Origin of the sequence: Rhodanobacter sp. DHG33, from assembly GCF_014843005.1 — a bacterium.
Taxonomy (GTDB): domain Bacteria; phylum Pseudomonadota; class Gammaproteobacteria; order Xanthomonadales; family Rhodanobacteraceae; genus Rhodanobacter_A.
This window is the reverse complement of sequence record NZ_JACYXM010000002.1, coordinates 690,865-743,023: the sequence shown is the minus strand read 5'-3', so window position 1 is coordinate 743,023 and position 52,159 is coordinate 690,865. Positions and strand designations below refer to the sequence as shown.

The window sequence follows — 52,159 nt, the reverse complement described above, 5'->3', positions numbered from 1 at the left end:
TCCGTGCTGCCGTTGGAGATGTCATCGAGCACCGGACGCAGGTCTGCGTCGAAGTACGTGGTGTCGGTCGAACTCCCTTGGGTGGTGGTGCGTCGCCAATGGCCGGCGGCAACGCCGCGCTCCGCGCTGGTCACGTAGGCGTAGGTGAAGACCTTGGGCGTCCACTGCGCACTGTCGATGCTGCTGTCGTAGGGATAGGTGATCTGCGCGATCCGACCGACCGAGTCGTAGCTGTAGCCGGTGGTGTGGCCGGACTGGTCGGTGATCGAGGTGATCTGGCCGAGGTCGTCGACGGCGAGGGTCTCGCTGGTGCTGTCCGGGTAGCCGATCGACTCAGGGATGCCGCGGTAGTAACTCCCCAGCGTGGTGGTGTGGCTGTCGCCGTCTTCAAAACTGGCCAGCTGACCCGCGCTATTCCACGTGTAGTTCATCAGCGTCTCGCCGAAGCGGGCGCGTGCAGTCAGTTCGTCCAGGCTGTTGTAGGTGTTGCTCACCTCCACTTCGCCCGTACCCACGTTGGTTATGGTTTGCGGCAGGCCTAGCACCCATGTGTTCGTATCGTTGAGGTAGACGGTGGTTTCCTCGATCGAGGACTGCCCCACGATGTTGTTAGAGCGCGTCACCGTGGTCGGCTGCGCGTAGGCGTCGAACGCCGTCGTCTGCCACGTAAAGGTCTGGCCGTCCTGCGTGATCGTGCGTTGGCTTAATGGCGATAATTGCTCTGATTGAAAATAATTGCCGCGGTAGACCAGATCGATGCCATAGACGCTTGGCCAGGGTCCGCCCGACGCATTGGCGTAGGTGTTAACGACCGAGCGCAGCGGTGTGCCACCCGCTGCGCCACTGTAGTAATCCGTGCGCAACAATTGGCCTTCCGTGGCGTCGAAGCGGTTGCTGTAAGTGTAGATGGTGGCGTTGCCGTCGGGATCAGTGACATCAGTAGTGACTGTGGTCGTGCAGGTACCACTCGTCGCGCAGGCGTCGTTGCTCCAACTCACATTCGCCGGCGAGTAACTATAAGTCCAGGTCTGCGTGGGCATCCCCGCACCCGATAGCACCTCGCTCGTAATGGCGTCCTGGACGTACCACTCCGGATAAAGGGAGATTGGCATCGTCCCGTTTTCGCTCCCGTAACACGATTTGGGTGTGTACGAACGGCCACTCAGTTTCAACGCGACGCCGAACGTCCCTGTAAGTCCGGAGGGGGTAGTTACGGTGCCAGTGGTCGTCCCTGACAGGGTGCCGGGGGTCGTCGGGGTCGAGAAGTCACCAACCACCGGCATCAAGTTGGCCGAACAGTTGCTGTTCCTGAAATAAAGGTTCTCCGGTCCAATGGGCAGTTGATAGGACCACGCACTCCCATCGGGTAACTGCACGCCGGTCAAGTTAGGTATAGCGGCTGTCGTCGAGTCGTAGTTATACGTCCACGTACGTGACGCGACATTCGTCGCCTTGGCCGTAATTGTTTGGATGTACGGCGTCCCTGAGACGTAGGTGACATCCACCTCTCGCCCGTCGCTCGCCGTAACGCTGGTGAGATACCCCGTACTGGGATCGTAGTGGTAGGTCAGCGTGTTGCCGAAGCGGTCCTGAATCTGTGTGACATACATCAACGCATCTCGACGAGCCAAGATGCCAATGCCCCCAGGGGAGCCCACCATGGGCGTAGCGTGTTGTGCTGTGACGGCACCCTGTGCTTGAGTGCTCGATGTCGCGACTTGCGTACCATCAGGGGGGAGCGGACCACCCGCACCAATGATCGGAAAGTACGGACGATAGAGAAGATGAGCGAAGGTATAACGGGTACCGTCGGGTGCAATGGCCAGGAAGCCTTCGCCACCGTCATCGGCCGTCACTCCGCAGCCGATCATCCAGTTGTTCTTGGTGACAATGGAAAAACTCATCCCGCTGATGGTCGGCGAAAGCGAATTCGCGGAGTAGCGAGGCATCAGCTGTTGCTTGCCTTCACTGGGCACCAACAGGTTGTACCCGTACCACCATTCATCCGGTACCCAGCCTCCTTCACTGAGTGAGGAAGCAATGCCCGGAGGCTCAGTAAAAGTTGTACAGCGCTGTGTTGTACCTTCCGTAGGCGTGGTTCCTCCGAGTCCTGTTTGCCAGATGGCGCTACTTGCTATGGCTCCGCCCGATCCGGCGAGCGTTTCGATACGGGGAATATCCAACTCCCAATTGCCGAACGGGAGTTGAGGACCAACGGAGCCCTGCGGAATCCATTCAAAAGATTCGGCGGTTCGACCTAACGTGATGGTCGGCCCATTTCCACGCAAGGTGACGTCAGTGACGTTGAACGAGAGACTTCCGTCGTACAGGTTGATGCTTTCGCCGAAGGGATGCTCGCCCAAAGGTTCAATGTTTTGATCGACGTGGATGAGTTTCTGATATTCCTGATCGGGAGTCGCCGACGTGGACTGGGCATGACACCCGACCGACAGCACCAGCATCGCGGCTGCCCACAGGCAGTTCCCTTGCCAACATGCACGCATCGCATTGTCCCCTTCAGGCCTCGCGTTGCGCGTGGCATCCTTCTACGACTACTCCCGCTCGGACCTTTGTGTCAACAAGCAGATTCTTGCGACGAGGTGCGCGGCTTCTGCAGCAAGTACTCTCAAAACTGCTTCCGGACCATCCCGATCTTCATATCGAAATCATCGGGTCGGAAGCGGACGTTCCAATGCATCAGTGCTTCGGTAATGCATCGTCGCCCTGGATGGTCTTTACCACCTTGCCGTCGGCATCAAGGAAATCAATCTCGGCAGCACCTTTGGAAGCCACTTTCATCTGAATCCGTTCGTTGCCGGCAGCATCCATCATCGACAGCAAGGCTGACCCATCTGCGGAACGTCCTACCCAGATGCGGCGGTAGCCGTGGCCATTTTCCTTGCTGTCCGATACAGCCATTCCCGCCATGCTGTTTTCCTTGTCGTCGACGCCCAGAAGTTGCACCACTTGGTTCGCGTTGTAGCGATCGAACGACAAGCTTCCTCCCGAGTCCACGACGTCTCCGTTGGCATCACGCTTTCCTCCAAAGATCAGGCCGCCGTTTTCAGAGCCTTCGTCGTTGAAAAAAATCATTCCCGCTTGCGGCCGGTCAACCTTGGGCTGTTCTTTGCCCTTGACGATGACGCCAGGCAATTTCGCGCTGTCTGCGATGACCATCCTGAGCGTGCCGTCCGGCTCACGCACGTTGATGCGATGGACATTAATTTCGTCGAACGTAGCGACTTGACTCTTTGAGAATCCAGTCAATATCGACACTGCAAATGTTACCGTGAGTACTCCGGAATAAATAACGAGAAAGCGCTGGCCGAACATGGTTCTTCTCCACAAAAAGATCAATAAAAAGGGTCCAGATGCATGGCTGACCCAGCAAGCACTGTGCCACCTCTTCATCGAGAGGGGCGGCCATCAGAACAAGGGGGATACGACGCCAGCCTTAGCAAACGCTGCCTGCTTCTACAGGATCACCACAGTCATTGATACTCAGACTTTGGGGTGGAAAACGCGGTGAAATTCGACAAACGCCCTTCTCAATCCTCAGTTGCTGACACCCGAGGGGTCGATGCATCACCGGAAATGTTTCGTCGCAATGAGGTGTTTGTCACCTGTGTTGGCGTCCGCTTTTGGACTCAAAGCGGACGAAACCGGACGTAGTAACGCTGATCAAGGTGTCGTCGGCTTGGTAAGGATCTATTGGTCTAAGTGGTCAACTTCAGCGGCGCTGCTGCTTTCGTCGCGAGTGCCGCCAAGTGGGAGACACACTCTTGCTTCGCTTTGGCTGCGGATTCGGCCGCTCCTTACAGTGTCCCTTGACGAAGACCTAGCCTTCTGTGCCCGCGATAACGCGCCCTAATCGCGATCTCGACCCGCCTCAAGATCGCGCCTAGGGCACCTTGGCCCGCGTTTTAATATGGCGAAAGTGGAAAAATATTAATTTAATATCACCATCCGAAAGACTCCTGCCACTGCACCAAGTCGCTCAAGTTCCGTAGAACTGGATGCCGTGATGACACAGCTCGGGCAGTGGCTCATCAGGTAGAACACAGGACATCGTCACGGGGAGCGGCGGCGGCGTCGCGGATCTCAGCGCCATCGAAGTGAGCTGCACCATACGCTCGACGTTCCCCTTCGTTACCACCAAGGTAAGTAGCAAGAGAACGTCCGAATAGTCTGCTCCACGATGCACTTCGACCAGGTAGCCGGCACGTACCGAGGGTTCACGTTCAAACAGACTTCGGAGTGCCAACACCAAGGCATCCGTCGGCACGGATGGCGGACACAGCCCGACCTTCTCTCCCGCTTTTACCGTTTCATGCGAAAAGACGCCCAGTGGGCGCCCTTCCAGGAGAGCACCAATCTCGGGCGGATAGAGCGTCAGATGGTCACGATTGGGGTTGAGCATCAACGTAGCCCCTCGAGTCAGCTCAAAGAGGCGGCGCCCGGACATGGCTACGATCGCGGCCTGCCCTGCCGCCGCCACCGAGGCTTGCTCCTGATCACTGAAAAACGGCAGCACCGTCTGGCCATTGTCGGGCCTTACGAACTGCATGAATCGGATGCGATCAGGTGGTGCAGGCTCCGTGGGGACGTGCGCATACACGGTGGCGTCCAAGAGCGCGTTGAAGAACGCCTGTTCGGCAGCTGCGGATTCTGCAGGCGTTGACACCGCCCTTGCCGCGTCAATCAAGGCGTCAAGCGGTGATCCGGCTACTTTGCGCATCGGACGGTCGATGACAACTAACCCAAGTCCGCAAGCAACTTACTCATGCTGACGCCGAACCCGTCGGCGATCCTGTGCAACGTCACCAGGGTGATGTTCTTTTCGCCGCGTTCGATGGCTGAGTAGTAAGCCCGATGCATCTTTATACGGTCCGCGAAGTCGTCTTGGCTGAGCTTGGTCGCTTGCCGGTGCGCTCGCAGCGCCCGTCCAAGCTGAACCGCCAGTGGGGTTGGTTTCGTCATGCCGACACGCTAGGTCGGCTCTACTTTTCACTCTACCACCTTAAAGGTAGACTATCTATAAGTATCATTGCGGATACACCTCATGCTTCGCATCCACGACCCGGAAACGGATGCTTCCCTGGATCTGCAGATCCCGTGGACGTTGGAGGAAGCGTTTCGTGTTCAGTTGGGGCGCCACTTCGATGCCGGCAGCCATTCTCGGCTGACGTGGGAGATGGGTGGCTGGATGGCGGTCGCTCTATATCAGCTCGTGGATCGTGACTTACTGCCACCCACCGGGCGCCAGTGGGCGCTTGCGGACCGAATCTGCAAAGCGCTGGACATCGATGTTCCCATGGAGGCCTATGCGTTCCGAGGGACGATGGCGGATTTCATCCGAAACAACATCCCAGCGTTTGACGCTTACCGCGAAAGCATCGAACGCAGCGACAGACAACCTTGACCCCGAAAGCGCTGGCCCTGCATGTACTGGCGTTGTTGGTGGCCTTGTGAGTGCGCTGACAGCACGGCTCCTCTGCCTTAGTACTGCCAGCACCGAAGGAAGCCATCGCTGATGGCTCTACTGGCCGTACCTCTGCAAAGCGTCGGTGCAGGCCCCCAGTTTGCTTGATGAACGTTACCCGGCAGCCTTCGGCGCGACGTGCCGGTCGCGCACAGTCGACTGGTTGCAAGTGACCCAAGGCAAGCTATCAGCTCGGTCAAACCTGGTATAGACCCGCGGCTTCGCTCATCAAGGGTGCGACGATGCGCGCCTCATCTCGGCCATCTCGGACATGCGACGCCGGTTTGCCCAGAGGTCTCTCATCATTTCGCCATGGTCACAAAACGGCTCTGGCAACAGGGGCCGCGCGACGAAGGCTACGTTGCAGGGTCTCAGGCGGTAAGTGTTGGCCCCACTGTCATGCAACATAGTCCAGGCGTCGAAGTTACGCTCCAAACAACCGCTGGACCAAGCTGCGTCAAATAGAGGCGCATCGTCCTGCGCGTCCATCTCGCACAGCAGTTCAATGCCGTTGAACGCGAAGTGATATGAACTGAGTAGTTGCCTCCGCAGCATTCTCATGTCGATGCTCAATTTCTGCTTCAGTGAACCATCGGCGATCTCTTTGACCCACTTCAACCAGCTGTAGGCCCGACCGCACCACAGTGAAAACGCATAACCATGCCTGCAAAACTCGGGATGAAAGGATAAATACTCTCGATCCCCCCATAGACGGCGTGCCCCATGTTCATAGCAATAGAAATGCTCCCCCACTACTTTTGCCCGCAGCCACCGATCTACACGCGATACATTGCGAGCCGCTTGCTCGTAGACGAACCACGTATCGTCGGTCGACGGTGTCAGTGGCGAGGGAACCGTCCGAATCGCAAGTTGCGGAACGGGATCCACGAGGTAATTCGAATTGAGAGGACACGGCTCAATCTGAGTCAGAAGAGGAAGCATGGCTGCCCTTAGACTGACGGCCTGCATAGTCCCATCCTTCCAGCGGCCGAACATGACCTGCCTTCCCCAAGGATGTTGCAGTTGTGGCAGCGCACGCTCGATCCAAGCTACCAAGGGATCCAATGCCGTGCGTTGAACCGTCGCAGCACGCTTGCTCGGCAGTCGCAAGTCATCTTTTCGAAGGAATGGCGCACCGCAATGTCCACACCGAAAACCCTTGTGGCCGCCCACGACGTAAGGCCCCAAGGGACGATGGCAGTGCGTGCAATTGTCCTGCATGGGCGCATCGTGAATCGGACACCGAGCGAGTCCAGCGAGCTGATGCACGACGGAGTGGTAGCCTGACCGGATGCATGGCATGCATAGTCGCAATTGATCTGCAAAGAGAGGCGCAGCGATCGAAACGAGCCGCTGGACTGCCTCGCTCCCGAAGACCGCACATCCTGCTGTGAAGAGGTCGCTTCCCTCTTCCGCCGATGCCTTCGATCCCAACAACGCGTTCCACCAACGTAGATCATTGAAATTGCGAATGGCTGAGGGGGGGCTTGCCCTCACCTTACGGCCGGCAATGCTAGTAAGTGCGTCCGGGAGATCGCTGGCATTGAGCCATGCAAGTTTCTGTGCGACGCACCAAGGCGACTCATACGGCGAAGTAAATCGCGGATGCCAACTAATCACGCCTCGGCGACCTTTTTCAGCTCTCTCAGCCTCGCTTCCTGGACGCGCACCAATGGCGCGCGCTCGGCGTAACCCGCTAGTTCGATAGCCTTGGCCCAGTCGCTTGAAGTTGGCCTAAAGTGCTCTCCATCCCGTTCGCGTGTCATGTTAGCCAGCTGCGAAAGCGCCCCAGCGACATAATCCATGGATATGCCTTGCTCGCCTCTCGCCAGTGGCGATACGGCCGAAAAAGCAAACCAAAAGCGACCGACTTCGTTGCCAAGGCGGAAACCTGAAGCAAAGGCCGTTGGCCACAACGTCTGCGTGTAGCTCCATCCACTTCCTTCCGGATATTCCGAATCTTCGTCGCACCCTGCCAGGAAGGGCTCTAGGTCTGGTGATTTCTTGATGAGCTCAAATTCGAAGGTGTGCAGAAAGAAGCGCTTGACCAAGTCAGAACGCCCGTTAGAAAGCACCTGGTCTCGAAGGTCGAGCAATTCCTGCTGACCAATCAGCACGGTGGTAACTTTGTAGCCCTTCTCGGTCAGCCAATTGGCCTGCTCCTTGAGCCAAATGAGTTCTTGCACGTCCAGTTCTTGGGCTTCATCAATGATGCAGATCACATGGCGACGCTCGGCCCCAAGCGCAAATAGAGCGCGGCGGATCTGATTTCTTTTTCCCGGAAGATCACGCGGAACCTTGCCCTGGTAGTCCACCGAAAGCAGCATGTCGGCAATAAACGAACCTTCCGCAATCACGTCGTTGGACTTGGCCTCGTGGACAACGATGCCACATCCCGGAAAGCGCTTGCGCAGCACAGGTTTCAGTGCACGAACGAAGGACGATTTACCAGTGAATGGGCGCGCCCAAAAGGCTACACTTCCGCGCTGCAAGCGCGCCTGCTCAATGACCAGAGGAATAGCCGCCCCTATGGGTCCGGTTGGAAGCACCGCACCCGCACAAACAACCGGATGGCTATCCCAAAAGTCCTGATTTTCGCGTTGACTAAGAATATTCAATAGCCCTGGATCGTTCAATTTCATCACATGCTCCTCAATTGATGGCCTTGAATGTGTGCATCGGGGTCAGCGCACGGCGTTTTGCTTCCTCAGAGGCCTCTCGTGGCAAGGGCGCACGGGCGGCTGTGGTGTCCGCTGTGTCCAACTCAGACACCGTCGTGTTACCTCGTCGCTCCTCCTCTGCGAGGACTTGGGCGTCGCGACTGATCTTGGGCTTTCCCTTGAGTGCTTTTGCGGCCACTTTTCGCCCGAGTAGGGTCAGCAGTGTGGTCACCGGCGACTCACCGCGGATCTCCGTGATTGCACCAGAATCGAGCATTTTGTTGATTTCCCTGCGCACTGCCCGAGAGTGCGGTTCCAATCCCCAGTTGCCCAATGCGTGGACTTCCCCAAGGCACTCACCTTTGTCGGTGTAGGCGATGAAGGACTGGATGTTGTCCTCTCGAATATGCTTCACGACCGTTTTGCCGAGGAGATCCCAGCGCGACGACAGGACATGGTTCGTGTATCGAACACGGTCGAGATAAATATGCGGTCTGACTCCCTTTGTGCGATTGCCTCCAACCCTTCCTGTTTCAATCGTCGTGTCCAGGGCAGGTTCGTGAGCAAGACGAGGTGGTACCCACGGTGGCATGAAGCCAAGGTCCGAATCCCCAAGATCCGAGCGCAGCTGATCCAACGGGCTGGAAGAGAAGTTTCCAGCACCAGGTCGAGCGTTGTAATCGGCGATGAGCGCCTCGATGAGATCGAGCATCGCATCTAACGTGATGCAATGCTTGGTGGCTGCATCTTCTGCGTCGCGACGACGTTCATCTTGCGAGTCAGTACCCGTGGTCGATGGAAGGCGTACGAACCCAAGCTCTTCTAGCCTGTGGAATATTCCTTCAATGTGAGGGCGACGTTCGAAGTGGCCCGTCTGCCCGTAATTGACCGCGCACCCTGCCATGTCAATCAGCCGAGTCAAGACAGCCTCGGCAAGATGAGACAGATGGTTGTCCACCAACAACAAGTTAAAGCCGCAATGGGCAAGTTCGGAGATGAGCGCAGAGGGCATGCCTGTCGCGGTCTTTAGTTCAAACCCTGGCACTGCCATCTCCCGTGCTTGCCACGGGCTTAGTGCTCGCGCGACTACTGACAAAATGTCCTGATCGGTCGGCTCCTGGCGAATAATGACTCCATACGACAAGATCGCGCGGGAATGACGATCGGCCAAGACAATGATCGACAAGCGTCTAAGAGGCACCCACTTGATCCCCTTGCACGTGGGGACACCGATGCAGCCGATGAAATGGACCGAGTGCTCATCAAGTTCGACCACATCGAATGGAAGGTTCGCCTGTAGCCGCGATGGGCGTCCGGTGCCTGTGTTCGATTTGGCCTTTGCCTTTTGCCCGTACTGGGCCACCGCAATCTCGTCGTAATGTTCGTCCCAGAATCGGCTCGTGTATCGCCAGAGCGAGGTTTTGCCTCTGCTGTCGACCGAAAAGGGCCACGACGGGCTGCATATTCCGTGATCGCCGCAAAGTGCCAAAAAGTAAGAGTGAGCCGCTGCCGGAGTGACTCGTGATTCAGGCGCAGCTCCATCCCGTTTTCCGGTCAACAGATATTTATCGAGCTTCGCCTGGATGTCTGGGTTAAGGGCGAACAACTTTCCCAGTGCACCTGTGTATCCGCCTTTCGAACAGATCTCCCTCTGGCGCAGCGGTGCCATCCGCTCGTAGGTCTTGACACGCTGATACGGTAACAAAGCGTGCCACCCAATCAGATGGCCCGATTTGTCATGCGCCACACATCGATTGAGTTGGCGGAGGAGGTCGGCGTAAGCGATTCCGTAGGCAGACAGCCTCTCCGCCACCTTCGCGCCGCCCAGATAGGCCTCGATCATCTCCTTGTACTTCGCAAAGCGAAGCTGCTCGTCCTTGAGCAGCTGGCTAATATCGGGTGTAGGCCATTGGTTGCAAGCAGCAAGCTCGCGCGGTAGCGTCTTACGAGTGAACTTCCGGCTCATGACAGCGCCATCCAGAGCCGGGTGTGCAGGGATAAGGTCGCCTCGTCAAGGTCACTGGCAATCAAACGCCTCCGAAGCAGCCGCGCTATCGCAGCAACTTTTAGCGCATTGGGTTCCTCTGGGATCCACGTAAGCACCTCTTGGAACGTTGTTTCACCTGCACTCGTGAGGTGCGCTGCCAAGAGCTTTTCAAGTACTTCAAGCGGGCGATGGGAGCATCTTCGATATGCCGCTATCAGACGCGCCCAATTGCGTATTCGCTGCTTCGCCGTGTCTAGCTCTGACACGGTGACTTCGACGTACGCGGCCCCAAGGTGCGTTGCCGCAGTTTGGTAGGACTTCAAGCGCTCCGCATGTCGTGGCGATGAAAGGTTTAATGGTTTAGCTCGAACATGCCGGCACTCCCTATTGCCATCGCGGTAGGTCACAAGTGCGTCGAAATTGACGCCATCACACTCAAGCGCCTCGGGCGCTTGCTCAGTCGGATACTGCACGGTGGCGACCGTCGGGTCCCCTTCGGCGAAGAAAAAGTGTTCCAGCGCGAGGTCACTCGCCAGGACGATCCTGGTGCCGTCGAACGCGCGGACCGCCCACAGGTTTTCTTTCCGTGGGTCACTTTTCGCTGCGGGTTGCTTAAGTAGATTTCGCCGTCGTTTGGTGACGAGCGACGGTACTTTTGCAGTGGTCACGTTGCACCTCCACCAGAAGGCGCAAGGCATTCCCATCACGGCCGCATTCCCCTCCAAGGAATACAAGCCACTTGACAGCATAAATATGCTGTCTTAGGGTCGCACGTGGAACTCCGCCAGAGTTTTCCAGCATGCAGCCCGGGCGCCTTTGGCCCCGGGCTATTTATTTGCCATTGCGCCTACTCGATAATTTGTCGCCTGAGTTCACGATCAAAAACACGCATGCATGAGAACGCGTGAGCTCCGCGATGGCTAGGGACGCGGAGCTGCCAGCTCGGAGACGGCTGGATCACAAGTGCACGAAAACCCCAGTCTATCGACTAGCGCAACGTTGGCGGTGAAATTCACGTGATCGGTTGCAAGCATGCGCAACCTGTTCGATAACTAGGAACATGGCGACCCGGCAAAAGCATTCGACCACATCGCGTGGAGCGCCGTTGCCTTTTAAGGCTGAGCGCTCCTATCTTGTCGACAAGCTGCACAGCTGCATCGAACCCAATGTCGCCTTGGTGGCTGACCTGGCACATAGCGTTGAACACCCGCCACTACTTTGGCTGGATCTTCCTGAAGGACGTCGCCTGCGCTTTGCTCTTAATAAAAGGCAGATGCGGGTGTCCGATAAGGTGGTCGAGTCCATGCGAGCAGCTATTGCCGCGCGTCCGATCAACAGTCGACGCGGCTTAGCATCCGATTGGCTCAACTGGATTGCTTTTTGCCTGTTAAAGGATGCCCAGGTGCTCCCCTGCGAACCGCAGGATGCGGCAGCATTTCTGGACATGTTGATCGATGCGGGGCGCTCAAAGGCAACAGTTGAGCATCACATGTGGATGCTTTCGGAAGTTTCGCACCGTCATCGGTTTGCCTCGCCATTCGCGACCGAAGAGGGGGAAATCTATCGCGACAAGGTGCATCACCTCCCACCTCCCTCGCCCTTCACGTCCTCCACGTCTTCGGGACTCAGTTTCAATGCCACCAAAGTGCTGGCCACTGCTCTGTCAATGAAGTCTCCCAGCCGCAGGTGCCCGGCGCCATCAGATGGCAGCGAGCAACGGCGCAAACTTCGCGATGTCGCAATGGTTCACCTTGCCTACGATCTATTCGCCAGACCGCATTCACTAGTGGCCCTTCGTTGGGAGCATATCTCGAGACCCAAAGGGTCGAAGCTGCCAAAGGTGAAACATTGGCTGAAAGACGGACGTGGCCGCCATCATTCCATGCCGATACGACAAGAGACGTTTGATGCCCTAGGTCGTTGGCGAGCTGAAGCCGGCCCCTCACCTTTCATCTTCCACCGCGTGCTACCACACCGCGCAGACTGCGAGCCAGAACACATCTCGACAGACCAGGAAGTCGGCGAGCGCGAGGCATGGCCGCATTTAACAGATCGGTACGTTACCGACGTTCTTCGAAAAGCGGCCAAGCTGGCAGGCCTCGGCAATCTCCGCCTAACTGGCAGATCACCGCTTATCGGCGCCTTTCACGACATGGTCCAGGCCGGCTACTCCGACGCAATTGCCATCAACCTCTGCGGTTGGCGCGTGCGTCAGGCTTATTCACGTTCCTTACGAAGGGCGGTAGCCAAACGGCGTGATCTGAGCGGTGAGGAGTAGGCCCAAGAAATATAGTGACTTTTAGTTACCACCCACTAAAAATAGCGAATTTTGTTATTACGTGTGTCGACTAAATTCACAACATGAGACTGCACGGCACCAATAAAAAGAGCGAGTTACATCACCGTGGAACTTAGGAATTTAGTTTCTAGACCTCTTCTCTCCCCATAACGACAAGGCCTCCGGAATCACCGGAGGCCTTGTCGATCAATCGAGCTGCTTTACTTTGGTGCTATGACACAGCACCGAAAGCACGGCCATCGATTGGAAACTGTGCGCTTACAATGTGAGTGCACCTTCCACGTCCAGCACCTTACGGCGGGCAAGCGCCAGATTGGAGCGGGCGCGGTCGAGCACCACGTAAAAGAACAGGCCGGGCTTGCTCCCGACCGGGCGAATGATGTGGTAATGCTTTCCGAGCGTGATGAGGATGTCCTCGATCTCGTCCTTGAGGTTGAGCGCTTTCATGGTCTTCATCTTTGCGCGCACCACTTCCGTGTTGCCCGCCGCAGCAACCTCGAGATCGAGACCGCCGCCCGCCTGCGCCAGCATCATGCCGCTGTTGCCGTCGACGAGAGAGGTGGCGAGGGCGCCATCGACCGTCATCAGTTCGTTCATCGAATCATTCAAATTGGCCATTTCGTATCCCCACTGTTTTCCTGGATTGGCATCGACAAGACAGCACGGAAAAGCGGATGCATCGCCATTCCCGCGGTTTCACAACACATTGAGGCGACGTGACAAGGCCTCGCGGCAATCGCGCACGGCCCAAAGCACCTGGCCCAGCGTGACCTTGTCCGTGCACAACACGGCAAGCACCAGGTCCTGCTTCCGGCAGGACAGCTCCATCAACAGTACGCGCCCCGTGTCGGCATCGATAACCAGGTCGCGGCATGCACCGCTACCAGTTTCCGTGCACATTGCTCCGGACAACGCCAGCAACGAACTGGTCATCGCCGCAAGTTTCGCTGCCGACAGATCGGACAGCAGCTTCGAGGCAATCTCGAAGCCATCGATCGTAGAGATCAGCACGCCAGTGATTTCCGGCTGCATGGAAGTCAGCGCGTCGATGTGCATGTGACAGATCGCCGCTTCGGTGCGGCTCGTGACCGGGACTTGAGCGTTCATGACAATTCCATGTTGACGGCCTGCGTCGTCTCAGCTGCTTCGATCTGATGGAACAGAATGTCGAGCAGCATCAGCACGTCATTGCGCCTGCGCACGTCGACGGACAGGATCGGTGCCGCGTAGCCAAGCTCGTCCATCGCCGCGTGGTAATCGTCGATGCCGGGCGTGGAATGGCTTTCGGTGCGCCCAATGCCTACGACGGCGCGCGAGGCAGCGAGCAGGTCGCCAAACGCACGCGCGTAGTCGCGTAGGTCCGCGAGCGGGTCGGGCCGGCTGTTGTCCACGAGGATGATCACGCCAAGGGCTCCCTGCCCCAGGATCTTCCACATGAAGTCGAAACGTGTCTGGCCCGGCGTGCCATATAGACGCAGCCGGTCGCCGTTTTCGAGAAATACTTCGCCGTAGTCGAGCGCCGCCGTGGTCGTTGCCTTGGCATGCCCTTCGCGGTCGTTGTTCGCCACGTCGGTGCTGCAGGGGGCGATCTCGCTGACCGCGGCTATGGCCGTGGTCTTGCCTACGCCCATGCTGCCGGTAAAGAGGAGCTTGTATTCGCGTGGCTGCATGGCGGTCAGGCTCGCAACCCCAAGGCGGAACGGATCGTCTTGAGGATCGACGAATAATGGCGGCGGTCGCGTGGCGCTTCGGCCAGCGGTGCCGGTACGCCGGCCGCGACCGGCATGTCGACACGCAACAGGTCACACATCGCGCATGCATTGACGAAGGCGCGCGCCTCGACGACCGGGCGGCTCGACGCCGCGGCAAGTTGTTCTACCGTATGCCCGCCACGGGCAAGCAGAGCCGCCATGCGGAAATGAAATGTCTCGTGCGCGAGCTTGCCAAAATCTGGCCAGCGCTTGAGCTTGAGTTTCGTTCCTTCGGGTACGCCAGGAAGCAACTGGCCTTCGGTCCGCGTTAATCCAACCATCCACAGCAGTTTGTCGAGGCTATGGCTTTCAGCGTGCGGCACAGACTGCCTATCTATGCGGCGTATGCGCACCCGGCCCACTCCTAGCCACGGCAGGATATCCGCCTCGGCAAGCGGAGCCGCAGCGCTCAGGCTACGCGAAGCGGGTGTGACGAACAGCGTTCCGGCATCGGATTCGATGGCGTGGAGGTCTGGCGATTTCGCCCGCATCAATTCAAGCAACGAATCGACGATATCCTTTCCATCGTGTGTCTCCACGGAATCCAAGGGACTTCCGCGGTCTCGCCCGACCAGATAGGGCGCTGCGTTGAGCAGAGCGATGAGTTCGACACTCTTGATCGGCGCACGAAGGGCTTTCGTACCAGGCAACGGTTCCTGGCCGTCGTGTACCACGGAAACGCAGACCGACCGTCCGGCGCGCCGCAGGGCAACACCTGACAGGCTCGAGTCCGGGTTACACAGGATGACGTCCGCCTCGAACCCGTTGTGGAATGCCCACTCGTCCTCGGTCTTGGTCCGGATGACCTGGACAAGCGAATGGAGCAACAGGTCGTCCCGCAGCAGCAATCCGACAGTAGCCAGCTTCCGATCCCTCGATGGCATGGGCGAGGCCGCCTATCGAGAATGGAAGACACAGATTGGCCGAGAATCACGAGTCGCTATGTCACGCACATGTCGTCGCGTGGTAAGCGTGACCGAACGCCCCGCCTTCAAGCAGCGAGTGCCCATATTTCCCCCTGTCAGTCCAACCCATGACCGACGGGCCGAGTCCACTCGGCTCGTCTCATGTGCGGCGTAACGTATCACCGCATCTAGAGGCCGGTATGCGCGTTTTCGGCATGCGGGAGAGCAGAAGAATGACGGTGAACGGATGAGAGCGGCCGAGTGTGCTGGCTATCACGTTTTGATACTGAGTCGTCGCGTCGGCGTATTTTGGATGTACCGCGCGAAACGCGTGTCGAGCTATTTCCAAACTGACACTTCTTGCAGCCGTAGATCATCCATTTCCAGCTTACGGATCCATTTTTGGCGCATCCGCCCTACTCTCGATAACTTGACCTAATCACACCAAGCTTCAAGGTAAAGTTCACGCTTGGTGAAAGGCGGCGACAGCGTTGACCAAATCATTCCCCACCAACCATGACACCGCGCTTGTATTGTTCCGCCGCGACCTGCGCCTGACCGATCATCCAGCACTCGCCGCGGCATGCGCCGAGCACGAATGCGTTCTTCCCTTATATCTGCACTCGTCGCACGAGGAAGCACCATGGTCGCCAGGTGGCGCCAGCCGCTGGTGGCTGCACCACTCGCTCGAAGCCCTGCAACGACGCCTCGCGGCGCAACAGGCCGTACTGCATATCGCTCAGGGCGACTGCCTGCCCATGCTGCGTGCGCTGATCGCGACAAGCGGAGCGCGCACGGTGTACTGGAGCCGTCGGTACGAGCCCACTGCCATCGCGCACGACACCGCGCTCAAGCTGGCGCTACGCGGAGAAGGCATCACGGTCCATAGCGTGCCCGGCAATCTGTGGTGCGAGCCCTGGCAGCTGGCCACCATGGAGGGGCAGCCTTACCGCGTGTTCACGCCGTTCTGGCGCAAGCTGCGTACGCAACTACCGACCGAGGCGCCGTTGCCAGAGGCACATGCCCGCGATTGGATGCAATTGCCCGGTAGCCTTCCCCTAGATACGCTGGAGCTACTACCGCGCATTCCATGGTCCGCCGGACTGGCCGAGCACTGGCAACCCGGCGAAGCCGGCGCGCTGGAATTGCTGGACGTATTCGCTGACGATGCCCTAGCCGACTATGCGGGCGGCCGCGACCTTCCGGCACGTCACGGCACGTCGCGCCTTTCACCCCACCTGCATTTCGGTGAAATCACCCCGCGCCAGATTCTGTATGCCTTGCAGGCCTGCGCCGGACGCATGGATGCACGCCGTCGCCCCGATCTTGAGCCGTACCTGCGCGAGTTGGGCTGGCGCGAGTTCGCCCATCATCTGCTCTACCACTTCCCGAAGACGCCGACGGAAAATTTCAATTCGCGCTTCGACGCTTTCCATTGGGCGGACGATAACCCTGCATTCCTGCGCCGTTGGCAACAAGGACGCACCGGCATTCCCCTTGTGGATGCCGGCATGCGCGAGCTTTGGCATACCGGCTGGATGCACAACCGCGTGCGCATGATCGCGGCGAGCTTCCTCACCAAGAACCTGCGCATGCATTGGCACCACGGCGCGCGCTGGTTCTGGGACACGCTGGTGGATGCGGACCTCGCCAACAACACGCTGGGCTGGCAATGGGTCGCCGGCTGCGGCGCCGATGCCGCGCCCTATTTCCGCGTATTCAATCCCTATACCCAGGCGGCGAAGTTCGATCCCGAGGCCAGCTACCTGAAACGCTGGCTGCCCGAGCTTGCCCAACTGCCCGCCAAGCTGCTGCATGAGCCGTGGCGTGATCCGGGAGCCCTTTCCGCCTGCGGTTATCCCTTGCCGATGGTGGATATTGGCGCCACGCGGGAGGCGGCGTTGCGTCAATGGCAGGCGCTGTCACCCCGCTGACCGTACATCTGTGGCTCAGCATCCAATCACGCGCCTTTTTCGTATGTCCGAAAAGCGGCTGATCCTGCCGTGCCATTGCCGGGTGCCCGTCGTGAAATGCATGCGAATCATGATCACCCTGGCCGTGCTGGGCATGTTGTCGCTGGTCGCCTGCGCAAAGACGGCCGATCCCATCCCGCCGGTGCAGGGCGTGGATCTGTCTCGCTACATGGGTCGCTGGTACGTGATTGCTTCCATTCCTACCCGCTTCGAGCGAGGCGGCCATAACCCGGTCGAGACTTACAGTCGCAATGCGGACGGCACGATCTGCACCTGGTTCCGCCAGCGGCCCGACAACTTCGACGCACCGGTGAAGCTGCTCCACTCGACCGCTAGCGTGGTCAAAGGCAGTGGCAACGGCGAATGGCGCGTTCGCTTCTTCGCGTTCCTGAGCACTCAGTACCTGATTGGCTGGTTGAAACCGGACTACGACCAGGTGCTGGTGGTGCGCGACGCACGTGACTATCTCTGGTACATGGCACGCACACCACGAGTGTCCGATGCCGATTACCATGCCATGCTGGGTCGAGCGAAGAGCATGGGTTACGACATCGCAAAGATCCGGCAGGCAGCACAGCGCTGGCCCGAGCAAACCATAGAAAACCGAGTGTTCGCCGGAACCTGCCCGTGAGATATCTCGTCGCCCTACATCCGACAGGCTGCCCTGGACGCTAGCACTGTCCGCGCTCTACGCCTTGCTGATGCTGACCGCCATCGCACGCATGTCCGGCAATCCATGGTACTGAGGGCTGTGGGCACGGCCATCGGTGTTTCGCGTGCTAGGCGAGGTCACAAACCCACCAGCGGTTGCAGCTTGCGCGCCAGCCAGCCGGGAAAACGCAACGGTGCGTCGAGCGCAGCCACGCATACGCAAGGTACACCGGGCGCGGTGATCGGCTGGTGTTCGATTTCATTGCCAAGGTCGGCTACGTCACCCGGCGCGTAGTGGCCCAATGCATCGTTGTAGGCACCTTGGAGGATCTGGGTAAGTTCGGTGCCCTGGTGGCTGTGCATCGGCATACTCTTGCCCGGGGCGATCTTGAGCAGGATCAAGGTATCGCCGCTGCCGCGCGCTGCCCGGATCATGTGCACGCCAGGCGCCATCCAGCGCCAGCGCAACGCGCGCCAGGAACGGCCGAAATACGGATGCAGCGGCCGCGGCAGGCAGTCCGCAGTAAGCGCATCGGTCGATGGCCCGTATGCTTCGACGGGGCATGCTTCGATCTCCTCGTCGAGCAGATCCAGCATCGCTTCCCGCAGGCGCGCGCCGCGCGCGGTGTCCGCCGCAACGGGCTGCTGCTGGCCCAGTAAAGCGCCCCCGACGCGTTCGGCATCGGATAGGTGGTCACGACAAAGTTCACAGATTTCCATGTGAGTGGCTGCCACGGCAGCCATTTCCGGCGACAGCGCGCCGGCAGCGAAACTGAGCACCGTGGCCTCGTCGAGATGATGGCGCGGGCTCATGCCTGCCCCCTCACGCCGAGCTGCAGGCGCTGGAACGCGCGGCGCAGGCTGGATTTCACCGTGCCTAGCGGCATGCCGAGCTCGTCGGCGATTTCCTGATGCGATTTGGCTTCGAAGTAGGACATGCGGATCAAGCGGGCTTGGACAGCTGGGAGACGTTCGATGCGGTGTTGGAGGTCGACCTGGTCGGCGTGGCTTTCGGCCGAGGAAAAACCACTGCCATCGTCCTTGTCCAACCATCCCGGCTCGTCGTCCATGGGTACCCAACGCGGTTCGCGGCGCACGCGGTCGATATGCAAGTTGCGCGCGATGCGGAACAGCCACGTGGAAAGATTGCTGCAGGTCGCGTCGTAGAGTCCCGCGCGTTGCCATAGCCGCAGCAGGGCTTCCTGCGCCAGTTCCTCGGCTACCGCCTCGGGGGAGCCCAGCCCCTTCAGGTATAACCGAACGCGCGGAGCGAAGTGGTCATAGATGCGCATGAAGCAGTCGCGGTCGCGCCGCAGCGCTACCGCTGCCATCTGCGCTGACCAATAGTCCGCGCCCCGCACTTGGGGATCACTGCTCGACATGGCTCTCGCCACCTCGAATGGCGACAGGCTTGCTGAATGGGAGTTGGGTTTCATCTTAGGGCAAGGCGGCGACGGATGCTCTCGTCGACATATACGCAACCCGGCGCAAATCGGATGCAACGAGAAATCGACGAAAGCCTGCATCTATTTGCTGGCCCGGCTCGTATCAACCGATGACAAGCCACCGGATCGCCGTCATGCCCCACCGCTCGATCACTGCCGCAAGCATGGTTGCAACCCCAGCCCGACATCGTCGCAGCCTGCGCCAGTGGTTCGACACGGCGGAAACCTCGGTGGCATGGGACGAATCGCGTGCCGACCGCATCGACTGGCTCCGCGCGGCACCGTTCGCGGCCCTCCACCTCGCATGCCTCGGTGTGATCTGGGTCGGCGTGTCGCCGACGGCGCTAGTCGTGGCGGCCGCACTGTACGCGCTGCGCATGTTCGCCCTGACGGGCTTCTATCACCGCTATTTCTCGCACAAGACTTTCCGCACCTCGCGCGCGGTGCAGTTCGTGTTCGCTGTGATCGGCGCCGCCTGCGTGCAGCGCGGCCCACTGTGGTGGGCCGCGCACCACCGCAACCACCATCGCAACGCCGACACCGCACTCGATCCGCACTCGCCTGGCGTGCATGGCTTCCTGTGGAGCCATATAGGTTGGTTCCTCACGCCGCGTGCGTTCCGCACCGAACTGGAGCGCGTACCGGATCTCGCTGCCTATCCGGAATTGCGTTGGCTTGACCGCTACGACATCGCCATACCGATACTGCTGGCAGTGGCGCTGTATGCGCTGGGTGCTCTGCTGCACCACGCGGCACCCCAACTGCACACCAGCGGCGGACAACTGTTGGTATGGGGCTTCTTCGTCTCCACCGTGGCGCTGTTCCACGGTACGGTGACGATCAACTCGCTGGCGCACCGCTTCGGCTCGCGCCGCTTCGCCACGCACGACGACAGCCGCAACAACCCGTGGCTGGCTTTGCTCACCTTCGGCGAGGGCTGGCACAACAACCACCATTATTTCCCCGGCAGCGCGCGGCAGGGCTTCCGCTGGTGGGAGATCGACATCACCTGGTACGGACTTAAGCTGATGGCCCTGCTCGGGCTGGTGCACGATCTCAAACCGGTACCCGCCTGGGTGCTCGACAAGGCTGGGCACTGAGATGCGCGTCGCCGTGATCGGTTCGGGCATCGCGGGCCTGGCCTCGGCGTGGCTGCTCTCGCGCCGATACGAGGTGACGCTATTCGAGGCGAACGACTACCTGGGCGGCCATACCCACACGCACGCCATCGAGCTCGATGGCCGCCACTACTCCGTGGACACCGGCTTCATTGTGCACAATCCGGTGCACTACCCGTTGCTGACCCGGTTGTTCGAGGAGCTTGGGGTGGCCTCGCAACCCACCACGATGAGCTTCGCGGTGCACAACGAAGCCAGCGGCCTGGAATACAACGCCACCTCGCTGGATGCGCTGTTCTGCCAACGGCGCAACCTGCTGTCGCCACGCTTCATCGGCATGGTGCGCGACCTGTTCCGGTTCTATCGCGAAGCCCCTGCTCTGCTCTATGGCTCTCCCCATGGACCCACATTGAGCGACTGGCTTGCCGAAAATCACTACGGCGCGGCGTTCCGTGACGAGCATCTGGTGCCAATGGCCTCGGCGCTGTGGTCGTCTCCACCCAAGCAAATCCTCTCGTTCCCGGCGCGCTATCTGGTGCAGTTCATGGCGAACCACCAGATGTTGCAGGTTGTCGGCCGCCCGGAATGGCGTGCGGTGCGCGGCGGGTCGGCCAGTTACGTACGGGCCATGCGCAGCCGCTGGAATGTGCACGAACGCCTGGGCAATCCGGTGCGCGCAATACGCCGTGACATGCTCGGTGTGGAAGTAGCCACGCACGCCGGCTCCGAACGGTTCGATCAAGCGGTGCTGGCATGCCATAGCGACCAGGCGCTGGCACTGTTGGCCGATGCAAGCGATCGCGAACGCGCGATCCTCGGTGCGATCCCCTACCAGGCCAACGACGTGGTGCTGCACACCGATGCCTCGCTCTTGCCGCGACGACGCAAGGCCTGGGCCGCCTGGAATGCCTTCATCTCGCGCGAACCGGAAGCGCCATGCACGGTGAGCTATTGCATGAACCTTCTGCAATCACTCGATGCACCGGCTCCCTTCGTCGTCACGCTCAACCGCAGCGAAGCGATCGACCCGGCCAAGGTATTGCGGCGCATGTGCTACCACCATCCGGTGTACACGCATGCATCGGTGGCGGCGCAGCGGCGCAAGGCGGAAATTCAGGGCGTCAACCGCACCTGGTTCGCCGGCGCCTATTGGGGCTGGGGCTTCCACGAGGACGGCATGCGCAGTGCGGTGGAAGTGGCGGCGGCGTTCGATGTCCGCTGGCACGTCGCCAAGGCCGCGGCGTTGCCGCGCCGGGCCGGATCGATCGCATGAACGATACCCTGCGCAGCGCGGTATACGAAGGCACGGTGTGGCATCGCCGGATGGCACCGCACCCGCACGTCTTTTCCTATCGCATGGCGCAGCTTTACCTGGATCTGGACGAGATGGATCGCGTGTTCGCGAAACGCTGGCTCTGGTCGAACGGACGCCGCAACCTCGCCGAATTCCGCCGCAGCGACTACCTCGGGCCGGCCGGCATGCCACTGGCCGATGCGGTTCGGCAACGCATAGAACAAGCTGTCGGCCATTGCCCGGGCGGCCCCATCCGCCTGCTCACACACCTGCGCTACGGCGGTGTCGTCTTCAACCCGGTGAGCTTCTACTACTGCTACGGCAAGGACGGCGAAACACTGGAGTACATCGTCGCCGAAATCACCAATACGCCATGGCGAGAACGCCATGCCTACGTGCTGCCGTGCGACACCGCGCAAAGCCAAGGGCGCCTGCTTCGCTGGGGTTTCCCCAAGACCTTCCATGTCTCGCCCTTCCTGCCGATGGACCGCGAATACGACTGGCGCTTCAGTGTGCCCGGCGACGAACTGCAGGTGCACATGAACGTGCTGCGCGCCGGCGAGCGCCAGTTCGACGCCCACCTGCGTATGCAGCGTCTGCCGCTCACCGGCGCTTCGTTGGCCCGTGTGCTATGGCGCTATCCGCTGATGACGACGCAGGTGGTAGGCGCGATCTATTGGAATGCGCTGCGCCTGTGGTTGAAACGCAACCCCATCCACAACCACCCGCAACTCTCCTGAGGCGTGCCATGAATGCCATCGTCCAGCGCCACACCGATATCGCCATCAGCGGTCTCGACCGTTTTCTGCGTGAGCGCCTGCTGAAGCAACTAGCCGGTTTCGGCCATGGCCGGCTGACCCTGCGCGATGCGCTGGGCACCGTAGTCATCGGCATGCCGGCCAGCGAACCCACAGACCTGGCAGTACACATCGACGTGCTCGACCCCGCCTTCTATCGTGCCGTCGCGGCCAGTGGCAGCGTGGGCGCGGGTGAGGCCTACATGGAAGGCCATTGGCGCTGCAGCGATCTGGTCGGCCTGATCCGCCTGCTGCTGCGCAACCGTGACCTACTCGACGGCATGGAAACTGGACTGGCGCGTCTCGGCGGCATGGCCATGCGCACGGTGCATGCCCTCCGGCGCAATACGCGTCGAGGAAGCCGACGCAACATCTCCGCGCATTACGACCTGGGCAACGACTTCTTCAAATTGTTCCTGTCGAGCGACCTGATGTATTCCTCCGCGTACTGGACAGGTGCGGACGACACACTGGAGGCCGCCTCCGCCCGCAAGCTGGACCTGATTTGCCGCAAGCTTGACCTCAAGCCAGGCGACCGCGTGGTAGAGATAGGCACCGGTTGGGGCGGTTTCGCGCTGCACGCAGCCAGGCACTACGGCTGCCACGTCACCACTACCACGATCTCACAGGAACAGCACGCGCTGGCGCGCGAGCGTGTGGCGGCGGCGGGCGTGGCCGATCGCGTCCACGTGCTATTGCAGGATTATCGCGACCTTGACGGCCAATTCGACAAGCTCGTATCGATCGAGATGATCGAGGCCATCGGCGCCGAGTACCTCGACACTTATTTCCACCAGCTCAGCCGCCTGCTCAAACCTGATGGCCTGGCCCTGTTGCAGGCGATCACCATCGAGGATCATCGCTACGCGAAGGCACTGAAGTCGGTGGACTTCATCAAACGCCACGTGTTTCCCGGCAGCTTCATCCCCTCGGTCAGTGCGATGCTGGCGGCCAAGGCACGCAGCAGCGACCTCGGCCTGATCGCGCAGGAGGATTTCGGCGACTCGTATGCGCGTACGCTGCATGCATGGCGGGAGCGCTTCATGGCGAGACTGCCCGAGGTGCATGCGCAAGGCTTCGACGAGCGCTTCATCCGGATGTGGGAGTTCTATCTCGCGTATTGCGAAGGCGGCTTCCGTGAACGTTCGATCGGCGTGTCGCACTTGCTGATGGCTCGCCCGCGTTGGCGACGCGACGGCACTGCCGTGGAGTGCAGCGTGGCATGAGCTTCTGGCTCACCCTGATTGCCTACGAAGCAGTGTGGTTCGCTGCCGTGATCGGCGCGGGTCACGGACAATGGTGGCCTGGCGTGCTCGGTGCGCTCGCCTTCGCTGCGTGGCGGTTGATGGCCTCGAAGCATCCGCGCGTCGAAGCGAGGCTGGCCGTAGTCGCGCTGTTGCTCGGGTTCATCCTGGAAAACCTGTGGGTACGCAGCGGGCTGGTGAACTACGCCACACCGTGGCCGTGGGCCACGGCGCCGGCGTGGTTGATGTCGCTGTGGCTGGCCTTCGCTTTGACCATCGTGCCGCTGTTCGGCTATCTGCATGCGCGCCCCGCATTGGCCGCCGTGTTCGGAGCGTTCGGCGGCCCGCTGGCTTACCTGGGCGCCGCGCGCGGCTGGCACGCGGTGCTGCTGCCCGCGCCAATGTGGCCGAGCCTGTTGGCACTCGCCGCAGGCTGGGCTATCGCATTGCCCTTGCTTACCGGCTTGGCTCGGCGTTGGCTGCAAACCGACGCCGTACGGAGCACGCCATGAACGCGTGGGCGATCCTGTTGCTGGTGTGGTTGCTGGCTGTACTGATGATGGCGCTGGGCTGGCGCTGGCAGCGCCGTCATGCCAATACGGGCATCGTCGACGTGCTGTGGGCCTCGGGCTTGTGCGGAGCTGCGATATTCTTGGCCTTGCTCGGCCCTGGTGCGCCGGCACCGCGTCTGTCGCTCGGATTACTGGGCGGGCTGTGGGGCTTGCGGCTGGCATTGCACCTGTGGCGGCGCGTGGGCAGCGAGCCCGAAGACGGCCGCTATCGTGCGCTGCGCGAACGTTGGAATGGTGACCAACGCAGGCTGTTTGCATTCTTCCAATTCCAGGCAATGCTGATCCCATTGTTCGCCCTGCCCTTCGTGGCTGTGGCGACAAACATAGCCGTCTCTCTTACGTGGCTTATTGTTGGCACGGCAATCTGGATGGCTGGCGTATTCGGCGAGGCTATCGCCGATGCGCAACTCGCACGCTTTCGTGCCCGGCCTCAACATCGCGGCCGGACTTGCCGCAACGGATTGTGGCGTTATTCGCGCCATCCGAATTACTTCTTCGAATGGCTGCACTGGTTCGCCTATGTCGCCTTTGCCGTCGGCTCGCCGCTGGCTTGGCTGGCATGGAGCGGACCGGTGCTGATGTTTCTCTTCCTGCGCTTCATCAGCGGCATTCCGTTCACCGAGGCACAGGCATTGCGCACGCGTGGTGAGGATTACCGCGCCTACCAGCGCAGCACGCCGATGCTCTTTCCGTGGTTCCCGAAACGTTCCCTCGACCTAAGGATCGACCGATGAATAACGCTTCAGAGCGGGGAATGGAACTCTCTCCCGATAGCGCCGCCCCTGGGTTTCTTGGCCTTGCCGAACGCGGACTTATTCCCGACGCGCTTGTTCGCTTCGGCATTCGCCGAATGTGCGCAGCCCGTCTGCGTGAAGAGCGCGCAGGCGGAAAGCACGCGCAAACCAGACGCCAGGCACTACGAATTGACATGCTTAAAAGCAGCCCTTTGGCCATTGAGACAGCAGCGGCCAATGCGCAGCACTACGAGTTGCCAACGGCATTTTTCGAACACTGTCTCGGCCCACGTCTTAAATATTCGTGTTGCTACTACCCACGCGGCGACGAAACGCTGGCTGAGGCCGAAAATGCAATGTTGGCGCTCTATGGGGAGCGTGCGGAGCTGGCCGACGGCCAACGCATCCTGGAGTTGGGCTGTGGCTGGGGTTCGCTCACACTTTGGATGGCGCAGCACTACCCGAACGCGCACATCACCGCCGTATCCAATTCGCACAGCCAGCGGCGGCATATCGAGGACAGATGCCATGAACTTGGCCTCTCAAACGTGCAGGTACTCACCAGAGACGTGAACACGTTGATGCTGGACGCGGCACAGTTCGACCGCTGCGTGTCGATCGAGATGTTCGAACACATGCGCAATTACCAGCTGCTGATGCAGCGCATTGCAGACTGGCTACGACCGGGCGGAAAACTGTTCGTGCACATATTCGCGCACTGCACGCTGTTGTATCCGTTCGAGACGGAGGGCGCGGACAACTGGATGGGGCGGCATTTCTTCACGGGGGGCCTGATGCCGGCGGTGGAAACTCTGCTGCATTTCCAGGAATCGCTGTCCATCGAACAATGCTGGCTAGAAGACGGCACGCATTATCAGAAGACGGCCAATCAGTGGCTGAAGCGACAAGACACACAGCGCGATGCGGTGATGGCCATGCTGCATCATGTCCATGGAGGGCATGCCGCGTTATGGTTTCAGCGCTGGCGCATGTTCTGGATGGCCTGCGCCGAGCTGTTCGGCTACGCCGATGGCCAGGAGTGGCTGGTCGCGCATTACCGCTTTGTGCGGCCATGAGGCCTGGCGGTACCATGCAGACCGTCCGCAGGTTTGCACTCAGCATGGCCTTGTTTTCCGGTGTCGCCGCCGCGGGCACGTTGCCGCCGATCCGGCCGGTGCCGCACGTAGACCTGCCGCGCTTCATGGGTACGTGGTACATGATCGCCGCCATCCCCACAGTGTTCGAGCGCGATGCCTGGAACGCGGTGGAAACCTATACGCTGCAGCCCGACGGCAACATCCTCACCACGCTCCGTTTCAACAAGGGCGCCGCCGACGGGCCGCTGAAGCAGATCCATTCCACCGCCTACGTGCACCCCGGCAGCGGCGGCGCCGTGTGGGGTGTGCAGGTTTTCTGGCCAATCAAGGCGCAGTACATCGTCGCGTGGCTCAAGCCGGATTACAGCGAGATGATCGTTGCCCGCGATGCGCGTGATTACACCTGGGTGTTCGCACGCACGCCCACCCTGACGGCAGCGGAGTGGGTATCGCTGCGAACGCAGGTCGCAGCGATGGGCTACGACACATCTAGACTCCGCAAGATCTCTCAATCGCGAATGCCTATGCCAGATGGCACGCCGTACTCTCGATAACTTGCCCTAATCGCCCATAGTGCCTGCTTCGAGAGCGGCGAAGGCGCCACAGATCGCGGTGCCGGGCGACAAATGCATGATGGTCTTCGTTGGACACGGCTGGGTGCGATCCAGGTGCAAAGATTTTGCAACCGAGTCGGCGAACGGCGTATCTATGTTGGCAAATATCCGACGCGGATGATTGTCGATTCTGAAGAATAGCTGCGGCGCTCGGCTCCCCTGCATTAGGGCGCGGTATTGCTAGTGTTGGCAGTCAGGCTGGGAGTCAACGCGACCATGGGCTGGAGTGAACTCACAATGGGCGTCGCCACGATGCTGATCGGCGCGACCGTAGCGAGCAACCTGGCGTACCTGTTCATCTCGCGGCGCTGATCCAGCGCCGTACGCGACACCTATTTCCTTCATCTCTCGGCCGCGTCCCGTGCGCGACCGGCAACGCGCGGCTGCGTCACGAAAAGGAGAAAATCATGCACAAGCGTTTTCTCATGCTTCTAGCAACCATGGCATTGTGCGGTTCCGCTTCGGCATCTCAAACGTGCTATGTGAACATCATCAATGATGGGCAGGATTCCGTCGCAGCGATCGATTCCTCCGCTTTGAACCAGACAGCATGGACTCCCCTCGACCTCGGCGGAGTCCTACAGGGCGGGTACGCGGGACAAGCCACCGTAAGTTTCAAGACCGATCAACGGCGCCAATACAACCTGCTTGTCCGGTTTGTCGATGGCAGAATTCTTGAAATAGTGAAAGTCGATGTTTGCCGGCAACGGGTTTTGTACATCGGCCGTACTTGGGCACACGCGATACAACATCAAAAGCATTAATCCTACAGATCGACCGCCAACTGCTCGGAAGACAGCACTGTTGTTCGCCAACTGACCGGATTGAAGCATCTTTTGCAGAGGCTGCTCGGAGTACGGCAGAGTTTTGAGCGCCCTCGGGCTCGGACAACGGAATCGATTTGCCATCATTGATTCGCCAAATCGTGCACTTGTGAAAGTGCACCCTTCTGCGGCAAACACCGTGTCACGCTGCACTGCTTGCTGACGGCGGTGGTGTCAGGCGATGCCATCAGACAAGCTATTTCCTCGTGCAGACCTCGGCCGGATTCGCGCGCGTGAATTCGGAAGTCCAGTTTGTCTCCCAAGTACGACCGTCAAAAGAGAACGCCTGCTCCCAGCGCGCATGGTCGTTGTCGACCTTGGTCCAGGCGTAGCGCACCTTTACCGGGCGTCCGTCATCCACGTCCTCCCCGTAGAACGCGCCACGATCTCCGGCAAAACCGCCAACCAGCGGCGATCCCAGATTGCCGCTTTTAGGATCAATCCAGTACAGGGACCACTGGCGCTTCTGCAGGTCAAAAAGGTAAAGAAAAAGCCCAGTGACCGATTTCGTCGGCGAGTAGCTTTCTTCCACCGTCGTCAGACCATCCAGGTACTGGGTTGCGCAATGGACATTGGATGGCGCGTCGCCCCATTCGGTACTGCCTTCGCCACGCGTCTTAAGTCGATGCTGATGCGTGGTCCAGGCGCCAGCGAGGAAATCGAAGTCATGCCTGCCGCCGGTGCCTGCAAGCGAATAGCCCGGCGGCAACTGGTTCGCTGTCGCATCCTTCGCAGGCGTTGAGCTCACCGCGCCGCACAGTATGGCCAAGGCGAACGCACGAACACCGGCACCGGCTTTGGCATTGCGATGCATGTGGCAATCCTTACGCGTCGTTGCGTGGATGGGATGAGGTGCGTGGAATCTAAGTTACCCAGTGGCCGATATGGATAGCCACGCTGATGCAAAGTCACATGACCACTTCGAGACTGTACGAGCGTGCCGTTTGTCTGAATGCAACCGCTCGGGGCCCGCGACCTGAGGACCGAACGATGAATACCGTTGCCCTGGACACAGCCGAACTGTCCTCCGGCCGTGCCGCACCGAGCGCGGCCTGTTGCCCGGCGCGCTGTTTCGCCCCGATGTGTGCCCTACGCCTGCTCGAGGAGCGTGCCGGCGGCTTGGCTGCGCAAGCCGAGCAGCAGACACAGTTGATCGACATGTTGGAGCAGAGCCCAAGCCCGACAACACCTCGCATCCCGATAACTTGCCCTAATCGTCTTCGGAATGAGTTGCGTTGACCGCCTGAAATCGCAATCGAGAGCGCCCAGACCAAATTGCAGGACCTGGAACTACTGCGTCACAAACTAAAGTCGATGCCGTTGCGCAGATGTCGTTCGTGAAGAACGACGCTTGGTCGCACTGTGGAACGCGTGAAATGACGCCGCCCCGTTACGTCTTCACATGCGCCTCGTGAAGCTGTGCCCGTAATGTCTTCCACATCGCCAAGAATTCAGTATCCGGCAATAGTTTGATCAATCCACGCCGCATAAAAGCCCACTCGTGCTGCTGCAAAGCGTTGCCCGCACACGCCCATGCGGAACGAACCGTCCTGCATTTGCCGCACGACATGCTCCACTTCGCTGGTTATCCCATCCAGGCCATGAGTGATGCCGGCCAGGTAGGTGTGCCCGGCCACATCGATGGTGACTGGGCCGCCGCTATCACCACCCGCTATAGCGCCGCTGAGGGCCGGGGCGCTGGCGCTGCAGTCGAACACGTAGCGCAGCCAAGGGCCATCGGTCTGGGTCAGCAGATTCTGCGCGTGCCGCAATTGAGTGCGATGGCTTTCGCTATCCGGCGCACCGGTGAGATCGGTGCCGGTGGCGCCTGCGCCGTAGACGGTGCTCAGCATGCCGGGTTTGGCGTTGCCGCGATCGATTGGCATCGGCGCAACATCGGTTACGGGTTCGGCGAGCTCCACCAGGGCAATGTCGTGCATGGCAGCCATCGCGGCCTCGTACTGGCGAGCGAAGGTGTCGGGCTTGGTTGTCTTGACTTGCTTGAACATCTGCTGCCAAGCGACTCGCGCAGAGGGGTAATCCGGGTAGACCACGATGCGGCTCACTGCACGCCGCTTTCCGTTGATGGTCACGAAATGCTCTTCAGGCATCATCTGCATCATGTTTACTGCATGGGCCGCAGTGAGTACCCAGCGTGGGGCAATCAGCGTGCCGTGACCTTCGTCGGGCAGATTGGCCAGCGCGGGGATGGCTTGCGGGCTGACACGGTAGCGCGCATCGGGCTGGTCGTGGCGCGTCACGATGGCGTGAGCACTGGTGCTGAGCAGTAAGAGTGGAAGAGTGAGGCGCAGGATGATCTTCACGTGGTTCCTTTGGTTGGAGTGGATGGTGCGTTTAGCGCAACGATCAGCAGTCAATGGATAGCCTCTGGAGGCACCGTGGGTGACCGCGGTCGTATGCATGCTTTGCTTAGTGTCTTGATCCGTAACAGGCGTGCGGCCACGCTGGATCTACTCGCGGCAAGCAGCGATCAGTGCCGCGGCACGCTCGATGTCCTCGTAGGCCGTGGGCGCGCCAACGGATAGACGTAACGCACCCACGGTGGCAGCACCTCCTGTACAGTGCCGAAGCGCCTCGATACTGAAGTCGCCTTCGAGTTTGTCGAAGCAATGTTCCACGCCTGCGGCGTCGAATCCGAAAGCTTTTTCGGCCGCCCCGGGATTGCAGAAGCAGCCACCCCGAATGGCAACGCCATGCTCGCGCGCCATCCGCTCGACATGCTCGTAAGGAAGCACGCCGCCGTCTTCCCGCAATACGTTGAAGGCGACGATGCCGCCGCGATGTTTCACATCACGAGGGCCATACAGCCGCACCAGTGGCGCGCCATTACGGTGCCGAAGCGTCGCTGCCAGCGCTAGGAAATGTTGCACGAGCGACTGAATGTGAGCGCGCAGACAAAGGCGCGGTATGCGGGCGAGAAAGGCGAATCCGGATTCGACGGCGGCGAGGTCGAGGAAGTTGGGTGTTCCATCCTCGAACCCTTCGTGGCCCGGCTTGAGTGAATGCCGCCCGTGCGCGACGGACACGAACTCCACCGTGCCGCCCGAAAACCATGGCCTACGAAGGCGGTCCAGGGCCGACCTTTTCGCTATCAATGCACCGACGCCTGTCGGCAGGCCGAAAAGCTTGTAGAACGAACACGCGACGAAGTCTGCGGAATGTTCCCTGAGGTTGAGCGTGCCGGATGGACCGGCCGCCGCCGCATCGACCAGGACATCGCACCCGAGCGCTTGGGCTTCTTCGACGAGTGACAGGTCATGCTGCACACCGGAGAAATTGGATTGTTGCGGGAATGCGAGAAGGCCTCCGCCCTGTCGATTTACGCAGGCGCGCAGGTGCGCGGGCGCGTGATCGAGTCGGAGCTGCGCATCCAGCGGCAATGTGCTGATGGGCGCCTGTGCGCGCCCGGCAAACTCCCGCATGCCGTTGACGGAATTATGGTTGTCAGCCGAGAGAATGAGCCCGCGGCGTGACGAGAATGGATAGCTCTCGGCGACGAGCTTGATGGCTGCCGTCGCGTTGGCGGTAAAGCAGACCTCATAGATGTCCGGATCGGCATCGAAGAAGGCCAGCGTCGCGGCGCGGGCGGCCGCCTGTGCGGCAGCGCTGTTGCGGGATGCCAGATGCTCGGAATGGGGGTTGCCGAAAATCCCGTGCGCTAGCCGCTCGCCATGCGCGCGTGCTTGCGAGACACCGTACAGCGCGCTCGCGGCGTAATCGAGATAGGCGATACCGGCAGTATCCAGGCGTGCGAATTCGCTGGCGCGAAGCGCGGCGAAGTCGAAGGCAGTGGCCGCATCGATGGATTCCATGGCAGACGTCAGCATCCGCGCCTCCGCGGGCGTTGCCCGCTCATCGCTGCACTCGCGACGTCGCTGCCCTGCTCTGCCCCGATCCGGGGCGCGCCGCCGAAGTAATGGCTCAATGCGTCGATCTGTGCACGTTCTGCGGGTGAGACGTTTGCCGGCAGCAGCGGATACAGAACCTCTTCGTGCCAGTCGGCAAGGCCTCCCGGCACGAACACCGCCTGGGTCACGCCGAGCGAGCGCAGCATGACCCAGGCCTGCCCGGCATGCGCCCCTTCCTGCGAGTAAAGGACGATGGTCTGACCGGGTGCAAAATGCGACTTCGTCAACTGATCGATCGGCACGTTTTCCGCGGTAGGGATCGCGTCGTCGCGGAATTCGGCGGGCGAACGCACATCGATGACGCGGAGCCCGGGCCGGCGATCGCGTATCCACTCCGCAAGCTGGCGTGCACTGACGTGGTCGGTGCCTTCGTCGATCGCCCTAGCGATCGAATCCAGATCCAGTCCTCGCGGCTGCGTGCGGAAGAGACTGCCTGCGAAAGGTGCCCCCAAGCCCAGTACGAGCGCACTGATACCCAGCTGTCGCACAAATTTCATCGTCCAGCCTCGCACTTTGCGATCCATGCCAACACGGAAACGGCGACCACCGTGACCAGCGCCACCATGGCTCCGTAAGGCAGTCCAGTGAGGCGTTCGAGTGTCAATGAGCCGTACGGCGTCGAGCGGTAGAAAGCCTCGATCGCGGGAAAGGCCAAGCCGACGAGCAGCACGCCCGCAAACAGCCCCAGCATCGTCGCCGCGCCTTCGATGCGGCCACTAGCCAGCGCCACGCAAGATGTACCCGGACACAGGCCGCTAAGCACGAAGCCGAGCCCAAAGACCATGCCGCCGAGGAGCTGCGGAAGAAGATAGGTGTCGGGCACGTAGAACGCAGCGGAATCAAACATGCCCAGCCGGCCACCCCAGAAGGCACCGAGCATCGCGGTCAGCATCGCGCTGAGCATGACCTTGAGCACGGTGAAATCCCGCAGATAGAACTGGCGGGCGAGCTTCGGCGGATCACCCAAGCCGGCGCATTCGAGTGCACAGCCAAATGCCACACCGATGCCTCCCGCGATCAGCAGATTGTTCATGGCCAGAGCCTGCGCACGAGCGGCGCGGCGATGAAGCCGCCGAGGAACAATGCCGCCATGAAGATCCAGGCACCTACACTCAGCACCGCGCCACCACTCAATGCGAGGCCGCTGGTGCAGCCTCGCGCCAGGGCCGCACCGATGCCCATCAACGTGCCTCCTGCGATGCAGGCGAGCAGCTTGCCAGCGGAAGGACGGATGGCGCGGACGAACGTCAGTCGCGTTCGTCCTGCCAGCGCCGCCGATGCGGCGGCGCCGACCAGCACGCCGATGATTTCGACGACTATCCAGGCGGTCCACGGCGATCCGTCCTGAAGATAGCTGCTGAAGTAGGCGCTATGCGCAGCCGTTTCCGGCGAGACGGCGCCGACCGTACCGCTGGCCACGCTCGCGAATGCACCGGACGCTCCCAGCCCTTGCCCGGTCAGCGCAAAGCAGGCAAGCAGCACCAGGCCCAGGCACACGCCCGCCACATGAGGTTCGGCATAAGGTCGGCATGGGCGCATGGTCATCGCTCGACCGGCAGGTTGCGCATCGTCCAGTCTTCGAATGAACCGTCGTACAGCACGGCATCGATGCCCACGGCACGTGCGGCGAACAGCACCGCCGTTCCCTGCTGGCCGATGTGGCAATAGGCAATCACCTGGTCGCCCGGCTTCACGCCAGCCTTGCGGAACAAGGCCAGCAGTTCGACGGGCTTCTTCAGGGTGAGATCGTCGTTGGTGATGTCGGTGTACGGCAGGTTGTGCGCACCGGGAATGTGGCCGTTGCGGAGGTGGCCATCCGCACCGCTCTTTTCGAGGCCGTCGTAGTACATCGCGGCACGCGCGTCGATCAACACGTAGCCTGGCTGCCGGGCGTGTGCTTGCACGAACGCGACATCGACCACGGTTGGCTGAAGCTTGAAGGGAGCCAATGTTCCCGGCGTGACTGCGGTGGCCTGGTCAGTCAGGGGCCTGCCCTCGCGGTGCCACTTTGGCATGCCGCCGTCGAGCAGGTCGGCGTGCGCACCCAGCCCCGCCGATTGCAGCGTGAACCATACCCGCGTCGCCGCGGAGACCTGATCGTTTCCGAAGTACACCACGACGCGGGAGCCATCGGAGATGCCCAGTCCCTGCAGCCGCTGGCGCAATTCCTGCGCCGTCGGCAATTCCAGCGAAAGCTTGCTCGACGTGGCGGCGACGTCTTCGAGATGGACGAAGCGTGCGCCTGGGATGTGCGCGGCGTTGCCCTGCGACGCTTCGCCTACCTGTAGCAGCACGAGGTTGGGGTCGTGCAGGTGACTGGCCAGCCATGCCGTGGATACCCATGGCTCGGTTTGGGTGGCGTCCTGTACAGCGGTTTGTGCGTGCAGGCAGTACGGCACAGCCGCCGATCCGCCGAGGATCGCGAACGCTATGGCAGCCTTCGCCAGAATCTTGATCTGCATGGTTTCTCCCGGTGTCGTATGTGCCGCAGATATAGGGCACGCCCGGGCGCAGCGGGATGGGCATGCGATGGAACCGGTCGGCTGTGCGATGAAACGGCTCTGGCGCGGATGGTTCGTGTGCGCGCCGGTGCTTGCTTTGCTAACGTGTCAGGCATGGATTTTCCCGACGACGACCTGCATGCCCGACTGCCGCAAAGCGCGTTGCCGGCCCAGGGGGGCTGGACGCTCTACCAGAGCTTCCGCACCTTCACCTGGCCCTGGCTGCTGCGCCGGGGAATCGTGCTGTGGCCGCTGGCGATCCTCGGCGGTTGCACGTATGCCATCTGGCATGCGTCGGGCACGGGTGCATGGGGTGACTGGCCCGGCCTGGCACTGCGGGCTTGCGTCGCATCGCTGATCACGGTGTCGACCGGCCCCCTCCTTGCCACGTTGATTCGGCATCGACGTTTTCCGACCATGGCGGAGCGCGTGCTGGTGGTCCTGGCGATCCTGCTTGGGCTATGGCTCGGGGCCGTCGCCCTTAACTGGGTAGGCGCCTATCACGCCCATCTCATGCAGGCCTATGCCGGGAACCACATGCGAACCAGCTGGTTCGGCACGGCTGTTTCAAATTTTCTCGGCTCTACCGTCAATGCATCCGTGTTTGCGCTGATACTCGCCGGCGGTGGTTACGCGACGGTCTACTATCTCGGCGAGCGGCGACGCATCGCCCAGTTCGCAGCCGCTCGGCAGATCGAAAACCTGCGTGCGGAGCGGAACGCCGCCGACATGCGGCTGGCCCTGCTGCAGGCGCAGGTCGAACCCCATTTCCTCTTCAACACGCTGGCGTCGGTACGGTCGCTGATTGCCAGCGAACCCGGACGCGCGGCGACAACGGTCGATGCGCTTGCGGCGTACCTGCGTATCGCCTTGCCGCGTATCCGCACGACGGGCATCGAAGAGGCCACGCTCGGTCGCCAGATCGATCTCTGCCTGGGCTATCTCGAGATCATGAAGGTTCGCACGGCCGGCCGCGTCGAGGTTCGCGTCGACGCGAGCGACGAGATCCGGGCCATGCCCTTCCCTCCCTTGATCCTGCTGACACTGGTGGAGAACGCGATGACCCACGGCATCGAGCCGAAACCCGGCCCCGGCACGATCGAGATCATCGCAGCTGCCGCGGATGGCTTTCTGAGCGTGCGCGTCGAGGACGACGGCCGAGGCTTGCAACCCGGCACCACGCCCGGCCTGGGCCTCGCGAATGTTCGCGCCCAACTCCACGATCGTTTCGGAACACGTGCGCGCTTCGAGATCGCCTCACGTGTCGGAGGCGGGGTGAGCGCGAGCGTTCGCGTTCCGCTCGCATTCCCATGACCGCACCCATCACGGCCCTTATCGCCGAAGACGAAGAACCGCAGCGGACGGAACTGCGCGGCATGCTGGCACGATTGTGGCCGGAGCTGGCCGTCGTCGCGGAATGCGACAATGGCATCAGCGCGCTCGAAGCTTGGACGTCGGAGAAACCGGATGTCGTCTTTCTCGACATCCGCATGCCGGGACTCGGTGGCCTCGAGGTGGCGCGGCAAGCCGGGAGTCCCGCCCAGGTCGTCTTCATCACTGCGCACGACGAATTCGCGATAAAGGCGTTCGATGCCGGCGCCGTCGACTATCTGCTGAAACCGATCCGCACCGATCGCCTCACCGAAACGGTGGCGCGTCTGCGCAGTCGTCAGCCCGCCACGCAAGTTGATCTGACGGCATTGATCGACAGCCTGACCGGTCGTTTGAAGCCCGTGGAGACGATCAGCTGGATTACCGCCAGCATCGGCGACACCCTCCGGATGATCCACATCGGCGAGGTCATTCTTTTCCAGTCCGAGGAAAAGTACACCCGCGTCGCCACAGCCACCGATTGCGCATATATCCGCACGCCGCTGAAGGATCTGATGCCCAAGCTCGATCCTGAAGTCTTCTGGAGGGTTCACCGCAACGCCATCGTCCGCGTGTCGTCGATTCGACAGGTCAAGCCGGATGGGGACGGCCGCTTACTGGTCTGGCTGCATGGCATTGCCGATCCGCTTCGCGTGAGCGATGCATTCCGCCACCGCTTTCGTGCCATGTGACGAGGGCGTACGGGGTAGAGATCGGCCATTGAGAAGCTTGGCACCTCAATGGATTGGCCTGCAAACATTGCGGCTAAACAAGAAGCGGGCCCACGGATCTTGAGTCGTTCCGGACAACACACTTACGGTCGAAAGCGCTTCCGCCACCACATAGACCACGCTTATAACCAGTAGCCATATTGATGGCTCGAATCACCATGCCGCTAGGTCTTTAAACCGATTCAAGGATGCGATTACATCAGCATCGAGCCCGGTACCCCGCGACGTAATGCGGGACACACCGGCAAGCCGCCAGGAGTAGTTCCCCTCCCCTGCTCCTGGCATGGGGTTACGCATCACCGCCGAATCCCGGCTTGCACCCTGCGCATGGACGCGCCGGGCGGCACACCCACACCATGTCCCCATCGAGAGAATCGCCTTGAATCGCTCCAGTCACTTCCGCCTGCAGGGCGGCGCACTTGCCGTCGCCACCTTTCTCGCGCTGCATGTCGCGCCTGCTTTTTCCCAGTCCACGACCGGCAGCATCTTCGGCCAGGTGCCCGACGCACGCGACGACAGCGTGCTGATCAAGAGTAGTACCGGCATCAGCCGCACCGTGGCCGTGGACAACCATGGCCATTACAACGCGGCGGAGCTCCCCCTGGGCACATATACGGTGTCGCTGCTGCGCGATGGCAATGTGGTAGACACACGTAGCGATATTTCGTTGCGCGTGGGCGCGGGCACGGAAGTGTCTTTCGAGGCCGCGAAGAATCTTGGCGCGGTCAACGTCACCGCCAACGCCACGCCGGCCATCGATGTGACCACCGTCGACTCGCGCACCGTCATCACGTCGCAGGAGCTGGCGCGCTTGCCCTTGGCTCGCTCGGCCGAGGCCATCGCCCTGCTTGCCCCCGGCGTGGTCAACAACAGCGGCGGCTATACCGGCCCCACCGGCCAGTCGCTGGCGACCTTTGGCGGTTCGTCGGCCAGCGAGAACGCCTATTACATCAACGGCTTCAACACTACCGAACCGCAGCGCGGGCTCGGCGGCCTCGCGCTGCCTTACGGCGCCATCGAACAGCAGGAGATCTACACCGGCGGCTACAGCGCGCAGTACGGGCGGTCGGATGGCGGCGTGATCAACATGGTGGGCAAGCGCGGCACCAACGAGTGGCATTTCGGTGCGCAGGTGCTGTGGGAGCCGGAGTTCGCCCAGGCCAACGGCACCAATACCTATTACACCAACGGCCTGCCTGCCTCGCCGGTTGCCGGCAGTCTCTACGACCCGAACAGCAAGAACCGCCAGTGGACGACCACCTACGATGCCTACCTCGGCGGCCCGCTGATCAAGGACAAACTGTTCCTGTTCCTCGCCGTCGAGGCATCGAAGCAGCAAGGCAACACGCTGAACAACGTGACCAGCGCCTCGCCTTACGTGAGCTATCGCTACAACCAGCCCAAGTGGTACGGCAAGCTGGACTGGAACATCACCGACAGCAACATCCTGGAGGTGACCGCAGCATCGAACAAGGACGAGACCTCGGGTGCCATCTACAACTACGACTACAACACCCTGGCGCGCGGCAGCTTCATCAACGACGCGGACAACACCAAGACTGGCGGCAATCTGTATACCGCCAAGTTCACCAGCTACGTGACCGACAACCTGACCTTCTCGGCCCTCTACGGTCAGATGAGCCTGGCCAACTATGACGTGCCGGGCAACTACAACAGCAACCTCACCTACGTCACCGACACGCAAAACCAGAACCCGGCCTACCTCAACGGCGCATCGCCCATCGGCAACAGCCAGGTCACCTCTTCGCTGTACAACCCGAACCGCCACGACACCACCAACAATCTGCGCATCGACCTGAGCTACCAGCTCGGCACGCACACGTTGTCGGTCGGCATCGACAACCAGAACTCGCGTGCCATCGACCAGGGCAGCCAGACCTCCGGCCCCGGCTACTACTGGGATTACGCCTACACCACCACACCCACCACCGCGTTGATCCCGAATCTTGGCGTGGGTGCACCGGCCAATTATCCCAATGGCGCTTCGGGCTACTACGCCATCAAGTACGTCGACAGCTCCATCGCCAGCGTTCGTTCGGCGCAGCGCGCGCAGTACATCGAGGACAAGTGGCAGCTCAACGACCGCTGGCTGCTCTCGCTGGGACTGCGCAACGACCAGTTCACCGACTACAACGCCGATGGTCAGGCCTATATCCGTCAGCGCAGCGCGCAATGGGCGCCACGCCTTGGCTTCAGTTGGGACGTGAACGGCGATGCCAGCTTCAAGGTGTTCGGCAACGCCGGTCGCTACTACCTGGGCCTGCCGCTCAACCCGGCGCTGAACGCTGCAGGCGCCTATGTGGCGACCCAGCAGTACTTCACCTACGGCGGCATCGCCGCCGACGGCACGCCCACCGGTCTCACGGCGTTCTCCAACCCGGTGTCGCCCAACAACACCTACGGCGTGCTGCCGGATCCCAAGACGGTGACGGCACAGAACATCAAGGCCGAATACCAGGATGAGTTCATCCTCGGCTTCAACAAGACCCTTGGCGCTTCCTGGACCTACGGCGCCAAGCTCACCCGACGCGTGCTGCGCAACGGCATCGACGACTATTGCGACGTCTCCGCCATCGAGGCCAAGGCCGCCACGCTGGGCTATGACGTCACGGCCACCAACAGCTGCTATCTGATCAACCCGGGTCGCGCGAACACCTTCACGGTGGCGGACACCAGCGGGGTCTATCGCAGCGTCACGCTGTCCAATGCCGAGTTCGGCTTCCCGCCGCTCAAGCGCCAGTACTACGCGCTGGAGACCTTCCTGGAGCATCCGTTCGACGGCCACTGGTACGGCAAGATCGACTACGTGTTCTCGCGCAGCTACGGCGATACCGAAGGACAGCTGCGTTCGGACATCCAGCAGACTGCGGCGTCCACCAGTATCGACTGGGATTTCCCTGCGCTGATGTCCTCCAGCAACGGTGCACAGAGCAACGACCACACGCACCAGATCAAGCTGTTCGGCTATTACCAGTTCACGCCGGAATGGCTGGTGTCGGGGAATGTCTCGGTGGTGTCGGGCAATCCGCGCAACTGCCTGGGCTTCTACGGTCCGAACCAGACCGATCCGGATGGCTACGGCAGCTACTACCACTGGTGCGGCGGCCAGCCCTCGCCGCCGGGCACGCACCGCCTGCCGTGGAACAAGCAGGTCGACGTGAGCACCACGTATCGACCTGCCTTTGCCGACCACAAGCTCGGCCTGTCGCTGAGCGTGTTCAACCTGTTCAACTCGCAAGCCATACTCAACGCTTATCCGTACTACCAGATTTCGCCGAACACGCCGGATCCGCTATATGGCTCGGCCGTGGTACGCCAGCAACCGCGCTTCGTGCGCCTGAGCGCAACCTATGACTTCTGATGCCCGCCACCTATCGAACTGAATCGTTCTGCGACAAACGCTTGAGGGCTTCCTCAAACGTTTGTCGTGGCTCTAATCGTGCGCATAAGAAGGCAGCCTTTGACGCTGCTCACATTGAGCTCGACTTGAACATACCCTGCGGACCCGGACTACGTCTCGCCAAGTACTGAGAGATTCGAAGGACGGTATTGTGTCCGTGGGTCATTCATTCGTGCGAAGGCGGACGGATGAACGGACTCGCAACTGTTGATACCGCGGCACACGGGACGGCTCACCGGTCTCAGCACCCGATAGAGCGGTGTCATCGAGTCCGCCAAAAAGGAGTCGTAATGCGGCTCGAAGTACTTCAGGTAGTCATCGTCGAACTGTACGCCTAGGCTTTTTGCCTTGTTCACCATCCAGTGCAGAGCACCGTTGGCCAAGCCGTCCGGGGTGTAGCCGCCGCCGACGTTGCAATGCATGCCGGGGAACCATACCTGGTCGAGTTCGCCCGCCCATCCCGCCGGCTTTTCCCAAATGCTGGGAAGAAAAGGCCTGCGCCGCTCGTCGATTGCCAGCGCCTGGTACGCGTGTCGAATGTGCGGCGTCAAGCCGATGTCGTGGTACTTGTATTTGTCGGCGTTGAACAGCTGCCCGAGCAAACCGGGCGCGCCCAGCGCGCCGACGGTATCCCAGACACCGATCATGTGGATGGGTGGGCAAGGCCGCGGGTGCAGAACATGGCCATTGGCTTGGGTCCACATGTCCGTACCAGGACCCTGTTGCGCCACGTAGCAGGCGTAGAGGTCCGGAACAAAGTAGTCGTCGCCCTTCTCCAGCAGCCCGGCAAAGCACATGAACCCGCTGAGCGTTCGAACCGTGAAAGCACCACGGCTGAACCCGAACAGGTAAATCTCGTCACCGGGTGCATAGTTGTACACGATGGCCCGATAGAGCTCGCGCACGTTTTGCTCGATCCCGCTGCCGAAGGCGCCGCCCGACCATTTGTCCAAGCCATGACCGGTGCCCACACCGTCGTGGTAGAACACGATCTGATCCGTGCCATTGGCCGATCGCGGCAGTACGGAACGAGCCAGCTTCGTGACATTGGTGGGGCGCCGCTTGCGCGTCGTACCGTCAAGCTGATCGCGGATGTTCCAGGTTCCGTCGGCACAGATGATCAGACGCTTCATTGTCCCCTGCCTCGATCAGCCGATTACTGAGTATCCCGGCTCTCTCAATACCATGCCGTGTGGCCGCATAGTGGGGAGTCAGATCACAATCATCTTCACTCATGGATCATCACGTGTCCGCGAGTGACATGTCCGGCTGTTCAAATATCGAAGGACACGCGTAACTCTTCCCTACCCTGATAGCTTCGTGAGCGCTTCGCAGTCCCTAACCTACGGCCTTCGACGCGACTCCTAGGTAGCGTTCGACGATTTCCGGCAGCATCGGATCGACAGGGACCGTGTAGTGGGTGGTGTTCGGCAGGATGGCGAGTTCGTTTGCGGGCCGCAGCGAACCGTCGATCCCGGCATCGCGCCGGCCGCCGCCCAGCGCCTTCCAGAACTCGACCATGTGTTCGGGCCGGATGGCGTCGGCGTCGGCAAAGACCAGCAGCGTGCGTGTCTGGAGCCTGGCGACATCGGCGCTCCAGTCGAAGGGGCGTTTGGTCAGGTCGCCGACTTTCCTGAAGAGGTTGGTCCAATCGACACCGGGATAGGTCGCCCCTAACGGCGATGCCTTGACGCTAGGGCCGAGCGTGGCGGCGTTGGCCTCCAGCTGTTTGAAGGCCGTCACCACCTCAGGATAAAAGCCGTCCTGCCTCATCGCCGCGGACACGAGCACGAGCCGGTCGACCACGTCGGGATGGCGGATGGCGGCCTGCAGTGCGACGCTGGCGCCCAGCGAGTAGCCCATGACGTCGGCCTTGCCGAGGTTCAGATCGCCGATCAGGGCGGCAATGTCGTCGCCCATCGTTTCGCTGCGCAGTGGCCTGTCGGTGTCCGGCGTGCGCCCATGTGCCTGGAGATGGACGGCGATCACCTGCCGGCCCTTGGCCAGTCTGGCCAGATTGCTCCCGAAGCTGTCCGGGTCGATGCCGCCGTGGAGAAGAATGAGCGGCTTGCCGGTGCCATGCACGCTGTAAAAAAGATGCTGGCCGTTGACGTCGGCAAAATGCCCGTTCGAAACGGCGAGAGTCTGCTTGGCTCGAACGGGAAGGACCGCAGTCAGCACGGCGGTCGCCATGGCCGTCTTCAGGAAATCGCGTCTGATCATATCGTCCTCACGTGGCGCCGAACTGGCCAGCGCAGCAGGCCAGTTCGGCGCCTCTTCCATACATCGGCGGCCGCGGTGCGGTCAGGATCTGTCTGCGAGCAACTCGTCCAGCTGTGCGAACTGTTCGGGCAGGCCTTCCGCCGAACCGGCGAGGGCTTCGTCGAGAGCTTCTGTTGTGGGATAGCGTTCGTGGAAGGTGACCAGCGTCTTGCCGTCGTTTTCTTCGAACGTCACCGTGGTCACGGCGCCTTGATCGCTTTCTTCGTTCGTCCATACGAGACGCTTGTGCGGGGTTACCTCGCTGTACGTGCCGAAAAATGCCATCGGTTGATCGAAGGCCGGATGGCTGAACACGAGGCGGTAGGTTCCCCCGGTACGGATGTCCATGTCGCACGAGACCAGCGACATGCCCGCCGACTTCGGAACCCACCAAAGCTTGAACAATTCGGGGTTGCTCCATGCTTCGAAGACGATGTGTGCCGGAGCGTTGAACGCTCGCGTCACGACGAGTTCGAAGTCCGACTTGCGTTTCACGGCGGTGTGGTTCACGGCGGTGGAACTACCTGCTTTTTCTTTGGGCATCTGCCTTCTCCTTGCGTTTCAGTTGTTCGACAAGCTTGTCCAGCGCGTCGAAGCGCGCGTTCCACAGTTGGCGGTGCTGCTCGATCCAGGCGGCCTCTTCTTCCAGCCGGCGCAGTCCGAGCTTGCAGGTTCGTACGCGCCCGACCTTCTCCGTGGTCACGAGCCCTGCCTGCTCCAAGATGCTGACGTGCTTCTTCATGCCCGTAAGGGTCATGCGAAACCTTTGGGCAAGGTCGGTGATCGAGGCGTCCGAACCCCCGAGCTGCTCCAGCACCCCGCGTCGGGTGACATCGGAGAGTGCGGCGAACGTTGCGTCGAGACGGGCTTGATAGTGAACCATTTGGTTCACTGTAAAACTCGCATAGGCGATTTGCAAGTGGATGTGCCATGGGCGCAAATCACACGCAGCTCTCCTGCCACGAACCCAAACTGCACATGCCAAGCATGGGCAAAATTTCGATCGGTGGCCATGTAACAGCCAGATCAAGCGGCCGGATGGCTCCTCCGGGTCGAAAGCAGATGCTGGTTCTATTCCAGATGACAGTCGCCGATCGCCCTGCTCGCGCATTGCGCGTCAATGGGTTTAACAGCTTGCTGCCGCTATGGCAGCAGCGCTCCTGGGTCAATTGTCTGAAGTCATGACTTCGACGCCGCCGATCAGGTGCGCGGAATAAACCAAGGCAGCACCAGCACAGCATTGAGTGCCACCGTGATGCTGGGATACCGATGAATGATTTTTTGCGGATGCAACATCCGTCGGATGCCAAAATAATATTGTCTCGATCCAAAAATGACGCAAGGCAACATTGAAAATAAGTGACTTCCTTACCCGCCAGCCCGATTGCTTTGCGTACGTCCTAATCTCAGGCGGCACAGAATCCTGTTGACAAGGCTTTTCCAATGCCGTATCGATGGATGCCGACGCGGCGATGTCTATGCATTGCCTCGTAAATTTAGATCGATCCATATTTATGCTCGAGAAGCTGGGCCAGAACAAGTAAGAAGGCCCTTCTTTTCACTAAAATTTGTATCGATCTAAATAATGCTGGGGAATACAAGGCATGACTTGAATGGGTATCGCCAAATCATGCCCAGGTGTGGATCGATTTGCGTCATCGCAGGCTTCGCGAAGGAGTCGCGGTGCGTCGACCTTCCGTCACGCGCTGTCCGATTTCCTTCATGGCCTGAACCCATGGCCGCTCGCGCAGTACGTAAATGAAAGCGGCTCGTCCTCATTCCGCTCGGGGAACCATAGCCATGAAGCATTCCAAGGGTCGATATTCAATTTTCCGCCTTAAGCCGTTGGTGTCTTGCCTCTCCGTCTGCATGGGTCTTGCAGCCGCCGGCACGGTTGCTGCTCAGACCACCGGTTACACCGGCGTCTACGGCGGCGGTCCGCTGTACAAGCACGTAGCAGCCAATATCTCCGAGATCGAGAACTCCGGCTTCAGCGAAGTGATCGTTTGGAGTGTCGAGGTGAGTTCCGCGGGCGATCTGAACCTCAATGCCGAATTCCCGCTGACTTCCGGCGGCACCTATGTGGGCAACAACACCTGGCCCTCGTTCGCGGCCGACCTGGTGCAAATGAAGCAAGGCACACCCAAGCGCATCACCTTGAGCATTGGCTCTTCGAACGTGGGCGACTGGCAGGACATCAAGGCTCTGGTCAATGCACAAGGCACGGGGACGAGTAGCATCCTCTACAAGGACTTCGCGGCGATCAAGGCTGCCCTGCCGGCGATCGACACCATCGATTTCGATGACGAGAACAGCTACGACTCGGCCTCGACCGTGGCCTTCGCGGTGATGCTTGGAAACCTCGGCTACCACGTCACGATTTCGCCGTATACCAACGCCTCGTACTGGACTTCGGTGGTCTCGCAGATCAACACCCAACTTCCCGGTACGGTCGACGGCGTGCACCTGCAGGCCTATTCCGGCGGTGCGGGCAACAGCCCATGCTCGGGGTGGAATTTCGGCAGCGTTCCGGTGTTCCCTGGCCTTGCGGACAGCACCTTGTCTGGCGGCGACACACCTCCGCAGGTACAAAGCCAGATGACAAGCTGGCACTCATCCTGCGGTATCACCGGCGGCTTCCTATGGCTGTACGACGATGTTGCGGGCAAGACCTACAACGGCGGGGATGAACCGGCCGCCTATGCCAATGCGATCAATGTCGGTGTCGGTGCGGTCGTGGTAAGCACGGTACCGATTTACGGCATCTACAGCGACGGCACTTCGTTCACCACCGGCGGCCTGGATGGCAACGGTTACGCCTACTCGAGCGCCCTGCTTGGCATCGCGCAGAGCTGGAACGGCAACACCTTCTCTATCGGCTCCGCCAACACGGTCAATGCCTGGAGCGAAGGCACCATCACCTTGCCGCAGGGCCAGTACAGCGAGCTGAGCCTGCTGGCTACCGGCATCAATGGCGGTCAGGCGTCGCAGACCTTCCAGGTCAACTACACCGACGGCACCAGCACGCTGATCACCCAGAGCCTGAGCGACTGGTACACGCCCTCGAACTACACCGGCGAATCGAAAGCCGTCACGATGGCGTATCGCGACACCAGTACTGGCACCAAAGACAATCGCACGTTCTATCTGTACGGCTATTCGTTCCCGATCAATAACACGAAGACGGTGGCGAGCCTCACCCTGCCCAGCAACCGCAACGTGGTGCTCGTCTCGTATGCGTTGAGCAATCCGGGTGGCGCGCCGACCTCGGTCAACCTGGCCTCGTACTTCGACCGGATCGGCATCTATACGGACGGCAGCACCTTTGCGTCTACCGGCGGCTTGGACGATGTGGGCGATGCCTATTCGGCGACCCTGCTGGGTTCTTCGCAGACCTTCAACAACATCCCGTACCAGTTCGGCGCTGCAAACGCCAACAACGATCTGGTCGCGGCGGGTCAGACAATCACCTTGCCCGGTGGCCAATTCAGCACCTTGCATCTGCTGGCCACCGCGGAAAACGGCAACCAGACTTCCCAGGCCTTCACCGTCACCTACACCGACGGTACGAAATCGACTTTCACCCAGAGCATGAGCGACTGGTTCACGCCGCAGAGCTACGCCGGCGAATTGCAGGCCGACAAGATGGCCTACCGCGATACCTATACCGGCGCCAAGGACAACCGCACCTTCTATCTCTACAACTACAACTTCACTCTGAACAACGCCAAGACGGTGCAGAGCGTCACGCTGCCGAACAATGCCAACGTGCAGGTCATGGCGATGACGCTGTCGGATTGATCCGCATATGACCGCGTGTAGCGAATGAGTTTGCCGATCACCGGCAGCCTGCCCTCACAGGCTGCCGGTGAAGGCGTAGACCCTGATAACACGCTCTCGTGATCAGTCGCTCTGATAAAAGTCTTTACGAACCACAAGGCAACCGCGTCTACCTCCCCCGTTTTCTTTGCGGAAGGTAGACGCATAGTTGCCTCCGCAATCGCGCTACGAACTCAACCGGTCGCCTCTGACGGGCCTAGGATCGGTCTCGGCCGTTTGATATCGAAAACGGACAAATCGGGTAAGACGGGCCGATTTAGGGCGTGGCAACGAACCCATGCCGCATGCCGGCATTGTCGAAGTACTCCCCGGCGATCACGCCGAGATTGTTGATGGCAGTCGCGAGGGTTGCTGCAGCCCCAGGCACGTCCAGGCTCTGAAACTGCCCTCGCGTTTCAATGAAACCGTGGATATCGCCCGAAGCGTCTACGTAATAGCCGACGGCCTGCCCTGCGTCGTTGATCTCGAAGATGGCCGTGGATGCGGCACCCGGCACGTCGATTGTCGAGAACTGCCCATCTGCACTGCGGTAGAGGCCGTGCGTCTGGTCTGGATCCGTATCCCAATAGCCGACGATCTCGCCTTTATCGTTGATGCCGAGCGGATAGGTTTCGCGTGCGCCGGCCACATCGATGGGGGTGTCGTGGCCGCCCTCACGAAGTACGCCGTGGAAGGCTCCGTCGGCATCCCAGTACACGCCGGCTATCGCACCGAACAGATTGACTTGATCCACATTCGAGTTGAGGTGACCCGGGAAGTCGACTGTGGAGAAATGCCCGCGCTGAATCAGAAAGCCGTGCTGAAGTCCCGTTGCATCGGCATAGGCACCGTACGTCGTACCGAAGTCGGTAGGCCCCCCGGCGGCGCTGAAATAGTCGCCTAACACCCCTGGATCCAGTGGCTCAAAGTGCCCATGGCGATAAACCATGGCGTGGGCTGCGCCACTGCCCATGGAGTATTGACCGCTCAACTCGTTCAGATCGTTGATTCCCCAAAAGGTCGTCTGCGACGCACCTGGGTAGTCCAACGTCTGATAGCTGTAGGTCCTCGAACCGCTTGCCGAAATGGCAGCCGATGTACCATGCCCGCAAGGAGTCATGGCGGCGACATCCTGTACACGGGCGTGTGCATTGGCGCAGGCAGTGGCTATCGCAGCGGGGGCAGATGGGGTTGTATCGTTCTCGGGGCTTGTCGCAGCGCTGCTGGAACCGGCAAAGACCAGGGTGAGCAGACCGGCCGCCGCGATGAACCTGTTACGTGAAGAGTGATGGCTTGACATGACTTCAATCCTTGTTTGAGGAGATGGGCGATGGCGTGCCGACAGCTTGCGGTCACCTTGAATGGCGCCATCCCTCCTTACAGCGCAAATGGCTCGCTTCTTCCGACACGGTCGGAACATTTCGAGGTAACAGGCCAGCAGCGCACATGACCACCGAGGCCCGAATCAGTGAAATTCTTGCGGACGGTGATCCGGTGGCGATGGATGCACTGATCCCGCAGGTCTATGCCACGCTGCGCCAGCTGGCGCACCGGCAGCGGGCGTACGAAGCCGCACACACGCTTCAGACGACTGCGCTGGTCAACGAAGCCTGCCTGAAGCTGCTCGACAGCAGCGACATCACCTTCGCGGATCAAGCTCACTTGTACGCGTACATGAGCCGCACGATGCGTCACCTCCTGATCGACCGCGCAAGGCGGAAGATGGCGCAGAAACGTCAGGCACCCGAGATGACGGAGGGTGTGTCGCCATCGAACATCATCGACGTACTGGCACTCGACGAGGCTTTGACGAAGCTCGCGGCATTGGATGAGCGTCTTGCGCGCGTTGCCGAGCTGCGATTGTTCGCCGAGCTTTCGAGCCCGGAAATTGCCGACGCCATCGGCGTCAATGCACGCACTGTCGAACGCGACTGGTTGAAGGCGCGCACGTTTCTTGCAGCCTGCCTGGCCCCGGAAGTATGAGGTGATGTCGGTTGTAGCCACTCGATTGCGCTATACGGGTATGTAACCGACTAGAAGCCGCCGATGAGCATCGACTTCATCCAACGATGGCACGAGGCCGAGCCGCTGCTCGACCGTCTATTGGAGTTGCCCGCTACCGAACAGGCCGATTGGTTATGCAGAAACTGCGAAGACGCGACGCTCCGCGTGCTCGTTACGCAGGCCCTCAGTCAGGTACCCGTCGCCGAGGCGCTCGAGCGTGGTATGGCGCAATGGATGCCGGCTTCGGTTGGCTACTCGGCCGATAAACTGCCTGCCATTCCCGGCTATCGCCTGCTTCGGTTCGTGGGTGCCGGCGGCATGGCCAGCGTGTTCGAGGCAGAGCGCGAACTACCGGGCGGCCCCCAGAAGGTCGCCCTCAAGCTGTTGCGTATCGACGTTCACGATGCCGAAGAGCGTCGCCGCTTCCTTCGTGAGCAGAGCATTCTTGCGCGACTCCAGCATCCACATATTGCCCAGTTGCTCGACGCTGGATTCACACCAGCCGGCACACCGTTCCTGGCACTTGAATTTGTTGCAGGCGGCAATCTTGTCCAACATTGCGAAAAGCACGGTATCGACGTGCGAGGACGCCTTGCGCTGTTTATAGACGTGTCCAAGGCCGTCGAGCATGCACATCGCAGCTTGATCGTGCATCGCGACCTTAAGCCAAGCAACGTGCTCATCGGCGAGGATGGCTGCGTCAAACTCGTCGATTTCGGCATTGCCAAGCTCATCGCCAGCGAAGGCGAGAGTGCGCAGACGCGCACCGAAGTGCGACGTCTGACACGCGCATATGCGGCGCCGGAACAAATCATCGGCCACGCCACGACAACCTCGGTCGATGTATACGCCCTCGGTGTTCTGCTGGCGGAGCTTCTATCCGGTCTCCAGCCACGCAGACTCGACAGCCATGCCGTTGCGGCGACGCCGGTATTCGACGATGGGCAATTGCGGCAAAGCTTGGGCGTCGACCTTTACGCGGTCGTGCACGAAGCGATACGGCCGGACCCCATTCGCCGTTATGCGAGTGCGGCGGCGCTGCGTGAGGACATCGAGCGCTACCTCGATGGCAAACCGTTGCACGCCAGGGCGGACACTTTTGCGTATCGCGCGCTCACTTTCACAAAGCGACATGCTCTGGCTGTTTCCGCCAGCATCGTCATGGTGATGCTGCTCGCCGGCGCAACAGCAGCCGGCCTGTACGAATCGTATCTGGCGCGTCATGCCGCCAAGGATGCGCACGCGCAAGCACTCGCGGCCAAAAGCGAGGCGCAACGCGAATATGCGCTCAAATCCTTCATGGAGGGTCTTTTCGACAATGTGTCGCATGGAGCAGAGGCGAGCGCCGAGGTCTTGCTCGCGCAAGGACGGGATCGCGCCGATCACGATTTCGCGAAGCAACCCGCGCTTCACATTGAAATTCTTGCATTGATCGGTGACCTCGAGCGGCGTAGTGGTCACGCGGATCGCGCGCAACAACCGCTCGAAAAGGCGGCGTCACTGGCACAAGCACAGTTTGGCGCTACCGACAGACGAACCTTGCATGTCGAATACCTGCTCGCGGAAGAAGCCGATGAACTCGGTCACGTTCGCAGCGGCAGATTGCGTTTGCAGAAAGCAATCGAGGCGTTCCAGTCCGGCTCCGACCACAACTCGCCGGAAGAAGTGCAAGCTCTTGCATGGCTTGCCGGCCTTGACGAACGTCTAGGCGAGTCGAAAAAAGCTATCGATATCGGCACGAAATCCGTTGCGCTCGCACACCGAATACTTCCGACCGACAGTGATGCCCTCACCGAGGCGATAACGAACCTCGGCTGGATATGGATGGACGCCGGCCATCCCGACCAAGCTGAGCCTTTGTTGCGCGAAGCGCTCGCGCGCAAGCGCGCTCGATTCGGCGCCAGGCATCCGCAGGTCGCTGATGCAATGACGCTCCTTACAACGGCGCTGCTCCCGCTTGGCCGCTATGACGAGAGCGAAATGCTCATGCGCTCCGCCCTCGACATTGACGAAAGCGCATACGCAGGTCCCAATGCCCATGTCGCCGGCGACCTCAACAACCTTGCGAATGTCCTCGTGCGCGAAGGCAAATTTACCGAGGCAGGCGCCTTCTATGAAAAATCGCTGGAGCTCGATGAAAAGCTCGCAGCGACATCATCGCTGGGCGAGGCCATAACGCTCGGCCACCTGGCGCAGGTCCACTTCAATCAGGGCTCTTACGCAAGTGCAGAGACAGGCTTGCGCGATGCCATCAACCGGAAGCAGCGTCTCCTGGGCAAGGATTACGGCGACAACGGTCAAAGCAGCGATAGCGCGAGCCTGGCGGAAATCCTTATGGCGCGCGGGCGGATCGGCGAAGCCGAGGGAATTGCCAGCCGCGCACTTGCGGAATCAAGACAGCGCCATCGTGGTGCGCATCCAGATGTCGCGTTCGCGCTTACCGTAGAGGCAGAGATTGCCGCAGCAGGCGGGGCCCGCGAACGTGCTGCCACCTTCGCCAGCGAAGCTGCCGCGATGTATGCCGCACTTGCGGATCAAAGTTCGGAAAACGCTATCAGAGCGCGCATTCTGTACGGTGAAACGCTCCGCTCGCTCGGCCATAGCATGGAAGCAAAGCGGGAATTTGAAGGTGCGTTCGCGGCGGCCAACATGATCACGCCGAAGACGGCCTCGCTTATCGCGCACATCGATGCAGACCTCGCTGGCACGGAAGCTTTGCTGGGTGATCGAACTACCGCCGAAAGGTTACACACGGAGGCAGAGGCATTGCTCGCAGGAGTTGGCAATGAACAGAATAGTGAGCGCGACGCGACGATCCGCATACTCGCAGCCAATCGCGAGCCGCCGATATTCTAATGTTTGGCTCGAACCCTAGACTTGTGAAAGCTTCTCGCCCTGAAATGTTGTGGTCGGGAAAGAATGAGCTGCGCAGGCGGAGCCGCTTCAATCACGCTGCCCGGGAGTCCGCTTCTGACCGGAAGCGGACATCACCATGATGACTTGCGAAGTTACGAAGGTGCCTGGGACAAGGAGCAGCAAGTCCTCATCGTGCCAGGTAGAAATCCATAGGAATGAGCTCGACGGCCCACCCGCCTTCTTCGCCCAGCGTGGCGGCCGGGTGCATGGATGCGATGCGTACTGCCTCGTCATGGCTGTCTGCTTCGATGATGAAGAGGCCACCCACCACTTCCTTGGACTCGGTGTAAGGCCCATCGCTGACGTGCGTCTTGCCGCGGCTCGGGCGAAGTGTCCTCCATCTGTCCAGATCGCCAAGCGACGCGGAAACCAGAACCTTGCCGGTGGCGCGCATCTTCTCGTCCAAGGCTGGACACTGGCTCACCAGTTCCTTGACGTCCTCAGGCGGCATTGCGGCGAATTGCTCGGGGGTGAAGTAGGCGAGGCCGAGATATTTCATGGGGGATCCTTTGGACGGAAGTGCACTGATGACGATTCTGCTGATCAGAATTCGACAATACTCTCGGCAACCTTGCAGCGAGCCTCGGCCGGCCTTCCGGCTTGGGGTCAGAAGCTGACGTCGGCCCTACCCTCGATAACCTAGCCGAATCGCCCTGCCCTGGCATCGCCTTCGGCCGAGACCAATGGTCCGAGAAGTTCAGGTCGAGCCGGTCTTGCAAGACATCCGTGCCATCCGAACTTAAAGAAATCATCACACCGGGACGGCATTCAGAACGCTACGATGCTGCTGATCACTCGGGCGCAAGGAAACAGGCAAATGATGAAGCTGGCAAACGCGGTCTTTCTTGCGATTCTGCTGACGAGCGCCGCCCATGCGCAGACCAATGCAGGCGAACAGAAAGCGGACCCCAATCTTCCCTTCACCATCACCAAGGTGGCGAGCTTCGAGCTGCCCTGGCGCATCGCGTTCCTGCCCGATGGCCGCATGCTCGTGACCGAGAAGGTTGGCCGCGTCGACCTGGTTACTCCGCAGGGTGCCAAGACCGAAATCGGGGGCGTGCCGCCCAGCTATGTCGAGGGTCAGGACGGCATGCTGGGTGTCTTCCTCTCGCCGCATTACGCCACTGACCACAATGTGTATCTCACCTATGTCGCACCGGGTGACTATGGCGGCGGCGTGGCGATGGGTCGTGGTCGGCTCGTGCTGGATGGCAAACAACCTCGGCTGGAGGGCTTCCAGGTGCTGTGGCGCCAGATGCCTACAGGCAAGGGCGGGCAACCCGGCGGCCAGATCGCCTTCTCGCCGGACGGCAAGTACCTCTTCCTCACGCTGGGCGATCGCCAGCGCTTCACTCCCGCGCAGGATCCCAGCCAGCCGGTCGGCAAGATCCTGCGGCTGACGCTGGATGGCAAACCCGCGCCGGGCAATCCGTGGGCGGGAAAGGTCGGTGCGCGCACCATTCCGCTGATCGATCCGGCAGCCGATACCGAGAAGGCCAAGACGGCGCCGGTAGTCAGCACCTATACGTTCCCCGGGCCCAACCTGACGCCGGCCGAAACCTGGACCACCGGTCACCGCACCCCCTATGGCCTCGCCTTTGCTCCCGATGGCCGCCTATGGGAGCTTGAGCATGGCCCGCGCGGCGGCGACAAGCTGAACCTGATCCAGCGCGGCAAGAATTACGGTTGGCCCCTGGTCTCCTATGGCATCAACTATGACGGCGTGCCCATCCCAAGCCCTGATACGCGGCCCGATCT

At 60.7% G+C, this 52,159-nt stretch carries 47 protein-coding genes (1 of these 47 cut by a window edge); 20 read left to right on the top strand and 27 right to left on the bottom strand.

Going from position 1 to position 52,159, the window contains the following annotated elements; genetic code table 11:
• The 4 genes from IHE46_RS06280 to IHE46_RS06265 form a co-directional block, all read right to left on the bottom strand.
• On the bottom strand, positions 1-2,462 hold a 2,462-nt coding region (locus IHE46_RS06280; protein ID WP_192163732.1), incomplete at its 3' end, for an RHS repeat domain-containing protein.
• Positions 2,463-2,697: 235 nt separating this feature from the next.
• Positions 2,698-3,333 (bottom strand): hypothetical protein, encoded by a 636-nt coding sequence (locus tag IHE46_RS06275; RefSeq protein WP_192163731.1) that lies wholly within the window; start codon positions 3,331-3,333, stop codon positions 2,698-2,700.
• Positions 3,334-3,997: 664 nt separating this feature from the next.
• The gene (locus IHE46_RS06270; RefSeq protein ID WP_192163730.1) at positions 3,998-4,738 is read right to left on the bottom strand and encodes an enhanced serine sensitivity protein SseB C-terminal domain-containing protein; all 741 of its coding nucleotides are present in this window, start codon (positions 4,736-4,738) and stop codon (positions 3,998-4,000) included.
• Positions 4,739-4,755: 17 nt separating this feature from the next.
• Positions 4,756-4,980 (bottom strand): helix-turn-helix transcriptional regulator, encoded by a 225-nt coding sequence (locus IHE46_RS06265; RefSeq protein WP_192163729.1) that lies wholly within the window; start codon positions 4,978-4,980, stop codon positions 4,756-4,758.
• Positions 4,981-5,062: 82 nt separating this feature from the next.
• On the opposite strand from IHE46_RS06265, the gene IHE46_RS06260 reads away from it, so the two are divergent.
• A complete protein-coding gene (locus tag IHE46_RS06260; RefSeq protein WP_192163728.1) occupies positions 5,063-5,422 on the top strand; it encodes a hypothetical protein in 360 nt (119 codons plus the stop codon).
• A gap of 288 nt (positions 5,423-5,710) precedes the next feature.
• Here IHE46_RS06260 and IHE46_RS06255 read toward each other — a convergent pair whose 3' ends face one another.
• The 4 genes from IHE46_RS06255 to IHE46_RS06240 all read right to left on the bottom strand — a co-directional run bounded on the left by IHE46_RS06255 (position 5,711) and on the right by IHE46_RS06240 (position 10,797).
• Entirely contained in the window at positions 5,711-6,478 is a 768-nt protein-coding gene (locus IHE46_RS06255) for a hypothetical protein (protein ID WP_192163727.1), read from the bottom strand.
• 620 nt (positions 6,479-7,098) lie between these two features.
• Entirely contained in the window at positions 7,099-8,124 is a 1,026-nt protein-coding gene (locus tag IHE46_RS06250) for an ATP-binding protein (RefSeq protein WP_192163726.1), read from the bottom strand.
• 10 nt (positions 8,125-8,134) lie between these two features.
• On the bottom strand, positions 8,135-10,108 hold the full coding sequence (locus IHE46_RS06245; RefSeq protein WP_192163725.1) for a hypothetical protein: 1,974 nt from the start codon (positions 10,106-10,108) through the stop codon (positions 8,135-8,137).
• Positions 10,105-10,797 (bottom strand): hypothetical protein, encoded by a 693-nt coding sequence (locus IHE46_RS06240; protein WP_192163724.1) that lies wholly within the window; start codon positions 10,795-10,797, stop codon positions 10,105-10,107. The genes IHE46_RS06245 and IHE46_RS06240 overlap by 4 nt, the downstream gene beginning before the upstream one ends.
• A 437-nt stretch (positions 10,798-11,234) precedes the next feature.
• Here IHE46_RS06240 and IHE46_RS06235 point away from each other — a divergent pair, with 437 nt between their 5' ends.
• A complete protein-coding gene (locus tag IHE46_RS06235; protein ID WP_192163723.1) occupies positions 11,235-12,407 on the top strand; it encodes a hypothetical protein in 1,173 nt (390 codons plus the stop codon).
• A gap of 279 nt (positions 12,408-12,686) precedes the next feature.
• Here the strand turns inward: IHE46_RS06235 and IHE46_RS06230 are convergent, their stop codons facing one another.
• The 4 genes from IHE46_RS06230 to IHE46_RS06215 all read right to left on the bottom strand — a co-directional run bounded on the left by IHE46_RS06230 (position 12,687) and on the right by IHE46_RS06215 (position 15,027).
• Positions 12,687-13,046 (bottom strand): hypothetical protein, encoded by a 360-nt coding sequence (locus tag IHE46_RS06230; protein WP_192163722.1) that lies wholly within the window; start codon positions 13,044-13,046, stop codon positions 12,687-12,689.
• Between the two features lie 78 nt (positions 13,047-13,124).
• Positions 13,125-13,484: a roadblock/LC7 domain-containing protein gene (locus tag IHE46_RS06225; protein ID WP_192163721.1), complete on the bottom strand. Its 360-nt coding sequence runs from the start codon at positions 13,482-13,484 to the stop codon at positions 13,125-13,127.
• A 47-nt stretch (positions 13,485-13,531) separates the two neighbouring features.
• The gene (locus IHE46_RS06220) at positions 13,532-14,098 is read right to left on the bottom strand and encodes an ATP/GTP-binding protein (RefSeq protein WP_192163720.1); all 567 of its coding nucleotides are present in this window, start codon (positions 14,096-14,098) and stop codon (positions 13,532-13,534) included.
• Between the two features lie 5 nt (positions 14,099-14,103).
• The gene (locus IHE46_RS06215; protein WP_192163719.1) at positions 14,104-15,027 is read right to left on the bottom strand and encodes a hypothetical protein; all 924 of its coding nucleotides are present in this window, start codon (positions 15,025-15,027) and stop codon (positions 14,104-14,106) included.
• A gap of 548 nt (positions 15,028-15,575) precedes the next feature.
• Between IHE46_RS06215 and IHE46_RS06210 the strand changes: the two genes are divergently transcribed.
• Positions 15,576-17,018, top strand: coding sequence for a deoxyribodipyrimidine photo-lyase (locus IHE46_RS06210; RefSeq protein WP_192163718.1), 1,443 nt, complete (start codon positions 15,576-15,578; stop codon positions 17,016-17,018).
• A gap of 109 nt (positions 17,019-17,127) precedes the next feature.
• Positions 17,128-17,688 (top strand): lipocalin family protein, encoded by a 561-nt coding sequence (locus IHE46_RS06205; protein WP_192163717.1) that lies wholly within the window; start codon positions 17,128-17,130, stop codon positions 17,686-17,688.
• Positions 17,689-17,846: 158 nt separating this feature from the next.
• On the opposite strand, the gene IHE46_RS06200 is transcribed toward IHE46_RS06205, so the two are convergent.
• Together IHE46_RS06200 and IHE46_RS06195 are read right to left on the bottom strand one after the other, a co-directional pair.
• Positions 17,847-18,521, bottom strand: coding sequence for a ChrR family anti-sigma-E factor (locus tag IHE46_RS06200; RefSeq protein ID WP_192163716.1), 675 nt, complete (start codon positions 18,519-18,521; stop codon positions 17,847-17,849).
• Positions 18,518-19,144: a sigma-70 family RNA polymerase sigma factor gene (locus IHE46_RS06195; RefSeq protein ID WP_192163715.1), complete on the bottom strand. Its 627-nt coding sequence runs from the start codon at positions 19,142-19,144 to the stop codon at positions 18,518-18,520. Before IHE46_RS06195 ends, IHE46_RS06200 begins: the two co-directional genes overlap by 4 nt.
• Before the next feature lie 143 nt (positions 19,145-19,287).
• On the opposite strand from IHE46_RS06195, the gene IHE46_RS06190 reads away from it, so the two are divergent.
• The 9 genes from IHE46_RS06190 to IHE46_RS06150 all read left to right on the top strand — a co-directional run bounded on the left by IHE46_RS06190 (position 19,288) and on the right by IHE46_RS06150 (position 27,387).
• Positions 19,288-20,253: a fatty acid desaturase gene (locus IHE46_RS06190; RefSeq protein WP_225562819.1), complete on the top strand. Its 966-nt coding sequence runs from the start codon at positions 19,288-19,290 to the stop codon at positions 20,251-20,253.
• A gap of 1 nt (position 20,254) precedes the next feature.
• Entirely contained in the window at positions 20,255-21,544 is a 1,290-nt protein-coding gene (locus IHE46_RS06185) for an FAD-dependent oxidoreductase (RefSeq protein WP_192163714.1), read from the top strand.
• Positions 21,541-22,305 (top strand): DUF1365 domain-containing protein, encoded by a 765-nt coding sequence (locus tag IHE46_RS06180; RefSeq protein ID WP_192163713.1) that lies wholly within the window; start codon positions 21,541-21,543, stop codon positions 22,303-22,305. The genes IHE46_RS06185 and IHE46_RS06180 overlap by 4 nt, the downstream gene beginning before the upstream one ends.
• 8 nt (positions 22,306-22,313) lie before the next feature.
• A complete protein-coding gene (locus IHE46_RS06175) occupies positions 22,314-23,588 on the top strand; it encodes a cyclopropane-fatty-acyl-phospholipid synthase family protein (protein WP_192163712.1) in 1,275 nt (424 codons plus the stop codon).
• Positions 23,585-24,118 (top strand): DUF2878 domain-containing protein, encoded by a 534-nt coding sequence (locus IHE46_RS06170; RefSeq protein WP_192163711.1) that lies wholly within the window; start codon positions 23,585-23,587, stop codon positions 24,116-24,118. The genes IHE46_RS06175 and IHE46_RS06170 overlap by 4 nt, the downstream gene beginning before the upstream one ends.
• A gap of 11 nt (positions 24,119-24,129) precedes the next feature.
• Positions 24,130-24,912: a DUF1295 domain-containing protein gene (locus IHE46_RS06165; RefSeq protein ID WP_192163783.1), complete on the top strand. Its 783-nt coding sequence runs from the start codon at positions 24,130-24,132 to the stop codon at positions 24,910-24,912.
• Between the two features lie 20 nt (positions 24,913-24,932).
• Complete coding sequence (locus IHE46_RS06160) at positions 24,933-25,988, top strand: cyclopropane-fatty-acyl-phospholipid synthase family protein (protein ID WP_225562857.1); 1,056 nt, start codon at positions 24,933-24,935, stop codon at positions 25,986-25,988.
• A gap of 44 nt (positions 25,989-26,032) precedes the next feature.
• The gene (locus tag IHE46_RS06155; protein WP_225562817.1) at positions 26,033-26,563 is read left to right on the top strand and encodes a lipocalin family protein; all 531 of its coding nucleotides are present in this window, start codon (positions 26,033-26,035) and stop codon (positions 26,561-26,563) included.
• Positions 26,564-27,030: 467 nt separating this feature from the next.
• Positions 27,031-27,387 (top strand): hypothetical protein, encoded by a 357-nt coding sequence (locus IHE46_RS06150; RefSeq protein ID WP_192163708.1) that lies wholly within the window; start codon positions 27,031-27,033, stop codon positions 27,385-27,387.
• A gap of 256 nt (positions 27,388-27,643) precedes the next feature.
• Here IHE46_RS06150 and IHE46_RS06145 read toward each other — a convergent pair whose 3' ends face one another.
• The 7 genes from IHE46_RS06145 to IHE46_RS06115 form a co-directional block, all read right to left on the bottom strand.
• On the bottom strand, positions 27,644-28,261 hold the full coding sequence (locus IHE46_RS06145; RefSeq protein ID WP_225562816.1) for a hypothetical protein: 618 nt from the start codon (positions 28,259-28,261) through the stop codon (positions 27,644-27,646).
• A gap of 637 nt (positions 28,262-28,898) precedes the next feature.
• The gene (locus IHE46_RS06140) at positions 28,899-29,771 is read right to left on the bottom strand and encodes a trypsin-like serine protease (protein WP_192163707.1); all 873 of its coding nucleotides are present in this window, start codon (positions 29,769-29,771) and stop codon (positions 28,899-28,901) included.
• A gap of 147 nt (positions 29,772-29,918) precedes the next feature.
• A complete protein-coding gene (locus tag IHE46_RS06135) occupies positions 29,919-31,295 on the bottom strand; it encodes an aminotransferase class V-fold PLP-dependent enzyme (RefSeq protein WP_192163706.1) in 1,377 nt (458 codons plus the stop codon).
• Complete coding sequence (locus tag IHE46_RS06130; protein ID WP_192163705.1) at positions 31,289-31,900, bottom strand: rhodanese-like domain-containing protein; 612 nt, start codon at positions 31,898-31,900, stop codon at positions 31,289-31,291. Before IHE46_RS06130 ends, IHE46_RS06135 begins: the two co-directional genes overlap by 7 nt.
• Positions 31,870-32,409 carry a YeeE/YedE thiosulfate transporter family protein gene (locus tag IHE46_RS06125; RefSeq protein WP_192163704.1) on the bottom strand — a complete coding sequence of 180 codons (540 nt, stop codon included), beginning with the start codon at positions 32,407-32,409 and terminating at the stop codon, positions 31,870-31,872. Before IHE46_RS06125 ends, IHE46_RS06130 begins: the two co-directional genes overlap by 31 nt.
• Entirely contained in the window at positions 32,406-32,915 is a 510-nt protein-coding gene (locus IHE46_RS06120; protein WP_192163703.1) for a YeeE/YedE thiosulfate transporter family protein, read from the bottom strand. The genes IHE46_RS06125 and IHE46_RS06120 overlap by 4 nt, the downstream gene beginning before the upstream one ends.
• Positions 32,916-32,917: 2 nt before the next feature.
• Positions 32,918-33,838 carry a sulfurtransferase gene (locus tag IHE46_RS06115; protein WP_192163702.1) on the bottom strand — a complete coding sequence of 307 codons (921 nt, stop codon included), beginning with the start codon at positions 33,836-33,838 and terminating at the stop codon, positions 32,918-32,920.
• 153 nt (positions 33,839-33,991) lie between these two features.
• On the opposite strand from IHE46_RS06115, the gene IHE46_RS06110 reads away from it, so the two are divergent.
• The 3 genes from IHE46_RS06110 to IHE46_RS06100 all read left to right on the top strand — a co-directional run bounded on the left by IHE46_RS06110 (position 33,992) and on the right by IHE46_RS06100 (position 39,361).
• Positions 33,992-35,191, top strand: a complete 1,200-nt coding sequence (locus IHE46_RS06110; protein ID WP_192163701.1) for a histidine kinase — start codon at positions 33,992-33,994, stop codon at positions 35,189-35,191.
• Positions 35,188-35,940: a LytTR family DNA-binding domain-containing protein gene (locus tag IHE46_RS06105; RefSeq protein ID WP_192163700.1), complete on the top strand. Its 753-nt coding sequence runs from the start codon at positions 35,188-35,190 to the stop codon at positions 35,938-35,940. Before IHE46_RS06110 ends, IHE46_RS06105 begins: the two co-directional genes overlap by 4 nt.
• A gap of 442 nt (positions 35,941-36,382) precedes the next feature.
• On the top strand, positions 36,383-39,361 hold the full coding sequence (locus IHE46_RS06100; protein ID WP_225562856.1) for a TonB-dependent receptor: 2,979 nt from the start codon (positions 36,383-36,385) through the stop codon (positions 39,359-39,361).
• Positions 39,362-39,510: 149 nt separating this feature from the next.
• Here the strand turns inward: IHE46_RS06100 and IHE46_RS06095 are convergent, their stop codons facing one another.
• From IHE46_RS06095 to IHE46_RS06080, 4 genes are all read right to left on the bottom strand, one after another.
• Complete coding sequence (locus IHE46_RS06095) at positions 39,511-40,533, bottom strand: DUF2235 domain-containing protein (RefSeq protein WP_192163698.1); 1,023 nt, start codon at positions 40,531-40,533, stop codon at positions 39,511-39,513.
• Positions 40,534-40,738: 205 nt separating this feature from the next.
• Positions 40,739-41,623 (bottom strand): alpha/beta hydrolase, encoded by an 885-nt coding sequence (locus tag IHE46_RS06090; RefSeq protein WP_225562814.1) that lies wholly within the window; start codon positions 41,621-41,623, stop codon positions 40,739-40,741.
• An 81-nt stretch (positions 41,624-41,704) separates the two neighbouring features.
• Positions 41,705-42,205, bottom strand: a complete 501-nt coding sequence (locus tag IHE46_RS06085) for an SRPBCC family protein (RefSeq protein WP_192163697.1) — start codon at positions 42,203-42,205, stop codon at positions 41,705-41,707.
• A complete protein-coding gene (locus tag IHE46_RS06080; protein ID WP_225562813.1) occupies positions 42,183-42,581 on the bottom strand; it encodes a metalloregulator ArsR/SmtB family transcription factor in 399 nt (132 codons plus the stop codon). The genes IHE46_RS06085 and IHE46_RS06080 overlap by 23 nt, the downstream gene beginning before the upstream one ends.
• Positions 42,582-43,462: 881 nt before the next feature.
• Between IHE46_RS06080 and IHE46_RS06075 the strand changes: the two genes are divergently transcribed.
• On the top strand, positions 43,463-45,463 hold the full coding sequence (locus IHE46_RS06075) for a hypothetical protein (protein WP_192163696.1): 2,001 nt from the start codon (positions 43,463-43,465) through the stop codon (positions 45,461-45,463).
• Between the two features lie 295 nt (positions 45,464-45,758).
• On the opposite strand, the gene IHE46_RS06070 is transcribed toward IHE46_RS06075, so the two are convergent.
• Entirely contained in the window at positions 45,759-46,781 is a 1,023-nt protein-coding gene (locus IHE46_RS06070) for a hypothetical protein (protein WP_192163695.1), read from the bottom strand.
• A 146-nt stretch (positions 46,782-46,927) separates the two neighbouring features.
• Between IHE46_RS06070 and IHE46_RS06065 the strand changes: the two genes are divergently transcribed.
• Positions 46,928-47,464, top strand: coding sequence for an ECF-type sigma factor (locus tag IHE46_RS06065; RefSeq protein ID WP_192163694.1), 537 nt, complete (start codon positions 46,928-46,930; stop codon positions 47,462-47,464).
• A gap of 63 nt (positions 47,465-47,527) precedes the next feature.
• Complete coding sequence (locus IHE46_RS06060) at positions 47,528-50,341, top strand: serine/threonine-protein kinase (protein ID WP_192163693.1); 2,814 nt, start codon at positions 47,528-47,530, stop codon at positions 50,339-50,341.
• Positions 50,342-50,528: 187 nt separating this feature from the next.
• On the opposite strand, the gene IHE46_RS06055 is transcribed toward IHE46_RS06060, so the two are convergent.
• Positions 50,529-50,900: a YciI family protein gene (locus IHE46_RS06055; protein ID WP_192163692.1), complete on the bottom strand. Its 372-nt coding sequence runs from the start codon at positions 50,898-50,900 to the stop codon at positions 50,529-50,531.
• Positions 50,901-51,182: 282 nt separating this feature from the next.
• Between IHE46_RS06055 and IHE46_RS06050 the strand changes: the two genes are divergently transcribed.
• Positions 51,183-52,159: the 5' portion of a PQQ-dependent sugar dehydrogenase gene (locus tag IHE46_RS06050; RefSeq protein ID WP_225562812.1), read on the top strand. The gene runs 280 nt beyond the window's last position; 977 of the gene's 1,257 nt are visible here — the first part of the coding sequence; the start codon lies at positions 51,183-51,185; the stop codon falls past the right edge of the window.

Excerpts from the sequence above, each read along its gene's own strand:
- IHE46_RS06065 (WP_192163694.1), top strand. The coding sequence starts at position 46,928 with ATGACCACCGAGGCCCGAATCAGTGAAATTCTTGCGGACGGTGATCCG.
- IHE46_RS06230 (WP_192163722.1), bottom strand. The coding sequence starts at position 13,046 with ATGGCCAATTTGAATGATTCGATGAACGAACTGATGACGGTCGATGGC.
- IHE46_RS06055 (WP_192163692.1), bottom strand. The coding sequence starts at position 50,900 with ATGAAATATCTCGGCCTCGCCTACTTCACCCCCGAGCAATTCGCCGCA.
- IHE46_RS06200 (WP_192163716.1), bottom strand. The coding sequence starts at position 18,521 with ATGAGCCCGCGCCATCATCTCGACGAGGCCACGGTGCTCAGTTTCGCT.
- IHE46_RS06260 (WP_192163728.1), top strand. The coding sequence starts at position 5,063 with ATGCTTCGCATCCACGACCCGGAAACGGATGCTTCCCTGGATCTGCAG.
- IHE46_RS06125 (WP_192163704.1), bottom strand. The coding sequence starts at position 32,409 with ATGAACAATCTGCTGATCGCGGGAGGCATCGGTGTGGCATTTGGCTGT.
- IHE46_RS06130 (WP_192163705.1), bottom strand. The coding sequence starts at position 31,900 with ATGGATCGCAAAGTGCGAGGCTGGACGATGAAATTTGTGCGACAGCTG.
- IHE46_RS06085 (WP_192163697.1), bottom strand. The coding sequence starts at position 42,205 with ATGCCCAAAGAAAAAGCAGGTAGTTCCACCGCCGTGAACCACACCGCC.
- IHE46_RS06270 (WP_192163730.1), bottom strand. The coding sequence starts at position 4,738 with ATGCGCAAAGTAGCCGGATCACCGCTTGACGCCTTGATTGACGCGGCA.
- IHE46_RS06265 (WP_192163729.1), bottom strand. The coding sequence starts at position 4,980 with ATGACGAAACCAACCCCACTGGCGGTTCAGCTTGGACGGGCGCTGCGA.
- IHE46_RS06120 (WP_192163703.1), bottom strand. The coding sequence starts at position 32,915 with ATGCGCCCATGCCGACCTTATGCCGAACCTCATGTGGCGGGCGTGTGC.
- IHE46_RS06250 (WP_192163726.1), bottom strand. The coding sequence starts at position 8,124 with ATGAAATTGAACGATCCAGGGCTATTGAATATTCTTAGTCAACGCGAA.
- IHE46_RS06190 (WP_225562819.1), top strand. The coding sequence starts at position 19,288 with ATGCCCCACCGCTCGATCACTGCCGCAAGCATGGTTGCAACCCCAGCC.
- IHE46_RS06245 (WP_192163725.1), bottom strand. The coding sequence starts at position 10,108 with ATGAGCCGGAAGTTCACTCGTAAGACGCTACCGCGCGAGCTTGCTGCT.
- IHE46_RS06255 (WP_192163727.1), bottom strand. The coding sequence starts at position 6,478 with ATGTTCGGCCGCTGGAAGGATGGGACTATGCAGGCCGTCAGTCTAAGG.
- IHE46_RS06220 (WP_192163720.1), bottom strand. The coding sequence starts at position 14,098 with ATGCAGCCACGCGAATACAAGCTCCTCTTTACCGGCAGCATGGGCGTA.
- IHE46_RS06175 (WP_192163712.1), top strand. The coding sequence starts at position 22,314 with ATGAATGCCATCGTCCAGCGCCACACCGATATCGCCATCAGCGGTCTC.
- IHE46_RS06060 (WP_192163693.1), top strand. The coding sequence starts at position 47,528 with ATGAGCATCGACTTCATCCAACGATGGCACGAGGCCGAGCCGCTGCTC.
- IHE46_RS06225 (WP_192163721.1), bottom strand. The coding sequence starts at position 13,484 with ATGCACATCGACGCGCTGACTTCCATGCAGCCGGAAATCACTGGCGTG.
- IHE46_RS06075 (WP_192163696.1), top strand. The coding sequence starts at position 43,463 with ATGAAGCATTCCAAGGGTCGATATTCAATTTTCCGCCTTAAGCCGTTG.
- IHE46_RS06070 (WP_192163695.1), bottom strand. The coding sequence starts at position 46,781 with ATGTCAAGCCATCACTCTTCACGTAACAGGTTCATCGCGGCGGCCGGT.
- IHE46_RS06145 (WP_225562816.1), bottom strand. The coding sequence starts at position 28,261 with ATGCATCGCAATGCCAAAGCCGGTGCCGGTGTTCGTGCGTTCGCCTTG.
- IHE46_RS06185 (WP_192163714.1), top strand. The coding sequence starts at position 20,255 with ATGCGCGTCGCCGTGATCGGTTCGGGCATCGCGGGCCTGGCCTCGGCG.
- IHE46_RS06275 (WP_192163731.1), bottom strand. The coding sequence starts at position 3,333 with ATGTTCGGCCAGCGCTTTCTCGTTATTTATTCCGGAGTACTCACGGTA.
- IHE46_RS06090 (WP_225562814.1), bottom strand. The coding sequence starts at position 41,623 with ATGATCAGACGCGATTTCCTGAAGACGGCCATGGCGACCGCCGTGCTG.
- IHE46_RS06155 (WP_225562817.1), top strand. The coding sequence starts at position 26,033 with ATGGCCTTGTTTTCCGGTGTCGCCGCCGCGGGCACGTTGCCGCCGATC.
- IHE46_RS06105 (WP_192163700.1), top strand. The coding sequence starts at position 35,188 with ATGACCGCACCCATCACGGCCCTTATCGCCGAAGACGAAGAACCGCAG.
- IHE46_RS06135 (WP_192163706.1), bottom strand. The coding sequence starts at position 31,295 with ATGCTGACGTCTGCCATGGAATCCATCGATGCGGCCACTGCCTTCGAC.
- IHE46_RS06160 (WP_225562857.1), top strand. The coding sequence starts at position 24,933 with ATGGAACTCTCTCCCGATAGCGCCGCCCCTGGGTTTCTTGGCCTTGCC.
- IHE46_RS06110 (WP_192163701.1), top strand. The coding sequence starts at position 33,992 with ATGGATTTTCCCGACGACGACCTGCATGCCCGACTGCCGCAAAGCGCG.
- IHE46_RS06205 (WP_192163717.1), top strand. The coding sequence starts at position 17,128 with ATGATCACCCTGGCCGTGCTGGGCATGTTGTCGCTGGTCGCCTGCGCA.
- IHE46_RS06180 (WP_192163713.1), top strand. The coding sequence starts at position 21,541 with ATGAACGATACCCTGCGCAGCGCGGTATACGAAGGCACGGTGTGGCAT.
- IHE46_RS06095 (WP_192163698.1), bottom strand. The coding sequence starts at position 40,533 with ATGAAGCGTCTGATCATCTGTGCCGACGGAACCTGGAACATCCGCGAT.
- IHE46_RS06170 (WP_192163711.1), top strand. The coding sequence starts at position 23,585 with ATGAGCTTCTGGCTCACCCTGATTGCCTACGAAGCAGTGTGGTTCGCT.
- IHE46_RS06115 (WP_192163702.1), bottom strand. The coding sequence starts at position 33,838 with ATGCAGATCAAGATTCTGGCGAAGGCTGCCATAGCGTTCGCGATCCTC.
- IHE46_RS06150 (WP_192163708.1), top strand. The coding sequence starts at position 27,031 with ATGCACAAGCGTTTTCTCATGCTTCTAGCAACCATGGCATTGTGCGGT.
- IHE46_RS06195 (WP_192163715.1), bottom strand. The coding sequence starts at position 19,144 with ATGAAACCCAACTCCCATTCAGCAAGCCTGTCGCCATTCGAGGTGGCG.